49 protein-coding genes, 8 tRNA genes and 1 other RNA gene (1 of these 58 cut by a window edge) are annotated in these 57,212 nt (G+C 72.9%); 31 read left to right on the top strand and 27 right to left on the bottom strand.

What is annotated here, in order from left to right; translation table 11 throughout:
- The 5 genes from ACPXCS_RS03760 to ACPXCS_RS03740 all read right to left on the bottom strand — a co-directional run.
- Positions 1-92, bottom strand: the 5' portion of a protein-coding gene (locus ACPXCS_RS03760) for a type II toxin-antitoxin system VapB family antitoxin (RefSeq protein ID WP_004943146.1). The gene continues 205 nt to the left of window position 1, outside the view; only the first 92 of its 297 coding nucleotides appear in the window; it begins with the start codon at positions 90-92; its stop codon lies beyond the left edge, outside the window.
- Between the two features lie 251 nt (positions 93-343).
- Positions 344-478 carry a hypothetical protein gene (locus tag ACPXCS_RS03755; RefSeq protein WP_425944457.1) on the bottom strand — a complete coding sequence of 45 codons (135 nt, stop codon included), beginning with the start codon at positions 476-478 and terminating at the stop codon, positions 344-346.
- Positions 479-537: 59 nt separating this feature from the next.
- Positions 538-876 (bottom strand): hypothetical protein, encoded by a 339-nt coding sequence (locus tag ACPXCS_RS03750; RefSeq protein WP_425944458.1) that lies wholly within the window; start codon positions 874-876, stop codon positions 538-540.
- Positions 877-1,127: 251 nt separating this feature from the next.
- Positions 1,128-1,721: an HhH-GPD-type base excision DNA repair protein gene (locus ACPXCS_RS03745; RefSeq protein WP_425944459.1), complete on the bottom strand. Its 594-nt coding sequence runs from the start codon at positions 1,719-1,721 to the stop codon at positions 1,128-1,130.
- A 46-nt stretch (positions 1,722-1,767) separates the two neighbouring features.
- Positions 1,768-2,487 (bottom strand): siderophore-interacting protein, encoded by a 720-nt coding sequence (locus ACPXCS_RS03740; protein ID WP_425944460.1) that lies wholly within the window; start codon positions 2,485-2,487, stop codon positions 1,768-1,770.
- 83 nt (positions 2,488-2,570) lie between these two features.
- Between ACPXCS_RS03740 and ACPXCS_RS03735 the strand changes: the two genes are divergently transcribed.
- The 4 genes from ACPXCS_RS03735 to ACPXCS_RS03720 all read left to right on the top strand — a co-directional run bounded on the left by ACPXCS_RS03735 (position 2,571) and on the right by ACPXCS_RS03720 (position 7,713).
- Positions 2,571-4,658: a penicillin acylase family protein gene (locus tag ACPXCS_RS03735; protein ID WP_425944461.1), complete on the top strand. Its 2,088-nt coding sequence runs from the start codon at positions 2,571-2,573 to the stop codon at positions 4,656-4,658.
- Positions 4,651-5,259, top strand: coding sequence for a GNAT family N-acetyltransferase (locus tag ACPXCS_RS03730; RefSeq protein ID WP_425944462.1), 609 nt, complete (start codon positions 4,651-4,653; stop codon positions 5,257-5,259). Before ACPXCS_RS03735 ends, ACPXCS_RS03730 begins: the two co-directional genes overlap by 8 nt.
- The gene (locus ACPXCS_RS03725; RefSeq protein WP_425944463.1) at positions 5,256-5,732 is read left to right on the top strand and encodes a cupin domain-containing protein; all 477 of its coding nucleotides are present in this window, start codon (positions 5,256-5,258) and stop codon (positions 5,730-5,732) included. The genes ACPXCS_RS03730 and ACPXCS_RS03725 overlap by 4 nt, the downstream gene beginning before the upstream one ends.
- Before the next feature lie 118 nt (positions 5,733-5,850).
- The gene (locus tag ACPXCS_RS03720; protein ID WP_425944536.1) at positions 5,851-7,713 is read left to right on the top strand and encodes a copper resistance protein CopC; all 1,863 of its coding nucleotides are present in this window, start codon (positions 5,851-5,853) and stop codon (positions 7,711-7,713) included.
- Here the strand turns inward: ACPXCS_RS03720 and ACPXCS_RS03715 are convergent.
- The gene (locus tag ACPXCS_RS03715; protein WP_425944537.1) at positions 7,613-8,581 is read right to left on the bottom strand and encodes a DUF72 domain-containing protein; all 969 of its coding nucleotides are present in this window, start codon (positions 8,579-8,581) and stop codon (positions 7,613-7,615) included. The two genes, ACPXCS_RS03720 and ACPXCS_RS03715, sit on opposite strands and share 101 nt — an antisense overlap.
- Positions 8,582-8,740: 159 nt before the next feature.
- On the opposite strand from ACPXCS_RS03715, the gene ACPXCS_RS03710 reads away from it, so the two are divergent.
- From ACPXCS_RS03710 to ACPXCS_RS03680, 7 genes are all read left to right on the top strand, one after another.
- On the top strand, positions 8,741-11,254 hold the full coding sequence (locus ACPXCS_RS03710; RefSeq protein ID WP_425944464.1) for a SpoIIE family protein phosphatase: 2,514 nt from the start codon (positions 8,741-8,743) through the stop codon (positions 11,252-11,254).
- 12 nt (positions 11,255-11,266) lie between these two features.
- Entirely contained in the window at positions 11,267-11,719 is a 453-nt protein-coding gene (locus ACPXCS_RS03705) for a DUF4383 domain-containing protein (protein WP_425944465.1), read from the top strand.
- Positions 11,720-11,735: 16 nt separating this feature from the next.
- Positions 11,736-12,203 (top strand): MSMEG_6728 family protein, encoded by a 468-nt coding sequence (locus tag ACPXCS_RS03700; RefSeq protein WP_425944466.1) that lies wholly within the window; start codon positions 11,736-11,738, stop codon positions 12,201-12,203.
- Between the two features lie 130 nt (positions 12,204-12,333).
- Positions 12,334-14,547, top strand: coding sequence for a hypothetical protein (locus tag ACPXCS_RS03695; RefSeq protein ID WP_425944467.1), 2,214 nt, complete (start codon positions 12,334-12,336; stop codon positions 14,545-14,547).
- A gap of 4 nt (positions 14,548-14,551) precedes the next feature.
- Entirely contained in the window at positions 14,552-16,174 is a 1,623-nt protein-coding gene (locus ACPXCS_RS03690; RefSeq protein ID WP_425944468.1) for an ABC transporter substrate-binding protein, read from the top strand.
- A 76-nt stretch (positions 16,175-16,250) separates the two neighbouring features.
- Positions 16,251-16,586, top strand: coding sequence for an ArsR/SmtB family transcription factor (locus ACPXCS_RS03685; RefSeq protein ID WP_425944469.1), 336 nt, complete (start codon positions 16,251-16,253; stop codon positions 16,584-16,586).
- 2 nt (positions 16,587-16,588) lie between these two features.
- On the top strand, positions 16,589-17,347 hold the full coding sequence (locus ACPXCS_RS03680) for a cation transporter (protein ID WP_425944470.1): 759 nt from the start codon (positions 16,589-16,591) through the stop codon (positions 17,345-17,347).
- 141 nt (positions 17,348-17,488) lie between these two features.
- Here the strand turns inward: ACPXCS_RS03680 and ACPXCS_RS03675 are convergent, their stop codons facing one another.
- The 3 genes from ACPXCS_RS03675 to ACPXCS_RS03665 all read right to left on the bottom strand — a co-directional run bounded on the left by ACPXCS_RS03675 (position 17,489) and on the right by ACPXCS_RS03665 (position 18,242).
- Complete coding sequence (locus tag ACPXCS_RS03675) at positions 17,489-17,632, bottom strand: hypothetical protein (protein ID WP_425944471.1); 144 nt, start codon at positions 17,630-17,632, stop codon at positions 17,489-17,491.
- 141 nt (positions 17,633-17,773) lie between these two features.
- A complete protein-coding gene (locus ACPXCS_RS03670) occupies positions 17,774-17,995 on the bottom strand; it encodes a hypothetical protein (RefSeq protein WP_425944472.1) in 222 nt (73 codons plus the stop codon).
- 162 nt (positions 17,996-18,157) lie between these two features.
- Positions 18,158-18,242: transfer RNA gene (locus ACPXCS_RS03665), tRNA-Ser, on the bottom strand.
- 73 nt (positions 18,243-18,315) lie between these two features.
- On the opposite strand from ACPXCS_RS03665, the gene ffs reads away from it, so the two are divergent.
- The 6 genes from ffs to ACPXCS_RS03635 all read left to right on the top strand — a co-directional run bounded on the left by ffs (position 18,316) and on the right by ACPXCS_RS03635 (position 27,126).
- Positions 18,316-18,410: signal recognition particle sRNA small type (gene ffs / locus ACPXCS_RS03660), an RNA gene on the top strand.
- A 61-nt stretch (positions 18,411-18,471) separates the two neighbouring features.
- Positions 18,472-20,883, top strand: coding sequence for a DNA polymerase III subunit gamma and tau (locus tag ACPXCS_RS03655; RefSeq protein ID WP_425944473.1), 2,412 nt, complete (start codon positions 18,472-18,474; stop codon positions 20,881-20,883).
- Between the two features lie 200 nt (positions 20,884-21,083).
- Complete coding sequence (gene purD, locus ACPXCS_RS03650; RefSeq protein WP_425944474.1) at positions 21,084-22,334, top strand: phosphoribosylamine--glycine ligase; 1,251 nt, start codon at positions 21,084-21,086, stop codon at positions 22,332-22,334.
- A 326-nt stretch (positions 22,335-22,660) separates the two neighbouring features.
- On the top strand, positions 22,661-24,460 hold the full coding sequence (locus ACPXCS_RS03645; protein WP_425944538.1) for a hypothetical protein: 1,800 nt from the start codon (positions 22,661-22,663) through the stop codon (positions 24,458-24,460).
- Between the two features lie 221 nt (positions 24,461-24,681).
- On the top strand, positions 24,682-26,157 hold the full coding sequence (locus ACPXCS_RS03640; protein ID WP_425944475.1) for a N,N-dimethylformamidase beta subunit family domain-containing protein: 1,476 nt from the start codon (positions 24,682-24,684) through the stop codon (positions 26,155-26,157).
- A 69-nt stretch (positions 26,158-26,226) separates the two neighbouring features.
- The gene (locus tag ACPXCS_RS03635; RefSeq protein ID WP_425944476.1) at positions 26,227-27,126 is read left to right on the top strand and encodes a phosphoribosylaminoimidazolesuccinocarboxamide synthase; all 900 of its coding nucleotides are present in this window, start codon (positions 26,227-26,229) and stop codon (positions 27,124-27,126) included.
- 42 nt (positions 27,127-27,168) lie between these two features.
- Here the strand turns inward: ACPXCS_RS03635 and ACPXCS_RS03630 are convergent.
- The 8 genes from ACPXCS_RS03630 to ACPXCS_RS03595 form a co-directional block, all read right to left on the bottom strand.
- Positions 27,169-27,244: transfer RNA gene (locus ACPXCS_RS03630), tRNA-Gly, on the bottom strand.
- Positions 27,245-27,266: 22 nt separating this feature from the next.
- On the bottom strand, positions 27,267-27,887 hold the full coding sequence (locus ACPXCS_RS03625; protein WP_425944477.1) for a response regulator: 621 nt from the start codon (positions 27,885-27,887) through the stop codon (positions 27,267-27,269).
- Positions 27,884-29,146 (bottom strand): histidine kinase, encoded by a 1,263-nt coding sequence (locus ACPXCS_RS03620; protein ID WP_425944478.1) that lies wholly within the window; start codon positions 29,144-29,146, stop codon positions 27,884-27,886. Before ACPXCS_RS03620 ends, ACPXCS_RS03625 begins: the two co-directional genes overlap by 4 nt.
- Positions 29,147-29,168: 22 nt before the next feature.
- Positions 29,169-29,966, bottom strand: a complete 798-nt coding sequence (locus ACPXCS_RS03615) for an ABC transporter permease (RefSeq protein ID WP_425944479.1) — start codon at positions 29,964-29,966, stop codon at positions 29,169-29,171.
- Positions 29,963-30,928: an ABC transporter ATP-binding protein gene (locus tag ACPXCS_RS03610; RefSeq protein WP_425944480.1), complete on the bottom strand. Its 966-nt coding sequence runs from the start codon at positions 30,926-30,928 to the stop codon at positions 29,963-29,965. Before ACPXCS_RS03610 ends, ACPXCS_RS03615 begins: the two co-directional genes overlap by 4 nt.
- 127 nt (positions 30,929-31,055) lie before the next feature.
- Positions 31,056-31,128, bottom strand: a tRNA-Gly gene (locus ACPXCS_RS03605).
- A gap of 80 nt (positions 31,129-31,208) precedes the next feature.
- Positions 31,209-31,280 (bottom strand) — tRNA-Gly (locus tag ACPXCS_RS03600).
- Between the two features lie 133 nt (positions 31,281-31,413).
- Positions 31,414-31,731, bottom strand: a complete 318-nt coding sequence (locus ACPXCS_RS03595) for a histone-like nucleoid-structuring protein Lsr2 (RefSeq protein ID WP_425944481.1) — start codon at positions 31,729-31,731, stop codon at positions 31,414-31,416.
- A 268-nt stretch (positions 31,732-31,999) separates the two neighbouring features.
- On the opposite strand from ACPXCS_RS03595, the gene purS reads away from it, so the two are divergent.
- From purS to purM, 9 genes are all read left to right on the top strand, one after another.
- On the top strand, positions 32,000-32,263 hold the full coding sequence (gene purS / locus ACPXCS_RS03590) for a phosphoribosylformylglycinamidine synthase subunit PurS (RefSeq protein ID WP_010045045.1): 264 nt from the start codon (positions 32,000-32,002) through the stop codon (positions 32,261-32,263).
- Positions 32,260-32,940 carry a phosphoribosylformylglycinamidine synthase subunit PurQ gene (gene purQ, locus ACPXCS_RS03585; protein WP_425944482.1) on the top strand — a complete coding sequence of 227 codons (681 nt, stop codon included), beginning with the start codon at positions 32,260-32,262 and terminating at the stop codon, positions 32,938-32,940. The genes purS and purQ overlap by 4 nt, the downstream gene beginning before the upstream one ends.
- Positions 32,937-35,195 (top strand): phosphoribosylformylglycinamidine synthase subunit PurL, encoded by a 2,259-nt coding sequence (gene purL, locus ACPXCS_RS03580; protein ID WP_425944483.1) that lies wholly within the window; start codon positions 32,937-32,939, stop codon positions 35,193-35,195. Before purQ ends, purL begins: the two co-directional genes overlap by 4 nt.
- Positions 35,196-35,308: 113 nt before the next feature.
- On the top strand, positions 35,309-35,809 hold the full coding sequence (locus ACPXCS_RS03575; RefSeq protein ID WP_425944484.1) for an ArsR/SmtB family transcription factor: 501 nt from the start codon (positions 35,309-35,311) through the stop codon (positions 35,807-35,809).
- Positions 35,810-35,825: 16 nt separating this feature from the next.
- Complete coding sequence (locus ACPXCS_RS03570; protein ID WP_425944485.1) at positions 35,826-36,659, top strand: M23 family metallopeptidase; 834 nt, start codon at positions 35,826-35,828, stop codon at positions 36,657-36,659.
- A gap of 5 nt (positions 36,660-36,664) precedes the next feature.
- Positions 36,665-37,462, top strand: coding sequence for a sterol carrier family protein (locus ACPXCS_RS03565; protein WP_425944486.1), 798 nt, complete (start codon positions 36,665-36,667; stop codon positions 37,460-37,462).
- A gap of 37 nt (positions 37,463-37,499) precedes the next feature.
- On the top strand, positions 37,500-38,273 hold the full coding sequence (locus tag ACPXCS_RS03560) for an META domain-containing protein (RefSeq protein ID WP_425944487.1): 774 nt from the start codon (positions 37,500-37,502) through the stop codon (positions 38,271-38,273).
- 63 nt (positions 38,274-38,336) lie between these two features.
- The gene (gene purF, locus ACPXCS_RS03555) at positions 38,337-39,866 is read left to right on the top strand and encodes an amidophosphoribosyltransferase (RefSeq protein WP_425970899.1); all 1,530 of its coding nucleotides are present in this window, start codon (positions 38,337-38,339) and stop codon (positions 39,864-39,866) included.
- A gap of 45 nt (positions 39,867-39,911) precedes the next feature.
- Positions 39,912-40,991: a phosphoribosylformylglycinamidine cyclo-ligase gene (gene purM / locus ACPXCS_RS03550; protein WP_425944489.1), complete on the top strand. Its 1,080-nt coding sequence runs from the start codon at positions 39,912-39,914 to the stop codon at positions 40,989-40,991.
- An 80-nt stretch (positions 40,992-41,071) separates the two neighbouring features.
- On the opposite strand, the gene ACPXCS_RS03545 is transcribed toward purM, so the two are convergent.
- The gene (locus ACPXCS_RS03545; RefSeq protein ID WP_030251636.1) at positions 41,072-41,317 is read right to left on the bottom strand and encodes a DUF3073 domain-containing protein; all 246 of its coding nucleotides are present in this window, start codon (positions 41,315-41,317) and stop codon (positions 41,072-41,074) included.
- A gap of 307 nt (positions 41,318-41,624) precedes the next feature.
- On the bottom strand, positions 41,625-42,728 hold the full coding sequence (locus ACPXCS_RS03540) for a Leu/Phe/Val dehydrogenase (RefSeq protein WP_425944490.1): 1,104 nt from the start codon (positions 42,726-42,728) through the stop codon (positions 41,625-41,627).
- Between the two features lie 222 nt (positions 42,729-42,950).
- Between ACPXCS_RS03540 and ACPXCS_RS03535 the strand changes: the two genes are divergently transcribed.
- Complete coding sequence (locus ACPXCS_RS03535; protein WP_425944491.1) at positions 42,951-43,796, top strand: hypothetical protein; 846 nt, start codon at positions 42,951-42,953, stop codon at positions 43,794-43,796.
- A gap of 599 nt (positions 43,797-44,395) precedes the next feature.
- Positions 44,396-44,602 carry a developmental transcriptional regulator BldC gene (bldC, locus tag ACPXCS_RS03530; protein ID WP_003949541.1) on the top strand — a complete coding sequence of 69 codons (207 nt, stop codon included), beginning with the start codon at positions 44,396-44,398 and terminating at the stop codon, positions 44,600-44,602.
- Between the two features lie 455 nt (positions 44,603-45,057).
- On the opposite strand, the gene ACPXCS_RS03525 is transcribed toward bldC, so the two are convergent.
- The 8 genes from ACPXCS_RS03525 to ACPXCS_RS03490 all read right to left on the bottom strand — a co-directional run bounded on the left by ACPXCS_RS03525 (position 45,058) and on the right by ACPXCS_RS03490 (position 53,836).
- Positions 45,058-45,261, bottom strand: coding sequence for a DUF6274 family protein (locus ACPXCS_RS03525; protein ID WP_425944492.1), 204 nt, complete (start codon positions 45,259-45,261; stop codon positions 45,058-45,060).
- Positions 45,262-45,578: 317 nt separating this feature from the next.
- Positions 45,579-45,653: transfer RNA gene (locus ACPXCS_RS03520), tRNA-Asp, on the bottom strand.
- Positions 45,654-45,746: 93 nt separating this feature from the next.
- Positions 45,747-49,715: an ATP-dependent RNA helicase HrpA gene (gene hrpA / locus ACPXCS_RS03515; RefSeq protein ID WP_425944493.1), complete on the bottom strand. Its 3,969-nt coding sequence runs from the start codon at positions 49,713-49,715 to the stop codon at positions 45,747-45,749.
- A 104-nt stretch (positions 49,716-49,819) separates the two neighbouring features.
- Positions 49,820-51,583: a trypsin-like serine protease gene (locus ACPXCS_RS03510; RefSeq protein WP_425944539.1), complete on the bottom strand. Its 1,764-nt coding sequence runs from the start codon at positions 51,581-51,583 to the stop codon at positions 49,820-49,822.
- 305 nt (positions 51,584-51,888) lie between these two features.
- Positions 51,889-51,962: transfer RNA gene (locus ACPXCS_RS03505), tRNA-Phe, on the bottom strand.
- A gap of 24 nt (positions 51,963-51,986) precedes the next feature.
- Positions 51,987-52,061 (bottom strand) — tRNA-Asp (locus ACPXCS_RS03500).
- Positions 52,062-52,096: 35 nt separating this feature from the next.
- A tRNA-Glu gene (locus ACPXCS_RS03495) sits at positions 52,097-52,169 on the bottom strand.
- 80 nt (positions 52,170-52,249) lie between these two features.
- Entirely contained in the window at positions 52,250-53,836 is a 1,587-nt protein-coding gene (locus tag ACPXCS_RS03490) for a metallophosphoesterase family protein (protein WP_425944494.1), read from the bottom strand.
- 83 nt (positions 53,837-53,919) lie between these two features.
- On the opposite strand from ACPXCS_RS03490, the gene ACPXCS_RS03485 reads away from it, so the two are divergent.
- The 3 genes from ACPXCS_RS03485 to ACPXCS_RS03475 form a co-directional block, all read left to right on the top strand.
- On the top strand, positions 53,920-54,270 hold the full coding sequence (locus ACPXCS_RS03485) for a metallopeptidase family protein (protein ID WP_190199398.1): 351 nt from the start codon (positions 53,920-53,922) through the stop codon (positions 54,268-54,270).
- Positions 54,271-54,357: 87 nt separating this feature from the next.
- A complete protein-coding gene (locus ACPXCS_RS03480) occupies positions 54,358-54,891 on the top strand; it encodes a hypothetical protein (RefSeq protein WP_425944495.1) in 534 nt (177 codons plus the stop codon).
- Positions 54,892-55,296: 405 nt separating this feature from the next.
- Positions 55,297-57,212: DEAD/DEAH box helicase (locus ACPXCS_RS03475; RefSeq protein WP_425970898.1), on the top strand; the 1,916-nt coding region annotated here is incomplete at its 3' end.

Raw genomic sequence — 57,212 nt, 5'->3', positions numbered from 1 at the left:
ACCGGGCGCGGCGCCACGTCCGCCCACTGCCGGGTGCTTTCCCGGCCGTGGTCGGGGTACGGCCGGCCGTTTCCGATGCGCTTGAAGATCACACGGAAAGCCTACCGGTCAAGACCTTCCGGGCGCAGCCATGGCGACCGAGTACGACGTTGAAAAAATCCCCTCAAGTCTGAATGAAACGGACCAGGGGTGTGCATATGCCGGGCCGTGCGCCCTCTTTGCCGGTGGTGGAGCGCCGCTGCTGCCCGGGAGGCGGTCATCCGGACCGTGCGCCCGATTCCCCCGAAAGGGGGCGCCCGGCCGGGTCGCGGGTCCGCTCCGGGGTGCGGACCCGCGGGTGCGGTCAGCCGCGGCGGCGGTCCTTGGGGTCCGACGGCCGCGGCCGGTGTTCGGCCGGCGGGGAGCTGGGCTTGGGGGCGCTGCGGGCGGCCTCGGCGCGCAGCAGGGCGCGCAGCACCGCGTACGGGTCCTGGAGCATGGCTGTGTTCCTCGTCCTTCTGGTTCCGTGCGGGACTGGTGGACCGGTGGACGGTCCGTTCAGCAGCGCAGGACTTCGGAACGCGGCGGGCGAGGGGGGTGCGCCGGGCCGGGCGGCACGGGCATCGGGCGCCGTGCGGTGCAGGCCGGGGCCGGACCCGTGAACGGGGCCGGGCGCGGCGGGCCGGCGGCGCGGCGGGCGCCCCGGCCGGTGGGCCGCAGGACGGTGTCGAAGGTGTCGTACTCGACGGTCGTGCTCTCCCCGGCGAGGGGAGCCGCGGGGAGCGTGTGCGCCGCGGCGTGCGCGCCGGGCACGAGGAGGGCGAGCAGCAGGACGAGCACCCGCGGCCAGGAGAGCCGACGGGTGCGGCGGGGAACCGGCTGCGCCGCGGGGTGCACGGGAGGTCACTCCCCGCCGCGGGCACGCCGTTCATCGCGCGGACCGGCAGATCCGCTCGCTCGGCGTACGAAGCAGGTGAGGCGTTCGCACGGGATGCGGCGTCCGGGTGCGCCGGGGGCGTGCTCCGGCCCCGGGGGGTCGTCGGTCGGTGGCTCGGTCATGCTCCATGCTGGGAACGGCCCCGGCCGCGCCACCACCCGGAGCGGTCCACACGGCTGACGCCGGTGCCCCCGCGGCTCCCGGTGCGCGGTCAGTCCCGGGCGGCCTTCGCCGCCTTCGCCGCCGCCTTCATCTCCTGCTTGTGGGCGCGGACCTTGGCCAGGGACTCGGGGCCGGTGATGTCGGCGACCGAGCGGAAGGACTTCTCGTCGCCGTAGGGGCCGGCCGCCTCCCGCCAGCCCTCGGGGCGCACGCCCAGTTGCTTGCCCAGCAGGGCGAGGAAGATCTGGGCCTTCTGCTTGCCGAAGCCGGGCAGTTCCGCGAGCCGCTTCAGCAGGTCCCTGCCGGTGCCGGCGTCCTTCCACACGGCCTCGGCGTCACCGTCGTAGTGCTCGACGAGGTACTGGCACAGCTGCTGGATCCGCTTGGCCATGGAGCCCGGGTAGCGGTGCACGGCCGGCTTGCGGGAGAGCAGCGCGGCGAAGGCCTCCGGCTCGTGCGCGGCGATCTCGTGCGCGTCCAGGCCGTCCGTGCCCAGCCGCTCGGCGATCGTCGCCGGGCCCTTGAACGCCCATTCCATCGGGATCTGCTGGTCCAGCAGCATGCCGATCAGCGCGGCGAGCGGACTGCGGCCGAGCAGCGCGTCGGCCTCGGGGTCCTGGGCGAGGTGGAGGGTGACGTCCATGCCCCGATCATCCCCCGGGCCGGGCCCGGCCGCGTCCCGAGGCCGGTCAGGGCCGCCAGTACCCGAGGGCGTGCACGCGCTGCTTGGGCAGGCCCAGTTCCTTGCGGACGTAGGCGGCGAGCGTCCGGGTCGTCGCCGTGTCGCAGGCGATCCAGACGTACGGTTCGGCGGTCGCGTCCAGCAGCCCGGGCAGATCCGCCTTCACGCGGTCGACCAGGTGGGCGCCGGAGTCCTGGCGGGGCACCGTGCGCACCTCGTGGCGGTCCGGGTCGGTGCGGAACGGCAGCGCGTCGTCGCCGCCCTCGAACCAGACGGTCGCCGGGGCGGAACCCAGCGCGTCCAGGAGGGAGTTGATGGCCGGCAAGGAGGCCGGGTCGCCGACGGCGAAGACGTGCGAGGGCGTGGGGCTCGGGTGCTCGAAGCCGGTGCCCTGGACGGTCGCCTCGATGGTGTCGCCGGGCTTCGCCGCCCGGGCCCAGTCGCTGGCGCATCCCTCGTGCAGGGCGAACTCCAGGCTGAAGGTCCCGGCTGCGGGGTCCGGGTCGACCAGGGTGTAGGCCCGCTGGTGCGGCTTGCCCGCGTTGTCGAACCAGAGGCGGACCCACATGGTGGGGTGCACGCCGGTCGCCGCCAGCAGTCCGCCGTCGGTGAAGCGCAGCCGCCGGTACTCCGGCGTGACGTCCTCGGCGCCCGTCACCGTGAACCGGAAATCCTTCGCGCGCAGCAGTTTGAGGACCGCGCCCTCCCAACCCCGCCCCTGCCCCATCGCGTTTCAGCCCTTCGCGTACGATTCCGGCCACACAGCTCTGACTTAGGCAAGGCTAACCTAAAGGAAGGTAGGGGTACAGGGTGTCCATCGAGATCTACCGTGACGCCTGGGGCATTCCGCATCTGCGCGCGGACAGCGCGACCGGGCTCGCCCATGCGCAGGGCCTGGTCACCGCCCGCGACCGGGCCTGGCAGCTGGAGGTCGAGCGGCACCGGGCGCAGGGCACCTCGGCGTCCTTCCTCGGCGGCGGCGCCCTGGCCTGGGACCGGTTCGCCAGACGGGCCAGACTCGACGACACGGCGAGACGCTGCTTCGCCCACCTGGAGAGACAGGACCCGGGGACGGCCGAGTGGGTGCGGGCGTACGTCGACGGCGTGAACGCGGGGCTGGCGCGGGCCGCGGCCCCGGAGTTCGCCCGCACCGGTCTGGCCCCCGGGCGCTGGAACCCCTGGACCCCCCTCGGCGTCTGGCTCGCCACGCACATCCTCTTCGCCGGGTTCCCGGCCAAGCTCTGGCGCGAGCAGGTCGCCACGCACCTCGGCGAGGACGCCGTCGCCCTGTTCGCCACCGACGGTCCCGGCACCTCCGGGAGCAACGGCTGGCTGGTCGGCGGGGAGCGGACCGTCACCGGGCAGGCGGTCATCGCCGGCGACCCGCACCGCTGGATCGAGGACCCGGGCGTCTACCAGCAGATCCGGCTGTCCTGCCCGGAGTTCGACGTCGTGGGCCTCGCCGTCCCCGGGGTCCCCGGCATCGCCCACTTCGGGCACACCGGCACGGTCGCCTGGGCCATCACCAACGCCATGGCCGACTACCAGGACCTCTTCCGGGAGCGGCTGCGGCGCACGGGCGCCGGCGTCGAGGCACTGGACCCGGACGGGGTCTGGCGGCGGGCGACCCGGCACACGGAGGCCGTCGAGGTGGCGGGCGAGGAGCCGGTCGAGGTCGAGGTGATCGAGACCGCGCGGGGGCCGGTGGTCGTCGGCGGGCCGGAGGGCCTGGACGGCGGCACCGCCGACCCGGGCCGGCCCCCGCTCGCCGTCAGCCTGCGCTACCCGCCCCGCGTCACCGGCGAGCTCGGCTTCGGCGCGCTGCTGCCCCTGCTGCGGGCCCGCCGGGTCGCCGACGTGGACCGGGCCCTCGACCACTGGGCCGAACCGGTCAACGTCGTCCAGGCCGCCGACACCGACGGCGGGGTCCTGCACCGCGTGGCCGGGTACGTACCGCTGCGCGCCGAGGCCAACCGGCTGCGCCTGGTGCCCGCCTGGGAGCCCGGCCACGCGTGGCACGGCCGGCAGGAGACGCCCCGTGCCGGGCTCACTGACGGCGTCGCCGTCATGGCCAACCAGCGCGGCCCGGCGGCACCCCTCGGCGTCGAGTTCGCCCCGCCCCACCGCCACGACCGCATCGCCGCCCTGCTCGCCGGCAAGGAGCGCTGGTCCGCCGCCGACATGCCCGCCGTGCACACCGACACCCACCTGGCCTCAGCGGGCGCCCTGCTGGACCGCCTCCGCCCGCTGACCGGCCTCACCCCCGACGCCGCCGCGCTCCGCGAGCGCCTCCTCGCCTGGGACCGCCGCATGGACGCCGGCAGCGCCGACGCGGCCCTGTACGCGGCGGTGCGCGGCGCGGTCGTACGGCGCCTCGCGGCCCACCCGGCCTTCGCGGCGCTCGCCACGCCGCCGGCCTACCCGGACGTGTTCCAGCCCTGGCTCGCCCTGCTGCCGCGGATCGGCTTCGCCCTCGAACACCTGCTGAGAGCCGAGGAGCTGTACGGCATCGACCGCCCGGCGGCCGTGCGCGCCGCGCTGGAGGAGGTGGCCGGGCGGCCGCCGGCCGGGGTCTGGGGCGACACCCACCGGCTCGCCCCGTGGCGGGCCCTGGAGCCGGAGACGCCGTACGGCGAACCGGCGCTGTCCGGCGACCACGACTGCGTGCTGTGCACCTCGGGCGTGCCGGGCCTCACCGACCTGGCCGCGCGCGGCCCGGCCGCCCGGTACGTCTGGGACCTGGCCCGGCGCGAGGACAGCCGCTGGGTGGTTCCGTTCGGCGCCTCGGGCGTCCCCGGCTCACCCCACCACCGCGACCAGCTCCCCCTGTGGCTCGCGGGAGACCTCGTCCCGGTCGTCACCGACTGGGCCCTGCTGACCAAGGAGACCGATGTCTGACCCGTACGCCTCCCGCACCGCCGTCCACGAGCAGGCCGTCGACGGATTCGGCACCGTCCGCGTGCTGCCCCTGGACGCCGGGGCCGACGCCGGCGTGATCCACCGCTGGGTGAGCGAGGAGCGGGCCGCCTTCTGGGGCATGACCGGCCTCACCGAGCGGCAGGTCGCCGAGATCTACGCCCACATGGACACGCTCACCACCCACCACGCCTTCCTCGTCGTGCGGGAGGGCGAGCCGGTGGCGCTCCTGCAGACCTACGAGCCGGAGGCGGACCGTGTGGGCGAGTGCTACGACGTCCGCCCCGGCGACATCGGCGTCCACCTGCTGCTCGCGCCCGCCGGGCCGGGCGGCGGCACGCCCGGCTGGACGGCCCGGCTGGTGGCCGTCGTCGCCGCGTACGTCTTGGTGGGCCTGAACCGCCGCCGGGTCGTGGTCGACCCGGACGTGCGCAACGACAAGGCGGTCGCCCGGTTCCTCAGGCAGGGCTTCACGGCCGGGCCGGTGGTCGTCCTGCCGGAGGTCGACCTGCCGGACGTGTACCTGCCGGAGAAGAAGGCCCAGCTCGCCTTCCTGGACCGGGAGCTACTCTTCCCCGGGTGACGCCCGACGACCTCATAGCGCACTACGGCCTGGAGCCGATCCCCCGTGAGGGCGGCCTGTTCCGCCAGACCTGGGCCGGCCCCGGCCGGCCGGACGGCAGACCGGAGGGCACGGCGATCGTCGCCCTGCTCACGGCGGACGACTTCTCCGCCCTGCACCGCCTGCCCACGGACGAGATCTGGCACTTCTACCGGGGCGACCCCCTGGAGCTCCTGCTCCTCGCCCCGGACGGGGACACCCGCACGGTCGTCCTGGGACCGGAGGTCCTCGACGGCCAGCACGTCCAGTTCACGGTCCCGGCCGGCACCTGGATGGGCGGACGGGTCCGGCCGGGCGGCGCGTGGACCCTGTTCGGCTGCACCATGGCCCCCGGCTTCACCTTCGAGGGCTACGAGCACGGGGACGCGGCGGAGCTGGCGGCCCGCCACCCGGAGGTGGCCGACGCGATCCACGGGCTCTCCCGGCCCGCTTAGGGGAGCGCCGGTGAGCGGAACGCGGCTGCCGTCCGTACATGAGCGGGAGCCGTACCGCCCGATCCCGGAGACCCACGTGGAGCGCAATGTCGGACACCCCCGGCGAGCCCGAGCCCTGGTGCTGCTCGGCGCCGTGCTGGTACTGCTCCTCGGGGGAGCGGCCCCCGCCACGGCCCACTCCGCCCTCCGGGGCACCGACCCGGAGGACGGATCCGTCGTCCCCCGCGCCCCCCGCCACGTCACGCTGACCTTCACCGAGTCCGTCGGCCTGCTCGACGACTCCTTCCGGGTCTTCGGGCCCGACCAGCGCCGGGTCCCCACCGGGGAGGCCGCGCACGCGGACGGCCGCGCCGACACCGCCCGGGTCCGGCTGACCGGCAAGCTCGCCCAGGGCACCTACACGGTCGCCTGGCGGGTCGTGTCCGCCGACAGCCACCCGGTCTCCGGCGCCTTCTCCTTCTCCGTCGGCAAGCGCTCCGCGACCACCTTCCAGGTCGACACCGGCCCGGACGAGGACCCCCTCACCGACGGCCTGTACGACCTCGCCCGCTACCTCGCCTACCTCGCCGCCGCCCTGCTCGTCGGCGCGGCGGCCTTCGCGTCGCTGTGCCGCCCGGCCGACGCCTCCCCGCTGCGCCGGCCCCTGGTGATCGCCTGGTGGACGCTCCTGGGCGCCACGGCCGTCCTGCTCCTGCTGCGCGCCCCGTACGAATCCGGCGCCGGTCCCCTCACGGCCTTCGACGCGAGCGCCCTCGACCGCACCCTGTCCGGCCGCCCGGGCCGGGCCCTGCTGGCGCGGCTGGTGATCCTGCTGCTGATCGCGGCCTTCCTGGTCCGGCTGTCCGGGAGCCGGTACCGCCACCGGCCCGCCGTCCGGGCGGCCGGTGGCGCCCTGGCCGTCGCCCTGGCCCTGACCTGGGCGGCGGCCGAGCACGCCTCGGCCGGTATCCAGGTGCCGCAGGCGATGGCGTCGTCCGTGCTGCACCTGCTGGCCACGGGCGTGTGGCTCGGCGGGCTCGTGGCGCTGCTGCTGGTCCTGCGCGGCGGGGCGGTCGACGACCTGACCCGGGTCGTGCCCCGCTTCTCCCGAGTCGCGTTCGCCTCGGTCACCGTCCTGGCGGTCACCGGCCTCTACCAGTCCTGGCGCGGCCTGGGCTCCCTGTCCGCGCTGACCGGCACGTCGTACGGCAGGCTGCTGCTCGCCAAGCTGGCGGTGGTGTGCGTGCTGGTGCTCGCGGCCGGTCACGCCCGGCGCTGGACGGCCCGGATCGCCGCGCCGGCCGCCGCCGCCCGGACGGCCGAACCGGCCCGGGTCCCGCAGCCGGCGGGCGCGCACGCGGCGGTCCCGGGGCCGGCGGAGTCCGGCCGTACGGTCCCGGGGCCGTCGGCGTCCGGCCGCGCGGACGCGGACGCCGGCGACAGCGGTGCCGGCGGTGACGCCGACGCGGGCGGTGCCGGCGGCGAGGGCGGCCCGGACGAGGCCGACGTCCGGCGCCGGGGCCTGCGCCGCTCCGTCCTGGTGGAGGTCGCCGTCGCCGCCGTGGTGCTGGCGATCACGACCGTGCTGACCGGCACGCTGCCCGGCCGCGCCGAGGCCGAGGCGGCGCGGCGGGCCCCGGCGGGAGCGCTGCCGCCCACCGCCCAGGTGACGGTGCCCTTCGACACCGGCACGGGCACGGTGACCGGCCGCGGCACGGTGCAGGTCACCCTGGATCCGGCCCGGGTCGGCGAGAACGGCGTGCAGGCCGTGGTCTACGGCGCCGACACGGGCCTGGTCGTCGTCCCCGAGGTCCGCATCACCTTCAGCCTGCCCTCCCGCGAGCTCGGCCCGATCGACGCCGAACTCACCGACCGGGGCGGCTACTGGAGCACGAACGACGTCAATCTCCCGCTCGCCGGGACCTGGACGATGAAGACGACCGTGCGGGTGTCGGACGTGGACCAGGTGACGCAGGAGAAGCGGGTGCGGATCGCGCCCTAGGCACCCGCGGCACCGCCGCGGGCCCGCCGTCGAGGAGCCGCGTCATGGTCTCGGCGGCCCGCACGGCGGCGTCGCCGCAGCAGTTGTTGAACAGGACGTGGACCTGTTCGGTCCGCTCGGCCAGCCGCCGCAGGCGCGGCAGCCACTCGGCGAGTTCGTCCTCGCGGTAGTCGTGGCGGAAGCGGTCCTCCTTGCTGCCGGTGCCCCAGGCGGTGCTGCGGCCGTGGAACCGCACGACGGCCAGCCGGGGCGAGGTCACGCACGTCACCGGCGGCAGGGAGGACGGCAGGGCCTGGGTCATGTCGACGGCGACCGCGGCCATGCCGTGCCGGGCCAGCAGCGCGCCCGTCTCCTCGGCCCGGCCCGGCTCCCACCAGGACGGATGCCGGAACTCCACGGCGACGGGCCAGCCGCGGGTCCGCCGCGCGCAGTCGTCCAGGAACGCCTCGGCCCGCGCGCCCGGCCGGAACCACGGGGGGAACTGGAACAGCACGCTCCCGAGGCGCCCGGCGCCGCGCAGCGGCTCGACGGCGGCCGCGAACCGCGCCCAGACGGCGTCGAGCACGGCCGGGTCCCGGTGCTCGGCCGGCAGCCCGTCCGGCATCACCGCCTGCCGGGTGGGATGCCCGGTCAGCAGCGAGAACGCCTTCACGTCGAAGACGAACCCGTCCGGCGTGCGCTCCACCCACAGCAGGCTGTTCCGCTCGCTCGGCAGCGCGTAGTAGGAGGCGTCGACCTCCACGACCGGGAACCGCTCGGCGTAGTGCCGTAACCGCCCCTCGGCGTCCCGCCGCCCGGCCGGATACCAGCCGCTGCCGACCAGCGCCCGGTCGGTCCAGGAACACGTGCCCACCAGGATCTCGCCCAGCATCTCGCCCATGGGGGAGCGGTTACCCGCGCCGGGCGGCGGCAGGCTCCGCCACCGGGCGGGGGTGGCACGATGAAAGCGCTCGAATAGGGGTAATCGGGTCATAACTGTCTATTGCGGTGCCCTGGTCGATGCCCCGCGAGAGCGAGATGACCGAACATGGAGCAGCCCGTCACCGTCGGCCGGGCCGGCCGCCCGCCCGGCGAAGCCCGTGAGGCTCCCGGCGCTCCCGAAGCCCCGGGCGCCCTCGACGCCCTGGCCGGGGAGGACCTCACCGCCCGCGTCACCCTCGACGAACAGGGCAGGGTGACCGGCTGGAACGGCGGCGCCGAGCGGCTCCTCGGGCATCCGGCCGGGCAGATGCTCGGCCGCCGCGCGGCCGGCCTGCTGGCCGAGCCGGTCCCGGTGCGCGGCGGCCCACGGGCCCTCGCGGGGCTGTCCCGGTGGCACGGCGACGTCGTCCTGCGGCACCGTGACGGCCGCAGGCTGACCGTCCGCGTGCTCGCCCACCACCGGCCGCCGGGCACCGGCGCCGGCGCCTGGCTCGTCGTCTCCGCGCTGACCGGCCCCGGGGCGCGGCCCGACCTCGACGCGTCCCTGGTGGGCTGGAGCTTCGCCCAGTCCCCGTGCTGCGCCCAGGCGCTCTACGACACCCGGCTGCGGTTGCGCCGGGCCAACGCCGACATGGAACGCTCCACGGCCCTCACCGAGGAGGAGATGCGGGGCCTGCGCGTCAGCGAGATCATCGACGACGCCGCCGGCGAGCGGGCGGAGCGCAGCATGGCCCGGGTGCTGCGGACCGGGGAGCCGCAGTACGACGAGAACTACCTCCAGGCCCCCGGCGAGGACCACGAGCACGCCTGGTCGGTCTTCATGTCCGCGCTGCGCGACCAGGAGGGTGTCATCCGGGGCGTGTGCCTGTCCGCGCACGACATGACGGAGCAGTTCTGGGCCCGCAAGCGGCTCCAGCTGATCGCCGAGGCCGGCCGGCGCATCGGCAGCACCCTGGACGTGACGCGCACGGCCCAGGAGCTGACCGACGTGACCGTCCCGGCCCTGGCCGACTTCGTCAGTGTCGATCTGCTGGCCACCCTGGACGAGGAGCCCGAACCGCCCGTGCACGCCCTGCCCGCGGACGGGCCGCTGCGCCTGCGGCGGGTCGCGCTGCGGTCCGTCACGCCGGGCGCGCCGGAGTCGGTCGTGGCCGCGGGCGAGGTGGGCACCTACCGGCGGGGCTCGGCACCGTTCGAGAGCCTGCGCTCGGGGCGGCCCACCGTGCAGGACGCGACCGACCCGGCCCTGACCGCGTGGTTCGCGCGCGACCCGGCCCGGGCGGTCCGGGCGCGCGGCTTCGGTGTCCACTCGGTGCTGACCGTGCCGCTGGCCGCCCGCGGGACGACCCTGGGCGTCGCCTTCTTCGTCCGGCACCGCAACCCGGACGCCTTCCGCCACGACGACCTGGTCCTGGCCGGGGAACTGGCCGCGCGGGCCGCGGTCAGCATCGACAACGCCCGCCGCTACACCCGCGAGCGCGCCACCGCCGTCACCCTGCAGCGCAGCCTGCTGCCCCGGCGGCTGCCCCGGCAGGCGGCCGTCGAGGTCGCCTCCCGCTACCTGCCGGCCGGCGGGCACGCGGGCGTCGGCGGGGACTGGTTCGACGTCATCCCGCTGTCCGGGGCCCGGGTGGCCCTGGTGGTCGGCGACGTCGTCGGCCACGGCCTGCACGCCTCGGCGACCATGGGCCGGCTGCGTACGGCGGTGCGCACGCTGGCCGACATCGACCTGCCGTGCGACGAGCTGCTGACGCACCTCGACGACCTCGTGGCCCGCCTGAACACGGAGGAGGACGACGACGGGGATCCGGGCGCCGGGGCCGGGGGAGCGGCGAAGACCTCCGCCGACGTGGGCGCCACCTGCCTGTACGCCGTCTACGACCCCGTCTCCCGGCACTGCTGCTTCGCCGGGGCCGGGCACCCCCGGCCCGTCGTGGTGCGCCCCGACGGCACCGTCGACCTGGTCGCCCTCCCGGCCGCGCCCCCGCTCGGCATCGGCGGCCTGCCCTACGAGGCGACCGACGTCGAACTCCCCGAGGGCAGCCTGCTGGCCCTGTACACCAACGGCCTGGTCGCCACCCGCGACCGGGACATCGACACCGGGATCCACCGGCTGCGGGAGGCCCTCGCCCGCCCGGCGCCCGCACTGGACACCCTGTGCGACCGGGTGCTCGCCGAGCTGCTGCCGCAGCGCCCGGCGGACGACGTGGCGCTGCTCATCGCCCGCACCCGCGCGCTCGGCGCGCACCAGGTCGCCACCTGGGACGTGCCCTGCGACCCGTCCGCGGTCGCGCAGACCCGTAAGGACGTGGTGGCGCAGCTGGAGCGGTGGGGCCTGTCCGACGCCGTCTTCGTCACGGAACTGGTCGTCAGCGAACTCGTCACCAACGCCATCCGGCACGCCGAACCGCCCGTCCGGCTCCGCCTGATCCACGACACCACCCTCGTCTGCGAGGTCTCCGACGGCGGCAGCACCGCTCCGCACCTGCGGCGCGCCCGCAGTTACGACGAGGGCGGCCGCGGCCTGCTGCTCGTGGCCCAGCTGACCGAGCGCTGGGGCACCCGCCAGAGCGCCACGGGCAAGACCATCTGGGCGGAACAGACCCTGACCCTCCCGTGAGGAGCCGCGGCCATGACCACCCCCACCGACCGCCCCACCGCCCGCACCCCCGTCCAGCAGGCCGCCCTGCTGGTGGGCGTCGTCTTCGTGCTGGTCGGCGTGCTGGGCTTCGTGCCCGGCATCACCACCGGCTACGGCTCGATGGAGTTCGCCGGCCACGACTCGGGCGCCGAACTGCTCGGCGTCTTCCAGGTCTCGGTGCTGCACAACCTCGTCCACCTGGCCTACGGCCTGGCCGGCCTGGTCCTGGCCCGCACGGCCGCCGGGGCGTACTCGTACCTGCTGGTCGGCGGTGCCGTCTACCTGGTGCTGTGGATCTACGGCCTGTCCGTCGGCCACGACAGCGGCGCCAACTTCGTGCCGGTGAACTCCGCGGACGACTGGCTGCACTTCGCCCTCGGCGTCGGGATGATCGGCCTCGCCCTCGCCCTCGGGCGGCGCCCCGCCGGCCGGCACGCGCGGTGAGGGGGACGGACCCGGTATGCAGACGTTCCTGCCCTACGCCGACTTCCGGGAGACCGCCCTGGCCCTGGACCGCCGCAGGCTCGGCAAACAGCGCGTGGAGACGCTGCAGGTGCTGCGCGGCCTGATCGTGCCGGGCTACGGCTGGCGCCGGCACCCGGCGGTGCGGATGTGGGCCGGCTACGAGGAGGCCCTGGTCCGCTACGGCCTGGAGATCTGCCGGGCCTGGCGCGAGCTGGGCCACCAGGACAGCTGCGCGGCCACCCTGGTCGCCGACCTCGCCACCGCACGCCCCCACGCCCCGGTCCGCGACCAGCGGGAACTGGCCGCCGAGAGCGAACTGCCGCCCTGGCTCGGCGACACGCCCTTCCACCGCAGCCACCGCTCGGCCCTGGTGCGCAAGGACCCGGACACCTACGGGGCGCTCTTCCCCGGGGTGCCGGACGACCTGCCGTACGTCTGGCCCGCCTCCGACCGCCCCGCGTAGGCTCACCGCCCCCAGCGGTCAACTCCCGTCCGTGCGGCACCCGTTGTCGGCCGGACGGTTCCGTGTTCCACTGGATCTTTTCCGGCACAGCGGTCACGGGTTCGGGCGGGCAGGACGTCATGGGGGAACCGTGTGTGAGGAACTGGGCTTCGAGGGACTCCTCGCCGACGGGGGCTTCTTCGCGCGGCTGTTCGGGCGGGCGCCCTCGGGTGCGGGACGGGAGCCGCTGTACGGCCCCGACCTGCCCGTGGTGCTGCTCACCGGCGGCCCGGGCATGGGCAAGGGGCGGCTGCTGCGCGCCGTACGGGACCGTTTCGGCGCCAAGGTGCCGGTGATCCACCTGGACTGCGCCTCACCGGTGTACGAGGACCGGGCCGCCCCGGAGCCCGGCGCCCGCTCGGCCGCGACCGAGGCGCTGGTGGAGGTGGCGCGGCGGCTGAGCACCTGGCAGGGCACGGGCGGCTCGTTCGCCTTCCCGCGCCTGTTCACCGGCCTCGCCATGATCGCGACCGGCGCCGCCGACGGCACGCCCGCTGCGGTCGCGACGGAGGCCGAGCGCTACGAGGACCTGCCCCAGCGGCGCCGGGTGCGCGGCGCGATCACCGGCGACTTCTGGCGGGGCGTGCTGCGCGGCACCATCCGCAACCTGCTGACGACCCTCTACGGGCAGGCCTTCGACCCGTACTCGGCGGCCGTGAGCAACGCCCTGCTGGACGCCGTCTTCGAACGCGCCGCCCCACGGGGCCGGGCGGAACTGGAGCGGACCTACGGCGCCTATCCGGGCGCGGCCGGCCAGCCCAGGATCGGGCTGCGCATCCTCGCCGCCGACTTCCGGGCGGGCGGCGAGGCGCGGGAGGTCGCGGAAAGCTTTCTCTTCCGGGCCCTGCGCGAGGACCTGGAGGCGGCGTACGCCGCGCCCATCGGCTGGCTGCGCCGGGTCGGCCGCCCCGGACTGCTGCTGGACCACGCCGAGGCGCCCCTGGGCGAGCAGCTGCTGCGCGCGGTGCTCACCGACCGCCGGGGCGGGCGGCGCGACCGGGTCGTCGTCGTGGGCACGGCCCGCCGCCTCGACGGCGGTGCCTTCCTGCACGGCGGCCTGCCGCCGGAGCTGACGACACCCCCGGCCGAGTACCGCCCCACCGACGGCGCCCCGCCGGCCTGGTCCCGCCGCAGGGACGAGGGCGCCGACCGGGCCCCCCTCGCCGACGGCGTGCTGCTGCTGCGGATGCCGCTGCTCACCGGCGACCAGCTGCGCCGGGAGACGGTGCGAAGACAGCAGCGCGCCGAGCCGGAGGGCGGCGGCAACCGCCGCCGTATCGACGCGGCCGTGGCCCGGCTGAGCGGCGGACGGCCGCACACGGTGATCCGGCTGGCCGCCGCCGCGGCGGCGTTCCGGATGCCGGCCGACGCCAACGACCGCGACCTCCTGGACGCCCCCCTGCGCCTTCCCGGCGACGACGCCGAACACCCGGTCGCCGAGGTGCTGTTGCGGGAACTGGTCCTGGACCAGCTGCCCGTGCGGCTCCCGGCCGAGCACCACGCCCACTGGCTCGACCTCCTCACCCACCTGTCGGTGGCCCACGACACCGAGTGCGCGGACGTCCTGCTCCGCCACCACCAGGCCGGGCACGTCCACCAGCTGACCGCCCATCACGTCCTGCGGCTGCTCACCGACACCGGCTGGCCCACCTGTGCCCGCCACTTCATCGGCGACTTCGGCCTCCGCCAGCTCCTGGTCCACCGCCTCTACGGGCTGCTCCCCGACGGCGCCGCCTGGTACGCCGACCACCACCTGCTGCGCGACCACTACGCGCGGCGGGCGGCGGGGGAGGACCCCGGCCGCGACGAGGACCCGCCGGGCGACGACCCGGCGGGCGACGGCACCCCGCACGAGGGCGCCTTCCGCTCCCTGACCGCCCACCGGATGAACCACCACCTGGTCTCCGGTGGCGCCGACGACGTCGTCGGCCACCTCGCCGCCACGCTCCCGGGCCGTCCCCGCGCCTGGTGCGCCGAACTCCTGGAGATCGCCCAGGCCCCGTACCCGGGCGGCGCCGACGCCCGGCGCGAGCGCGCCCAGGGGCTGGTGCCGGCGGACGGCCCGCCGCTGCGCCGCACGGTCGACCAGCTGCTGCACGCGGTGTGGCTGTGCGAGGAACGGACCCGCCCGACCGGCAAGGAGACCGCCCGCACGCTGGCCAAGCTGCTGGACCTCCTGTCGATCATGGACTTCGACGGCGCCGGCCGGCTCAGCAGGACCGCGGCGGACTGGAGCGCCCTGGCCGAGAACGAACAGCCCCTGCTGCGCTGCGCCTGCACCGAACAGCTCCGGCGAAGGAGATGACGGCATGCCGAGATGGAAGAAGATCCTGTACTCGCTCTTACTGGTGGGGGCCCTGGTCGCCGGTGTCGCGGTCACGACCTCCCTGGTCCGCAAGCCGGAGACCTGCGCCGACGGGGTGGAGCGCGTCGACGGCGAGTGCGTCGGCGTCAACGGCGAGGGCTACGACTTCGGCACGCCGGAGATCGCCGACGTGGCCCGCGCGGTCGCACGCGAGAACGACAGGATCGAGGACCAGCCGCATGTCACGGTCGCGATGATGCTGCCCCTGCAGTCCGACCGCGAGGCGCTGCGCCGGCAGATGCGCAGCGACCTGCAGGGCGCCTACCTCGGCCAGCGGCAGGCCAACGCGGGCGAGGGCGAACCGCCGAAGATCCGGCTGGTGCTGGCCAACCCCGGGCGGGACTACGGGCACCAGGCGAAGGTCGTCGACACCCTGCTGCGGATGGCCGCCTCCCCGCAGGACCGGCTGCGCGCGGTCACCGGCTTCAACCTGAGCCTCGCCGCCACGGAGGCGGCCGTGAAACGCCTCACGGAGAACAAGGTCCCGGTGCTCGCCGCCCGCATCAGCGGCGACCGGATCGCCAACGAGGACCGGGCGGACGGCATGGCCGAACTCCGCTTCCCGGGCCTGGCCCGCATCCTGCCCACCAACAACGACGCGGCCCGGGCGCTGGCCGACTTCAACGGCGAGCAGGGCCGCCGCAACGTCCGGACGGTCCTGGTCTACGACAAGCGCCCCGACGGCTACAACGAGTCCCTGGCCAGGGCGTTCAGCCGGATCAAGGAGGAGGGCCCGGCCGGTCCCGCCGCGATGTCCTTCGAGTCCCCGGCCATCGACGAGGCCGGCTCCACCGGCAACCAGTTCACCCAGACGGCCAACAACATCTGCGACTCCGAGGCCGACACGGTCTACTTCGCGGGCCGCACCCTCCACCTGCGCATCTTCGCGCTCAAGCTCGCCCAGGTGGGCTGCAAGGGCCGTCACTACACCATCGTCAGCGGTTCGGACGCGGCCTCGCTGCGCCAGGACATGACCGAGCGGGACTGGGCCTCGCTGCGCGGCGACGACGGGCGGCCGAAGGTCACGGTCCAGTACGCGGCCCCCGCCCACCCCGACGCCTGGAGCACGGAACTGGCCGCCTGGACGAAGAAGTGGACGGCCGCCCACCGGCGCGCCCCGAAACCCCAGGAGCTCCCGCAGTACCTCACCGAACCGAAGGCGGCCCTGGACACCCTGCGCGACCTGATCACCGCCACCCGGCGCGAGGGCATCTCCCTCGGATCCACGCCGAACCTGGAGGACTCGCGCACGATGCTCGTCCACGACGGACTGCTCACCATCGGCAAGGCCCTGCACCAGGCCCAGCAGGGAGCCCCCGCCACGACGGTCCCCTCCCGCCAGGACGTGGGCCGCCAGTGGTCCCTCCTGCACTCCCGCCACCGCGTCCAGGCCACCAGCGGCCTGATCTGCCTCACCACCGGGGGCAACGCGTACGACAAACCGGCCGCCGTCGTCGAACTGGACCCGGGCCGCGAGGGCCGGGGCACGCTGAAGTTCGTGGGTCTGGGCTGGCCGACGGGACGGCCGCAGCCGAAGAACTGCGTGATCCCGAGCGAGACACCGTGAGGGAACCGGACCGGGACGGCAGAGAGTTCACCGGTATCTGAATTCATAAATCGCTGAACTCGGATACGCTCGGGGGATGCCGACCCTTGCTCCCGACATCGACGTCCTGGTCCGGTTCGGCCGGGCCCTCGCCGATCCGGTCCGCTGCCGGATCCTGCTCGCCCTGCGCGAGGCCCCGGCCCATCCGGCCGACCTCGCCGACGCGCTCGGCGTCTCGCGCCCCCGCCTCTCGAACCACCTGGCGTGCCTGCGCGACTGCGGCCTGGTCGTCGCGGTCCCCGTGGGCCGCCGGACCCGTTACGAACTGGCCGACGCCCGCCTGGGCCACGCGCTGGACGACCTGCGCACCGCGGTGGTCGCCGTCGAGACCGACCGCACCTGCCCGGACGCCGCCACCGAAGGGTGCTGCTGACCATGACGGCGGAGATCTCCCTGGCCCCCGGCCCGGCCCGGCGTGACGCGCTGGCCCGCCGGATACGGCTGCTGGTCGCCGCGACCATCGCCTACAACGCGGTCGAGGCGGTCGTCGCCCTCACCGCCGGCGCGCTCGCCTCCTCCACCGCCCTGATCGGCTTCGGCCTGGACTCCGTCATCGAGGTGTCCTCCGCCGCCGCGGTCGCCTGGCAGTTCTCGGCACGGGAGCACGCCGTGCGGGAGGCGCGGGAGCGGACCGCGCTGCGCGTCACCGCCCTGTCCTTCCACGTGCTGGCGGCCTACGTCGCGGCCGACGCGGTACGGGCCCTGACCGGGACCGGTGAAGCGGAACGCTCGGTGCCGGGCATCGTGCTGGCGGCCCTGTCCCTGGCCGTGATGCCGTTCCTGTCCGCGGCCCAGCGCCGGGCCGGCCGCGAGCTGGGCTCGGCGAGCGCGGTCGCCGACTCCCGGCAGACACTGCTGTGCACGTACCTGTCGGCCGTCCTGCTGGCCGGTCTGGTCCTCAACGCCACCGTCGGCTGGTCCTGGGCGGACCCGATCGCGGCCCTGGTCATCGCCGCCGTGGCGGTCAAGGAGGGCCGGGACGCGTGGCGGGGCAAGGGCTGCTGTGCGGCACCCGCGTCACCGTCGTCGCGCTCGGCGCCGACGTCACCGTCCGCGCCGCCGCGGGGCGGGGAAGAGGGCGAGGAGGGCTGCGGTTGCCGCGCCGGGGGCGGATGCTGCGGCGGGACCGGCTGAACGGCCTGCGCGAAGGCGCGCCGGAGGAGCCGGGGTAGCTGCGACTGCCGCCCCGCAGCCGCGCACGCCGGTCCGGGTCGGGAGGGATCCGGACGGGCCGGGGTGGATCCGGTGGGGCCGGAGTGGGTCCGGCCTGGCCGGCTAGGCCGCCCTGCGGCGCGGACGCGACGCACGCCTGTTCTGCGCGGGCCGCTCCACCTCCCCGGGCTCCTGGAACTCGGGGAACTCCTCGGGCGGGAAGGTCTCGTCCTCACCGAAGTCCGGGGCTCGGAAGGGATTGGTCACCGGGGGAGGCGATGCCGCGGTGGAGCGGCGGGTCTGCCCTTCCGGAGCGGAGAACAGCGAAGTCGGTTCGATGAGAGGACTCTCTTTCGTTGGGAGCGGCCCCCTGACGGGGTCGCGGGTGCCGTGACCCGGCACGTGGTCCTACAGCTTGGTCATCTTGGCGTAGGGGCTCAGGATCCGCATCTGTGCGGAGCCGAAGTCCACGAGCGCCGCGATCCCGTCCTCGACACCGATCACCCGGCCGAGGCCGTACATGTCATGGGTGACCTGGTCCCCGACGGCGAAGTGCTTCGGCGCCGGCGCGACAGGGGCCGCGAAGGGGCTGGTAGGCAAATGACGCTTATGTGCAGCACGCTTTGTCATCACGCCCCAGTATGCGCCCCGGGGGGTGTTTGTGGGGACGGGCGAGCTCGAATCCGTGAAGAACGCGGACGCCACCCGGGCTCACTCCGCCCGCGCGGCCGGACGCCGAAGGCCCCGACCGGCGAACGGTCGGGGCCTTCGAGCTGCCCTTTCGGGCGGAGGCGGAGGATACGAGATTCGAACTCGTGAGGGGTTGCCCCCAACACGCTTTCCAAGCGTGCGCCCTAGGCCTCTAGGCGAATCCTCCGCCGGAAACATTACATGACCGAGAGGAGTGCTCGCGAACTCGTGAGCTGCCCCGGACATCAGGTAGCCTTGGCGCAGCCCCTCACGCGGCGCTATCTGACTGAACTCCCCCAGGGCCGGAAGGCAGCAAGGGTAGGTCGGCTCTGGCGGGTGCGTGGGGGGCGTCTGCGTTCCCGGGCCCGTGTCCCGGACGGAGCCCGATGTCAGTGGGCGCCTATAACCTCGTATGCGTGTCGTCTCTCGCTCTGTACCGCCGCTACCGCCCGGAGACCTTCGCCGAGGTCATCGGGCAGGAGCATGTCACCGACCCGTTGCAGCAGGCGTTGCGCAACAACCGGGTCAACCACGCGTACCTGTTCAGCGGGCCGCGCGGCTGTGGCAAGACGACCAGCGCGCGCATCCTGGCCCGCTGCCTGAACTGCGAGCAGGGACCCACGCCCACCCCGTGCGGCGTGTGCCAGTCCTGCCAGGACCTCGCCCGCAACGGCCCCGGTTCGATCGACGTCATCGAGATCGACGCCGCGTCCCACGGTGGTGTGGACGACGCCCGTGACCTGCGTGAGAAGGCCTTCTTCGGTCCCGCCCGCAGCCGGTACAAGATCTACATCATCGACGAGGCCCACATGGTCACGTCGGCCGGCTTCAACGCGCTGCTGAAGGTCGTCGAGGAGCCCCCGGAGCACCTCAAGTTCATCTTCGCGACGACGGAGCCCGAGAAGGTCATCGGCACCATCCGCTCGCGGACGCATCACTACCCCTTCCGGCTCGTCCCGCCCGGCACTCTCCGGGAGTACCTGGCCGCGGTGTGCCGGAAGGAGGACATCCCGGTCGAGGACGGGGTGCTCCCGCTGGTCGTGCGCGCCGGTGGCGGTTCCGTGCGTGACTCGATGTCCGTCATGGACCAGCTGCTCGCCGGTGCCGCCACGGACGGTGTGACATACGCCATGGCCACCTCCCTGCTGGGCTACACCGACGGCTCGCTCCTCGACTCCGTCGTCGAGTCCTTCGCCACCGGTGACGGGGCCGCCGCCTTCGAGGTCGTCGACCGCGTGATCGAGGGCGGGAACGACCCTCGCCGATTCGTCGCCGACCTGCTGGAGCGGCTGCGCGACCTGGTGATCCTCGCCGCCGTTCCGGACGCCGTGGACAAGGGGCTCATCGACGCCCCGGCCGATGTGCTGGAGCGCATGCAGGCCCAGGCGGGCACCTTCGGCCCCGCGGAGCTGAGCCGGGCCGCCGACCTGGTCAACGAGGGCCTGACGGAGATGCGCGGCGCCCACTCGCCCCGCCTCCAGCTGGAACTGATCTGCGCCCGCGTCCTGCTCCCCGCCGCCTACGGCGACGAGCGCTCCGTGATGGCCCGGCTGGACCGGATCGAGCGCGGGGTGAACTTCTCCGCCGCGGCACCGGCCGGCCTGCCCGCCACGGGATACGTGCCGGGACCGCAGGACGGCCACCAGGAGGTGCCCGGGGGCGCGCCCACCGCCCACGCCCCGGTTCCGCCGGTTCCACCGGGTGCGGGCCCCGCCGCGGCCCGGGCGGCTGTCCGGGGAGCCGGAGCACCCGGAGCACCCGGTGGCCCCACCGGCGGCCCCGGTGCCGGTGCGCCGGCCGCGGCGGAGCACGCGCCCGCGGCAGCCGGCCCGGGCACACCGCCCCAGGGGCCCGGTACGCCCGCCGGACCCGGCCCCGGCGCACCCACGCCGCCCGCCGACGCTCCCGCCCCGCCGCCGCGCGCCCCCCAGGCCCCTCAGGCCCCGGCCGCATCCGCCCCGGCCCCCGGCGCCTGGCCGACCGCCGCCTCCGCGGGCAGCGGCCGACGCCCGGGCGGCTGGCCCACGTCCGCCCCGGGCGCCCCCGCCCCGGGCGCCCAGGCCGCGGGCCCCGCGACGCCGAGCGCCCCCGCGCCCAGCGCCCCCAGCGCTCCCCCGCCGGCGCCCTCCGCGCCGTCGGCGGCCCCCGCCCAGCCGGCCCCGGCCCCGGCAGCCCCGGCCGCGGGCGGTCTCGACCCCCGCATGCTCTGGCCGAACATCCTGGAGGCGGTCAAGAACCGCCGCCGCTTCACCTGGATCCTGCTCAGCCAGAACGCCCAGGTCGCCGGCTTCGACGGCACGACCCTCCAGCTCGGTTTCGTCAACGCCGGCGCCCGGGACAACTTCCTGAGCAGCGGCAGCGAGGACGTGCTGCGGCAGGCGCTGGGCGAGCAGTTCAACGTCCAGTGGAAGATCGAGGCGATCGTCGACCCCTCCGGCGGCTCCGCGCCCCCGGCCCCGGGCGGCCCGTCCGGTTACGGCGGCGGCCAGCCCGGCGGCGGCTTCGGCTCCGGCGGTGGCGGCGGCTTCTCCTCCGGATACGGCTCCGGCGGCGGCACGGCGACCGCCCAGCGCTCCGCCCCGGCCCAGGCGACGGCTCCGGCGGCCCCCACCGCCCCGTCGGGCGGCCCCGCCTCCGCGGCCCCGGTGTCCGCTCCGGCCGCGCCCGTCCCGCAGCCCTCCGCGCCGCAGCCGCGCCACGTGTCCGTGGAGGAGGACATCCCCGAGGACGACGACCCCGACCTCGACGAGTCGGCCCTGTCCGGACAGGAACTGATCGTGCGGGAGCTGGGCGCCACGGTCGTGGAGGAGTTCTCGAACGAGCCGTAGAGGGAGCCTCTGAAGGAGCCGTAGAACGAGCCGCAGGGAGTGCCGCGGGGCAGGCCGGAAGGTGTGCCGCCACAGGTGCCGCGGGGCGCGCCGGCCCCGCGCCGCGCCGCCCGCTTCGGAGGAACCTCCAAGCCCGCCGCCCCGCCCCCTTCGGAAGCCCGCACAAGGGAAACCCGGCACCTCCCGTTAGGCTGACCCCCGTGAAGGTCCTCGTCATCGGTACCGGCGCCCGCGAACACGCCCTGTGCCACGCCCTGTCCCACGACCCCGACGTCACGGCGCTGCACTGCGCCCCCGGCAACGCCGGCATCGCCGAGGTCGCCGAGCTGCACCAGGTCGACGCCCTGGACGGCGCCGCCGTCACCGAGCTGGCCCAGCGCCTCGGCGCGGACCTCGTGGTCGTCGGCCCGGAGGCGCCGCTGGTCGCCGGAGTCGCCGACGCCGTGCGCGCGGCCGGCATCCCGGTCTTCGGCCCGTCCGGCCAGGCCGCCCGGCTGGAGGGCTCCAAGGCCTTCGCGAAGGACGTCATGGCGGCGGCCGAGGTGCCCACGGCCCGCTCCTACGTCTGCACGACCGCGGAGGAGGTCGACGCGGCCCTCGACGCCTTCGGCGCCCCGTACGTCGTCAAGGACGACGGGCTCGCCGCAGGCAAGGGCGTCGTCGTCACCGACGACCTGGAGACCGCCCGGGCCCACGCGGCCGCGTGCGAGCGCGTGGTCATCGAGGAGTACCTGGACGGCCCCGAGGTCTCCCTGTTCGCCGTCACCGACGGCGAGACGGTGGTGCCGCTGCAGCCCGCCCAGGACTTCAAGCGCGCGCTCGACGGCGACGAGGGCCCCAACACCGGCGGCATGGGCGCGTACTCCCCGCTGCCGTGGGCCGACCCCAAGCTGGTCGACGAGGTGCTGCAGACCGTGCTGCAGCCGACCGTGGACGAGATGAACCGCCGCGGCACCCCCTTCTCCGGGCTGCTCTACGCCGGTCTCGCGATCACCTCCCGGGGCGTGCGCGTGATCGAGTTCAACGCCCGCTTCGGCGACCCCGAGACGCAGGTCGTCCTGGCCCGTCTCAAGACCCCGCTGGCGGGTCTGCTGATGGCCGCGGCCACCGGCAACCTCGGCCACCTGGAGCCGCTGCGCTGGAGCGACGAGGCGGCCGTGACGGTGGTCGTCGCCTCGCACAACTACCCCGGCACCCCGCGCACCGGCGACCCCATCACCGGTCTCGACGAGGTCGCCGCCCAGGACGCCCCGCACGCGTACGTGCTGCACGCCGGGACCCGGCGCGAGGGGGACGCGATCGTCAGCGCGGGCGGCCGCGTCCTGTCCGTCACGGCCACCGGCAAGGACCTCGCCGAGGCCCGTGAGCGCGCCTACACCGCCGTCGGCCGCATCCGCCTCGACGGCTCCCAGCACCGTACGGACATCGCTGCCGGAGCGGCGGGCGCGTAGCCGGCCGCTCACCCAGCGGGGTGAAACCACCCGCGCCGATGAACCTCCAAGGCCCCGGATCCGTCTCAGGATCCGGGGCCTGACGTATGCGGTGGGCAGGGGCCTGACCCTCTCCGTGCGTCATCCACCTTTCCCCAGAGCCATTCCATCGAGTGACCGATGCCCTATCCGGCTGACGGGGGGCGAGGCCCCAACTAGGGTGCGGCGCAAGCGTTCCGGCACTTGGCCCACCGGCATTGCGATGTCGGTGGCGGGTGCCACAGTGGGGGAGTGAGCAAGGAAAGCGTCAGGTCAACGGGGAGGGGGTGAGGTCGGTCGTGACCGGAATGGGTGTGGAGGCAGGCGCGCAGGCCGCGCGGTCCCGGGCGCTCGTCGTGCTGCGCATCCGCAGCCGCGCGCTGGCCGTCGCCCTGCTGCCGGCGGCCGCCGCGGTGATCCTGATCGCGGGTGTCCCGACCGGCCGTCTGACCGGTCCCGGCTGGGACGCGGCCCGCTGGGCCCTGACGCCGCTCGCGCTCCTGGTGCTGCTGGCCGCCGCCGGTGTCGCCCTCGTCGTGGCCCGGGCCCGCCCGGCCATGAGCCCGACGGTCGCCGTCGCGGAGGAGGCGGCCCCCGACCTGTACCGGCTGGTGCGCGATCTCGCCGACCGCCTCGACGTGCCCGCGCCCTCGGCGATAGCGCTCACCCCCGACTGCGACAGCTGGCTGGAGGACCGCACGCACCGGGCCCACGGCCCGCCCCCGGCGGAGGAGCACGAGGACATAGCGGGCGCGGGCCGGCACGCCCACCGCCGGCACCCGGTCGCGCCGGTCCTGGTCATCGGCTCTCCGTTCCTGTGGTGGATGCGGGTCGGCGAGCTGCGCGCGGTCCTCGCCCCGGTGGTGGCCGGCACGGGCCCCTCGGCCCACCCGGACATAGCCGCCGCCCGGCGCTTCGTGCGGGGCCTGGACGCCGCCGTCGCGGTGACCTCGGCGCCCCGCCGCGATCCGGTGTCCCGGCTGGTGCTCGCCGGTGTCGGCCGGGTTGCCCGGCTCCTGCTGCGCGGATGCCGGGTGCACGCCGCCGAGATGGAGCGGGGCGTGGCGGCAGCGGCGGCGGAGCGTGCACAGGCTGTGGATTACGGGCTGCGGATCGTCGCTCAGGAGCAGGTGGGCCTGGCGTACGCGGGCTGGGACCGGCTGCTGACCCGGGTCGCCCTGCCCGCCTGGCGGATGGGCCGCTGGCCGTCCCGGCTGGACGCGGGTGTCGTGGCGGCCCTCACGGAGCTGTCCCGGCGCGACCGCCTGGCCGAGGGTTTCGCCTCCCGTCTCGGCGAGCGGCCCGCCTGCGACCTGCTGGAGGAGCCGGGCACGATCGACGAGGCCGCCTCCCTGCTCGCCGCGCGCCTCTTCCACGGCGGCCCGGCGGGGCCCGGACCCGACTGGTCGCCGGTGGACTGGAGCGACTATCCGGAGGAGGTCGTGGACCGCAAGTGGCGCTTGGACGCGGCCCGCCTCCACCGCGTCCTGGACGCGCTGGGCGTCCGTCCCGCCCCCGGCCCCACCGAGTCCGCCACCGGCGCGCCGACCCTCGCCCGCGTCCTGGACCACCTGACGGACACCGCCGCCGGCAGCCCTCCGGCACCGGACGCCGACGACGGCGCGGCCGCCGGAACGGGGCCGGCAGCCCGCCCCACCGCAGCCGACGCCGACGACGACGAGGAAGACCTCTCCGGCACGACGCCCCGCAGCGCCGCCCTCGCCGCCCGCCTCAGCGCCGAACTGTCCCGCGAGGAGACCGCGGCCCCCCGTCCGTCCCCCACGGCCGCCGACGCCCCGGCCGCCGACCCCGCCGCCCTCTGGGACGACCACACGCTGCCCCTCTTCCCCCTCCAGCCCCCGCGCACGGCCCGCGAACTGCTCGCCGACCACCTCACGGCGATGGTCTGCTGCGCCGCCATGGACACCGCCGGCGCGACGCCCGGCCTGGACTGGCTGGACGGCCCGACCCTGCTCCTCGACGGCGCCCGCACGCCGGATCTCGCCCCGAAGGTCCTCGCCCTGATCGAGGAGGGCGACGCCCTGCCGCTCCGGACCTGGCTGGCCGACCTGGGGATACGGCCGGAGAAGCCGGTCCGCCTCGCCTGAACCGGCCGCTCCCACGGCGTCCGCCCGCCGGAGCCGCGCCTTCCGCTTCTGGCCAATTCACAACGAACAGTGACGGAGTGCGCGCGTTATGTGATGTGCTTGGACCGTTCGCGTGCATGGCAAGGGCGCGCGACATACGACAAACGCACAGGACCTCACACGACACCACACGTCACATCGGGCAGGCACCACCACGGGGGCGAAGGGGAGGGGAAGCGACTATGCGTTCGGAGCAGATCCGCCGCTGGGAGTCCGGAGCACTGGCGCACGCCGTGACGGATCCCTTCGGGCAGGGCCCCGTTCCGTGGCTGCGCGGCGATGTCACCTACTTCGACGACACCGGGCAGATCGTCCCCTGGTACGCGGACCAGGACGCCCTCCATCCGCGGCGCAAGGGCGGCCGCTCCGGCGGGCCCCGCGCGGCCGACGACGTCAACCGCCAGATCAAGGGCTTCACCTCGACCGGCGCGGTCGCCCCGGGCGAGGCCGTCGACTTCCACATCACGGTCGACCCGCCCCAGCAGTTCGCCGTCGACATCTACCGCATCGGCCACTACGGCGGTGACGGCGCCGCCAAGATCACCACCAGCCCGCGGCTGTCCGGCATCGTCCAGCCCCCGCCCCTCACGGCCGACCGCACGGTCTCCTGCCATCACTGGTGGCTGTCCTGGCGCCTGCAGGTCCCGTCGTACTGGAGCATCGGCGCGTACGTGGCGGTCCTCACCACGGCCGACGGCTACCGCTCCCACGTGCCGTTCACCGTCCGCCACGACCAGCCCGCCGACCTGCTCCTCGTCCTGCCCGACATCACCTGGCAGGCCTACAACCTCTACCCCGAGGACGGCCGCACGGGCGCGAGCCTCTACCACGCCTGGGACGAGCAGGGCCGCCTGCTGGGCGAGGCGGACGCCGCCACGACGGTCTCCTTCGACCGCCCGTACGCGGGCGCCGGCCTGCCGATGCACGTGGGCCACGCCTACGACTTCATCCGCTGGGCCGAGCGCTACGGCTACGACATCGCCTACGCCGACGCCAGCGACCTGCACGCGGGCCGTGTCGACCCCACCCGCTACCGCGGCCTGGTCTTCCCGGGCCACGACGAGTACTGGTCGGCCGGGATGCGCCGGACCGTGGAGGCCGCCCGCGACGCCGGCACCTCCCTCGTCTTCCTCTCCGCCAACTCGGTGTACTGGCAGGTGGAACTGGGTCCCTCCCCGTCCGGCGTCCCGCACCGGCTGCTCACCTGCCGCAAACGCAAGGGCCCCGGGAAGCCGGTGCTGTGGCGGGAGATCGACCGGGCGGAACAGCTGCTCCTCGGCATCCAGTACGCGGGACACGTGCCCGAGCCGCAGCCGCTGATCGTGCGCAACGCCGGCCACTGGCTGTGGGAGGCGACCGGGGCGCACGAGGGCGACGAGATCGCGAACCTGGTGGCGGGCGAGGCCGACCGCTACTTCCCGCGCACCCCGCTGCCCGACCACGAGGAGCGCGTCCTGCTCGCCCACTCCCCGTACACCGACAAGCAGGGCGTCCTGCGCCACCAGGAGACGTCCCTCTACCGCGCTCCCTCCGGTGCGTGGGTCTTCGCAGCAGGAACGTTCGCCTGGTCCCCGGCCCTGGACCGCCCCGGCCACGTCGACGCGCGCGTCCAGCGCGCCACCGCCAACCTCCTGGACCGCATCTGCAAACGCGACTGACCCGCTGTCGGTGATCAAGCTCGCATACGGGAGAATCGAGCCACTCGTACAGAACCACGGGGAGGAACCGTGTCCGGATTCGTCGAAAAGCCCGAGCCGCTCCAGATTCCGGGCCTGGTGCATCTGCACACCGGCAAGGTGCGCGAGCTCTACCAGAACGAGGCGGGCGACCTCGTCATGGTCGCCAGCGACCGCATCTCCGCGTACGACTGGGTGCTGCCGACCGAGATCCCCGACAAGGGCCGGGTCCTCACGCAGCTCTCCCTGTGGTGGTTCGACCAGCTCGCCGACCTGGTCCCGAACCACGTCCTGAGCACGGAACTGCCGGCGGGCGCCCCGGCCGACTGGCAGGGCCGCACCCTGGTCTGCAAGTCCCTGCAGATGGTCCCGGTGGAGTGCGTGGCCCGCGGCTACCTCACCGGCTCGGGTCTGGCCGAGTACCGGCAGACCCGTACGGTGTGCGGCCTCGCCCTGCCCGAGGGTCTGGTCGACGGCAGCGAGCTGCCCGCCCCGATCTTCACCCCGGCCACCAAGGCCGAGGTCGGCGAGCACGACGAGAACGTCTCCTACGAGGAGGTCGCCCGCCAGGTCGGCGCCGACACCGCGGCCCGGCTGCGCCAGGCGACCCTCGCCGTCTACTCGCGCGGCCGGGACATCGCCCGGGAGCGGGGCATCATCCTCGCGGACACCAAGTTCGAGTTCGGCTTCGACGGCGACACCCTGGTCCTCGCGGACGAGGTCCTCACCGCCGACTCCTCGCGTTTCTGGCCGGCCGACCAGTGGCAGCCCGGGCGGGCGCAGCCGTCGTACGACAAGCAGTACGTGCGCGACTGGCTGACCTCGGCCGAGTCCGGCTGGGACCGCACGAGCGAGCAGCCGCCGCCGGCCCTGCCGCAGCAGGTCGTCGACGCCACCCGGGCCAAGTACGTGGAGGCCTACGAGCGCCTCACCGGCACGAGCTGGTCGTAGCACACGAAGAAGCCCCCCGGCCGGAACCGGGGGGCTTCTCGCTGGAGCGAACGACGAGGTTCGAACTCGCGACCTCAACCTTGGCAAGGTTGCGCTCTACCAACTGAGCTACGTTCGCATGCGCCGTGGCGCGGGAACCACTATACCCAACCTCGCTCCCGCGCGAGCCGCACCGCGGCATGCCGGTTCTCCGCCCCCAGCTTCGACACGGCCGACGAGAGGTAGTTCCGTACGGTCCCCTGCGACAGCGCGGCCCGCTCGGCGATCTCCGCGACGGGCGCCCCGTCGGCGGCGAGCTCCAGCACCTCGGCCTCCCGGGCGGTCAGCGGCGAGTCCCCGGCGGCGATCGCGTCGGCGGCCAACTCCGGGTCGACGTACCGGTTCCCGGCGTGCACGGTGCGGATCAGCTCCGCGAGCCGCTGCGCGCTCACCGTCTTCGGCACGAACCCCCGCACCCCGGCCGCCAGGGCCCGCTTCAGATGCCCGGGCCGTCCGTGGCTGGTGACGATGAGCACCTTGCAGCCGGGCAGTTCGGAGCGCAGGGATGTGGCGACCTTCACACCGTCGGCGCCGGGCATCTGGAGATCCAGTACGGCGACGTCGGGCCGGTGGGCCCGGGCCATCGCCAGCGCCTCGGGCCCGGTGGCCGCCTCGGCGACGATCATGAGGTCCTCCTCCAGCGCCAGCAGCGCCGCGAGCGCCCCGCGGATCAGGTGCTCGTCGTCGGCGAGCAGCAGCCGCACGGGCTGGACGGCCGTCATCGCGTGACCTCGCTCACCTCGTGGGCGGAGCCCTGCGGGGCGGTCCCCGACGGCAGGGCGATCTCGGCCCGCAGCCGGAACAGCCGCTTCCCGGCGGGCCCCGCCTCCAGCGTTCCGCCGATCTTCGCCAGCCGCTCCCGCAGACCGGCGAGCCCGGAACCGGACGCGCCGGACGAGCCGCCTCCCGCCTCCGTGACCCCGTCGTTCTCCACGGACAGCACCACACGCCCCTCCCGTACCCGCAGTTCCACCGCACACCGCCGCGCGTCCCCGTGCCGCAGCACGTTCGTCGCGGCCTCCCGCACCACCCACCCCAGGGCCGACTGCACCGCCGCCGGGAGCCCGGTCACCGCGTCCGCGCTCACCGTGCAGTCGATGCCGGCCGCGGCCAGCACCCCCCGCGCACCGGCCAGTTCCGAGGCGAGGTCGGCCTCCCGGTAGCCGCGCACCACCTCGCGCACCTCCCGCTGCGACTCCTGCGCGAGCCGCTGCACCTCGACCATCTGCGCCACCGCCTCGGGCCGCCCCCGCTGGGCCAGTTGCGCGGCCAGCTCGCTCTTGAGCGCGATCACGGCCAGATTGCGCCCCATGACGTCGTGCAGATCCCGCCCGAAGCGCAGCCGCTCCTCGGCGACGGCGAGCCGGGTCCGGGTCTCACGGGCCTCGTCGAGCTCGTAGACGGCGTTGAGCAGCCACACGGAGAAGACGGCCGTGAAGGCGATGAAACAGCCACCGGCCAGGACCACCATCGCCGTGACCAGCGCGGCCTGGAAGGGGGCGCCGAAGGCCAGGGCCACCATCCCGGCCCCCAGCGCGAAGCCGGCGGCGATCCCGAACGCGCGCCGCCGGTCGCGGACGCCGAGCGCGATGATGCCGGGACCGAAGATCAGTACGACGCCGAAGACGCCGCCCGCCGCGGTGTCGGCGGAGTCACCGCCCGGCCCGTGCTCGGCGACGCCGAGGGCGGCGACGGAGAGCACGGCGGTGACGGCGGCCAGCGTCCACAGCAGTCCCACCGGCTGGGGCCTGCGGCCCCGCGTCCAGTCCACCGCCCGGGAGACGGTGGCGAAGCACACCGCGGCGTGCAGGCCGACCATGAGCAGCACCGCGCCGCCCAGCCGGGGCCCCAGCGGGACGGCCGACGTGATCCCGACGGAGAAGAACTCCATCACGGCGAAGAGGTGGAACGACGCCCGCGTGTAGGTCTCGACCTTCGCCGGGGTCGTCTTCCCCCGCCACCACCTGCCCGGCCCGCGCATCAGCCCCTCACTCCCCGTCCGCTCAGCGCCGAGGTTCCCAGTGGAACCTCCGCCGTACAGCAAACACGGCGATGGCGGTCCAGGCCAGCGCGGTGGCGACGGCGCCGAGCGCCTCGTAGGCGGACAGGTCGCCGGTCCAGCCGCCGCGCACCAGGGTGACGGCGGGCGTCAGCGGCAGCAGCTCGCACACGGAGGCCACCCGGTCCGGCAGCAGCTCCAGAGGGACGAACATGCCGGAACCGACCATCGAGACCATCACCAGCGGCATGGGCGTGACCTGGGCGCTCTCGCCCGTCCGGGTGAAGCTCGCGGTGGCCGCGGCGAGCGCGGCGCACAGCACCAGCCCCAACAGCAGACCCAGGGCGGCGAGATGGGGCGCGGGCGGCGCGGCCACGTCCAGCAGCACGGTGCAGCCCGCGGCCAGCAGCAGACTCTGCGCGAGCCCGGTCAGCACGGCCGGCAGGGACGCCCCGGCCAGGATCTCGGCGTCGCGCAGCTCGCCGGTGCGCAGCCGCTTGAGGACGAGTTCCTCCCGCCGGACGACGAAGGTGCCGACGAGTACCGAGTAGACGGCGAACAGCAGGGAGAAGCCGATCGCGGCGGGCAGCACGAAGGTGCCGGTGTCGAGCCCGGCCTGGGCGAGGTCCATCTCCTTGGCCGCTTGCGACGCGCTGACCGGCAGCACCAGCGGCACGAACAGCGCGGCGACGAGGGCGCCCCTGGTCCGCCCCAGCAGGGTCAGTTCGGCGCGGGCCAGGGCCGTCATCCGGCCCAGCGCGGTGGTCGCCGCGGGGCGGGGGGTGGTGGGGACGGCGCTCATGCCGCGTACTCCTTCGTGGTCGTGGCCCGCCCGGCGGAGGCCTCCTTGGCGATTCCGAGGAACGCCTCCTCCAGGGAGGCCGACCGCACGTCCAGGCGGCGCAGCTCGACCCCGGCCCGGTCGGCCCACACCAGCAGCCCGGTGGCGGTCCGCTGCAGTGCGTGGGTGCGCAGCCGGACCGTCCGGCCGTCGCTCTCGTGCCCGCTCACGCCCAGCTCGCCGAGCGGCGGGAGGTCGCCGACGAAGTAGCCCTCGGGCAGCTCGAAGGAGATCCGCGAGGGCTCGGCGGCGGTGACCTCGGCCGGGGTGCCGGTGACGGCGATGCGTCCCTCGTGCATGATCGCCAGCCGGTCGGCGAGGTGCTCGGCCTCCTCCAGGTAGTGCGTGGTCAGCAGCACCGTCGTACCGCCGTCGCGCAGCGCGCCCACCAACTCCCAGGTGTCGCGGCGGCCTTCGGCGTCCAGGCCGGTGCTCGGCTCGTCCAGGAACAGCACCTCGGGGTCGCCGAGCAGGGCGAGCGCCAGGTCCAGCCGGCGCCGCTGGCCGCCGGACAGCTGCTTGACCCGGGTGCCGGCCTTCGACTCCAGGCCGACCAGGGCCAGCACCTCCGCGGGCGGCCGGGCCCCGCTCACGCACCCGGCCCACATCCGCGCGGTCTCGGCGACGGTCAGCTCGGACGGGAACCCGCCCTCCTGCAGCATCACGCCGGTGCGGGGCCGTACGGCGGCCCGCTCGGTGTACGGGTCGTGCCCGAGGACCCGGATACGGCCGGCGGCCGGCGCCGCGAGTCCTTCCAGCAGTTCGACGGTCGACGTCTTTCCCGCGCCGTTGGTGCCGAGCAGCGCGAAGATCTCCCCGCGCCGGACGGAGAAGCTGATTCCGCGTACCGCCTCGAACCCGCCCCCGTACACACGCCGCAGGTCGGTGACCTCAATCACGTGTTCGTGTCCGTTGGTTTGCATGCTTCCAGCGTTCCGTCCGCACGGCCCGCGGAGCAGTGCGCGCTGTCATCACTCGGCATGACAAATGTCAGAGAGTCCCGGGGAAACGAAAAGACCCCGGTCCATCAGGACCGGGGTCTCATTCCCGAGCGGACGACGAGGTTCGAACTCGCGACCTCAACCTTGGCAAGGTTGCGCTCTACCAACTGAGCTACGTCCGCATTGCTCCCGACCAGCTTTCACTGACCGGTGCGGGCACCAGCCTACCTGATCCACAGGAGTGGTCGGTACGGCGATGCAGAGCGGGTGACAGGAATCGCACACTGCGCCTTCCCCCTGGAAGGGGGATGTTCTACTACTGAACTACACCCGCGTGTTCCGTGAGCTGGGCCTTTCGGCCTCGCCCCTCGGCGTGCTCCAGACTCTAGCTGATCAGCGGGGGTGCTGCGCAAGTCGGTTGCCGCGAGGGGTCGGTGGCCGGTCGTCGGCGGGGGCCCGCGAGGCCGTCACTGCGCGGCGCTGAACGCCTCGTAGACCTTCTTGGGGATGCGCCCGCGCGCGGGGACCTCCATGCGGTTGGCCTGGGCCCAGGCGCGCACCGCCGACGGGTCGGGGGCGACCTCGGTCTGCCGGTACGCCCTGCCCGAACGGGACCGCTTGCGGCCGGCCTCCACGTAGGGCGCGAGCGCCTTCCGCAGTTCGCCGGCATTGACCTCGCTCAGGTCGATCTCGTACGACCTGCCGTCCAGTCCGAAGGCGATCGTTTCCGTCGCTTCCGAGCCGTCGATGTCGTCAAAGAGAGTGACCACGACCTTCTGCGCCACGAATATCGGTCCCTTCTTGCGGCACTTGCCAATTCATTTCTACAGTGCCCGGCAATGCATGGTGAAGCCCTGACTAAATCCTTCTGCGTGTCCGAACGCAATGGGTTCCGGGTGTCGATCGGGAATCTTTCCCGGAAATTTCCGTGTGTGCGCTCGTCGATGCCGGATCGTGATGACGGTCACGTAGCTTCCTACAAGTCGACGCGCGTAGAAATTTTGTGCGGGTAGTCTGAAGGAACCTGCTCAGCACCACACACCGGGAGTGCCAGTGGCACGCGTCGTAGTCGACGTCATGCTCAAGCCGGAGATCCTCGACCCCCAGGGCCAGGCGGTGCAGCGCGCACTGCCGCGGCTGGGTTTCGAGGGGATCTCGGACGTCCGCCAGGGAAAGCGTTTCGAACTGGAAGTTGACGGGCCGGTCGACGAGGCCGCCCTCGCCCGCATTCACGATCTTGCGGAGTCCTTCCTCGCGAACACCGTGATCGAGGACTTCACGGTCCGCGTCGAGGAAGTCGCGGAGGCCGTGAAGTGACCGCTCGTATTGGCGTCGTCACTTTCCCGGGTTCGCTCGACGACCGCGACACCCAGCGCGCGATCCGTCTCGCGGGCGCCGAGCCCGTCGCCCTCTGGCACAAGGACAAGGACCTCAAGCAGGTCGACGCCGTGGTGCTGTGCGGTGGTTTCTCCTACGGCGATTACCTGCGCGCCGGGGCCATCGCCCGTTTCTCGCCGGTGATGGAGCCCCTGCTGGAGCAGGCGAAGGCCGGACTGCCGGTGCTCGGCATCTGCAACGGCTTCCAGATCCTCACCGAGGCCCACCTGCTGCCCGGCACGATGCTGCGCAACGACCACCTGCACTTCATCTGCCGCGACCAGAAGCTGCGGGTGGAGAACGCCGAGACCGCCTGGACCACCGACTACACGGCCGGCCAGGAGATCCACATCCCGCTGAAGAACAACGACGGGCAGTACGTCGCCGACGCGTACACGCTCGACCAGCTGGAGGCCGAGGGCCGCGTCGCCTTCCGCTACGTGGACTTCAACCCCAACGGCTCGCAGCGGGACATCGCCGGCGTCACCAACGAGGCCGGCAACGTGGTCGGCCTCATGCCGCACCCCGAGCACGCCGTCGAGCCGCTGATCGGCACCGGCCGCACCGACGGCCTCCCGTTCTTCACCTCGATCCTCAAGAAGCTGGTCAACGCATGAGCCGGACGCCTCTGGACACGGTCGAGCACGCGGCCGCGACCCCCGACGTCGAGCTGCCCTGGGCCGAACTGGGCCTGAAGAAGGACGAGTACGAGCGCGTGGTCGAGATCCTCGGCCGCCGGCCCACCGGGGCCGAACTCGCCATGTACTCGGTGATGTGGTCGGAGCACTGCTCGTACAAGAGCAGCAAGGTGCACCTGCGCCAGTTCGGTGAGAAGGCCCCCGAGTCCGACGCCATGCTCGTCGGCATCGGCGAGAACGCCGGTGTGGTCGACGTCGGCCAGGGCTACGCGGTCACCTTCAAGGTCGAGTCGCACAACCACCCGTCGTACGTCGAGCCCTACCAGGGCGCGGCCACCGGTGTGGGCGGCATCGTCCGCGACATCATCGCCATGGGCGCCCGTCCGGTCGCGGTCGTCGACCCGCTGCGCTTCGGCGCGGCCGACCACCCCGACACCAAGCGCGTCCTGCCGGGCGTCGTCGCGGGCATCGGCGGCTACGGCAACTGCCTGGGCCTGCCCAACATCGGCGGCGAGGTCGTCTTCGACTCCTGCTACCAGGGCAACCCGCTGGTCAACGCCGGTGCCATCGGCGTCATGCGGCACGAGGACATCCACCTCGCGAAGGCGTCCGGCGCGGGCAACAAGGTCATCCTGTACGGGGCCCGCACCGGCGGCGACGGCATCGGCGGCGCCTCCATCCTGGCCTCGGAGACCTTCGACGACGCCAAGCCCTCCAAGCGCCCGGCCGTCCAGGTCGGCGACCCCTTCCAGGAGAAGCTCCTCATCGAGTGCACCCTGGAGGCGTTCAGGGAGAAGCTGGTCGCCGGCATCCAGGACCTCGGCGCCGCCGGCCTGTCCTGCGCCACCTCCGAGCTCGCCTCGAACGGCTCGGGTGGCATGCGCGTCACCCTGGACGACGTGCCGCTGCGCGACTCCACGCTCTCGCCCGAGGAGATCCTCATGAGCGAGTCGCAGGAGCGCATGTGCGCGGTCGTCGAGCCGGAGAAGGTCGACCGCTTCCTGGAGATCTGCGAGAAGTGGGACGTCATCGCCACCGTCATCGGTGAGGTGACCGACGGCGACCGCCTGGAGATCTACTGGCACGGCGGCAAGATCGTCGACGTCGACCCGCGCACGGTCGCCCACGAGGGCCCGGTCTACGAGCGTCCCTACGCCCGCCCGTCCTGGCAGGACGCGCTGCAGGCGGACGACGCGAACAAGCTGCCGCGGCCGGAGACGTCCGAGGAGCTGAAGGACCAGGTCCTGAAGCTGGTGGGCTCCCCCAACCAGGCGTCGAAGAAGTGGATCACCCAGCAGTACGACCACTTCGTGCAGGGCAACACCGTCCTGGCCCAGCCCGAGGACTCCGGCATGATCCGGATCGACGAGGAGACCGGCCTCGGCGTGGCCATCGCCACGGACGGCAACGGCCGGTACGCCAAGCTCGACCCGTACCACGGCGCCCAGCTCGCGCTGGCGGAGGCGTACCGCAACGTCGCCACCACCGGCGCCAGGCCGCTGGCCGTCTCCGACTGCCTGAACTTCGGCTCGCCCGAGGACCCCGCGGTGATGTGGCAGTTCGCGGAGGCCGTGCGCGGTCTGGCGGACGCCTGCCAGCAGCTCGGCACGCCGGTCACGGGCGGCAACGTCTCCCTCTACAACCAGACGGGCGAGGCGGCCATCCACCCGACGCCGGTCGTCGCGGTCCTGGGCGTCATCGACGACGTGGCCCGCCGCACGCCGGTCGCCTTCCAGGAGGAGGGCCAGCTGCTCTACCTCCTCGGCGACACGCGTGAGGAGTTCGGCGGCTCGGCCTGGTCGCAGGTGATCCACGACCACCTCGGCGGCCTGCCCCCGCAGGTCGACCTGGAGCGCGAGCGCCTGCTGGCCGAGATCCTGATCTCCGCCTCCCGCGACGGCATGATCGACTCCGCGCACGACCTGTCCGACGGCGGTCTGATCCAGGCCGTGGTCGAGTCGGCGCTGCTCGGGGACAAGGGCGCCCGTCTGATCGTCCCGGACGGTCTGGACGCCTTCACCTTCCTGTTCTCCGAGTCGGCGGGCCGCGCGGTCGTGGCCGTCCCGCGCTCCGAGGAGCTCCGCTTCACCGACATGTGCGGCGCCCGGGGCCTCCCGGCCACCCGCATCGGTGTCGTGGACGGCGAGACGGTCGACGTCCAGGGCGAGTTCACGCTCACCCTGGCCGAGCTCCGCGAGACCTACGAGAACACGATCCCGGCGCTGCTGGCGTAAGCGACGGCTCGAAGCCCCCGTCCGGTCCGTCCGGGCGGGGGCTTCGCCGTGCCCGGGGCGGCATCCCCGCGAGAAGGCTTGCACGCTATTACGTACTTCCGTAATCTCGGAGTGTGGATCTGGAACAGCGCGTCGCCGACCTCGAACGCCGCCTGGCGGCTCTGGAAGGCGACCGGCACGCCGGCCCCCGTGTCGACGGAGGCGACTTCTGGGCCCTGAACGGGCTCAAGGACCAGCTCTCCGGCGCGGGCGTCGCCGACGGAGGCGTCCTCTACACCGGCGCCGTACGGCTGCCGACCGGCGAGGAGTACGCCTGGCAGATGACCGCCCTCACCCAGGAGCTCCTGGACGGCGACGGGGCCGCGGCCGCCGAGTCCTTCGCGGCGCTCGGCCACCCCGTCCGGCTCCGGCTGCTGCGCGAGATCATCGGAGGCCGCCGCACCGCCGCCGAACTCGCCGAACTGGACGAGGTCGGCACGACCGGCCAGATCTACCACCATCTGAGCCGGCTCATGGGCACGGGCTGGCTGCACTCGACCGGCCGGGGCCGCTACGAGGTGCCGCCGGCCCGGGTCGTCCCGCTGCTGGTGGCGCTGGCGACGGCCCGTCCGTAGCCGAACAGGGGGAGAGATGTCCGTCCGCAAGCTCGGCATGGTCGCCTTCCGGGCTCTCCAGCTGCTCTTCATCGGCCTGGTGATCGCCCACGTGAGTCTGGGCTGGAGCCATCCGGCCCTGTGGGACCTGCTGCCGCTGGTGCTCGCGTACGGGGTCGTCACGGTCGCCAACCGGTGGGGCGGCGCCCCGGACAGTCCCCGGGTGGCCCGCGAGCCCGTCGAGGTCGCCCCGCCCGTCACCGGCCGCTGGCGCGCCCTGAACAGCCCGGCGGACCGCACCCCCAGCCACGGCGTCCACGCCCACGGCCAGACCTACGCCATCGACGTCGTGGCCGAACCGGCGCCCGGTGCCCGCCCCGCCTTCCGCCCGCTGTGGCCGCTCGCCCGCCGCCCCCGGGAGTTCCCGGCCTTCGGCGCCCCGGTCCTCGCGGTCGCCGACGCCACCGTCGTACGGGCACAGCACCGCCGGCGCGATCACCTCAGCCGCACCTCCCTGCCGGGGCTGCTCCACCTCATGCTGATCGAGGGCTCGGTGCGCGAGCTGTGCGGCACCGGGCACATCCTCGGCAACCACGTCGTCCTCGACCTCGGCGACGGCACCTACGCCGCCTACGCCCACCTGCGGCGCGGCTCCGTCACCGTCCGCGAGGGCGACCGCGTCCGCGCCGGGCAGCCGATCGCCCGCTGCGGCAACTCCGGCAACTCCTCCGAACCCCACCTGCACTTCCAGCTGATGGACGCCCCGGACCCCGACGCCGCCCGGGGCGTGCCCTTCACCTGGCGCGGGATCGGCGTCCCCCGCAACGGCGAGACCTTCGACGCGCCCGCCGCGGCGCCCGCCCTAGGCTGACCCCCATGCCCCCGGCCAGGAAACGCCCCCGCAGCTACGACCCCGTCAAGATCCGCACGGCCGTGCTCGCCCAGTTCGGGCACGTGCGGACCGCCGTCGCCGGGCTCACGCCCGAGCAGCTCGCCCTGCCCACCCGGCTCGGCGACTGGACGGTCCGGGACCTGGTGGCGCACGTCGGGATGATCCTGCGGGCCGTCTCCCGCCTGGTGGACCTGCCCGAGCCGGCCCGGCAGGACGCCACCCTGCTCGACTGGCCCTTCTCGATCGCGGCCGAGGCCCCGGACATCGCCGCGTACGCCCGCGAACTGGCCGAGCGCCACCCGGACCCGGTGGCCTACCTCGCCGCCGCCGAGGAGCGCTTCACCGCCGACCTCGACGCGCATCCCGGCACCCGGCTGCTCGCCACCGGGGCCGGCGCCCTGCCGCTCGCCGACTACCTGGTCACCCGCACCGTCGAACTCGTCGTCCACACCGACGACCTCAACGCCGCCGTCCCCGGCCTGGACGTCCCCTGCGACCGGCAGGCCCTGGCCGCCTGCACCCGGCTGCTGGCCGACGCGCTCGCCGTGAAGGCACCCGGCGGTTCGACGGAGGTGCGGGTGCCGCCCTACGCGGTGGTGCAGTGCGTCCAGGGGCCGAGGCACACCCGGGGGACCCCGCCCAACGTCGTCGAGACGGACCCGCTGACCTGGATCCGGCTGGCGACCGGGCGGCTGGAGTGGGCGCAGGCCCTCGGGGACGCCCGGGTGCGCGCGAGCGGGGAACGCGCGGACCTGTCGGTCCACCTGCCCCTGATGACATGAGGGGAACCGATCCCCCCGGGTGTCCCGTCGAAGGGGCATGGACAGGCAGAAGCAGCGCATGACACTGACGGCCGCCGCCATGCTCGTCCCGCTCATGGCGGCCTGCGGCAGCGAGAAGGCGGACGGCGGCAGCGGCTCGGTCGGCGCCGAGCGGCCGGTCACCGGCGTGCGGTGGAGCGTGGACAGCGTCACCGCCGACGGGAAGACCCACAAGGCCCCCACCGGCGCCCACGTCACTCTCGCCGACGGCCGGGCGGAGGGCAGCCTCGGCTGCAACACCTTCGGCGCCGAGGCCACCGTCGACGGCGACCGCGTCCGGCTCGGCAGGACCATGGCCACGGAGATGGCCTGCGAGGACACGCCCATGGCGTTCGAGGAGACCCTCGCGCGCACGCTGTCCGGCCACGAGTTCCGGGCCCGGGTGGAAGGCGACCGCCTCACCCTCACCACCGACGGTGGCGAGACCGTCCGCCTCACCGAGGCGAAGGACGCGCGGCTCGCCGGCACCCGCTGGACCGTCACGAGCCCCCGGGCCGACGGCCGCGCCCACCTCACCTTCGACGCGAAGAAGGGCACCGTCTCCGGCAGCCTCGGCTGCAACAAGGTCAACGCCAGGGCCACGGTCCGCGACGGCCATATCACCCTCGGCCCCCCGGCCACGACCCGAATGATGTGCGAAGACTCACTCATGGCCGACGAGAAGACCCTGCTGCGACTTTTCGACGGGAAGCTGAAGTACGGAGTCGATCACCAAACTCTGACGCTGACCAGCGAAAACGGCACGCGTGTGCGAGCTGTCGCCGAGCGGTGATCCCCCGGAAAGTCCGGTATCCCCAATTCGGACCAGTGGTCGACCTCGCCTACACTCGGTGGCGTGCCACGTGGTGACGGACGACTCAACCACGACCTGCTCCCCGGTGAGAAGGGCCCCCAGGACGCTTGTGGCGTCTTCGGTGTCTGGGCTCCGGGCGAAGAGGTCGCCAAGCTCACGTACTTCGGGCTCTACGCCCTCCAGCATCGAGGCCAGGAATCCGCGGGAATCGCGGTCAGCAACGGCTCGCAGATCCTCGTCTTCAAGGACATGGGCCTGGTCTCCCAGGTCTTCGACGAGACCTCCCTCGGCTCGCTCCAGGGTCACATCGCGGTCGGACACGCCCGCTACTCGACCACCGGTGCGTCCGTCTGGGAGAACGCCCAGCCGACGTTCCGTGCCACCGGGCACGGCTCCATCGCGCTCGGCCACAACGGCAACCTCGTCAACACCGCCCAGCTCGCCGAGATGGTCGCCGACCTGCCCAAGCAGGAGGGCGGCCGTACCCCGCGCGTCGCGGCGACCAACGACACCGACCTGCTCACCGCGCTCCTCGCGGCCCAGACGGACGAGGAAGGCAAGCCGCTGACCATCGAGGAGGCCGCCCACAGCGTCCTCCCGCAGGTCCGGGGCGCCTTCTCCCTCGTCTTCATGGACGAGCACACCCTGTACGCGGCCCGCGACCCGCAGGGCATCCGCCCGCTGGTCCTCGGCCGCCTGGAGCGCGGCTGGGTCGTCGCCTCCGAGTCCGCCGCCCTCGACATCTGCGGCGCCTCCTACGTCCGCGAGATCGAGCCGGGCGAGTTCGTCGCCATCGACGAGAACGGCCTGCGCACCTCCCGATTCGCGGAAGCGAAGCCCAAGGGCTGCGTCTTCGAGTACGTCTACCTGGCCCGCCCGGACACCGACATCGCCGGCCGGAACGTGTACCTCTCCCGCGTGGAGATGGGCCGCAAGCTGGCGAAGGAGGCCCCGGTCGAGGCCGACCTGGTGATAGCGACCCCGGAATCGGGAACGCCCGCCGCCATCGGCTACGCGGAGGCCTCCGGTATCCCGTTCGGCGCCGGCCTGGTCAAGAACGCCTACGTCGGCCGGACCTTCATCCAGCCCTCGCAGACCATCCGCCAGCTGGGCATCCGCCTGAAGCTGAACCCGCTGAAGGAAGTCATCAAGGGCAAGCGCCTGGTCGTCGTCGACGACTCGATCGTGCGCGGCAACACCCAGCGCGCCCTGGTCCGCATGCTCCGCGAGGCGGGTGCCGCCGAGGTCCACATCCGGATCTCCTCGCCGCCCGTGAAGTGGCCCTGCTTCTTCGGCATCGACTTCGCCACCCGCGCCGAGCTCATCGCCAACGGCATGACCATCGACGAGATCGGCACCTCCCTGGGCGCCGACTCCCTGGCCTACATCTCCATCGACGGCATGATCGAGGCGACCACCATCGCCAAGCCGAACCTGTGCCGCGCCTGCTTCGACGGCGAGTACCCGATGGAGCTCCCGGACCCCGAGCTGCTCGGCAAGCAGCTGCTGGAGACGGAGCTGGCCGCCGGCCCGGCCGCCACGGCCGCCGCCGACGCGATCCGCCGTCCCTAGACGGCCCGTCCTCCCCGCCGTACGACACGAAGGTTCTCTTTAGCCATGTCCGAGAAACCCATTGCCGAAGGCGGCGCCAGCTACGCAGCCGCGGGCGTCGACATCGAAGCCGGCGACCGCGCCGTCGACCTGATGAAGGAGTGGGTGAAGAAGGCCCAGCGCCCCGAGGTCCTCGGCGGCCTCGGCGGCTTCGCCGGCCTCTTCGACGCCTCCGCCCTGAAGAACTACGAGCGCCCCCTGCTCGCCTCCGCGACGGACGGCGTCGGCACCAAGGTCGACATCGCCCGGCAGCTGGGCGTCTACGACACCATCGGCCACGACCTGGTCGCGATGGTCATGGACGACATCGTGGTGTGCGGCGCCGAGCCGCTGTTCATGACCGACTACATCTGCGTCGGCAAGGTCCACCCCGAGCGGGTCGCCGCGATCGTCAAGGGCATCGCCGAGGGCTGTGTGCTGGCCGGGTGCGCCCTGGTCGGCGGCGAGACGGCCGAGCACCCGGGCCTGCTGGGCGCGGACGACTTCGACGTCGCCGGCGCCGGCACGGGCGTCGTGGAGGCCGACCGGCTGCTGGGCGCGGATCGTATCCGTACGGGTGACGCGGTGATCGCCATGGCGTCCTCCGGTCTTCACTCGAACGGGTACTCCCTGGTCCGGCACGTCCTGCTGAACCAGGCCGGCCTCGCGCTGGACGCGCACCTCGAGGAGCTCGGCCGCACCCTCGGCGAGGAGCTGCTGGAGCCGACGAAGATCTACTCGCTGGACTGCCTGGCCCTGATGCGCACCACCGAGGTGCACGCCTTCAGCCACGTCACCGGCGGCGGACTCGCGGCCAACCTGGCCCGGGTCATTCCCGACGAGCTGCACGCGATCGTCGACCGCTCCACCTGGACCCCCGCGCCGATCTTCGACCTCGTCGGCCGCACGGGCAACGTGGAGCGCCTGGAGCTCGAGAAGACCCTGAACATGGGTGTCGGCATGATCGCGATCGTGCCCCAGGAGTCCACCGAGGTGGCCCTGGCGACCCTCGCCGACCGAGGCGTGGACGCCTGGGTGGCAGGAGAGATCACGGAACGGGGCGAGCACCCCACCGGTGCCGCCCTGATCGGTGACTACGCCGCCTGAGCACGGTTGTCACCCCGCACGCAGCACAGAACCCGGTCGGTGACCGGAGTCACCGACCGGGTTAATGCTCTAGTGCAAGGTCAAGCGCCGCGACGATGCTGCGAGGACTGGTCGTCCTCGTCGTCGTCGTCCTCGTAGAGGTCGGCGTACCGTGCGTACAGGTCGTCGTCCTCATCGTCTTCGAACGGCTCGCCGTTAGGCGGCTGCGGATTCGAAGGCGATGCACCCAGCTCCTCGGCCAGGCGTGAGAGGTCAGTCCCACCGCTGTTGTACTTCAGCTGGCGGGCGACCTTCGTCTGCTTGGCCTTGGCCCGGCCGCGCCCCATGGCTCGACCCCCTCAACGACGGGGCTCGACGGCCCCAGAGTCTTGACACGCGTTCATGGTCCGGCACGGACTCTCCGCAGAGAGACCGGTCCGTAGGGCTTCCACGGTACCTGAGCCCGCGCCCATACGGTACGTCGCCCGCATGACGTGCCCGCGCCCAGGACCTTCGAGGCGCCCCGTCCTCGCTGGTCAACCGCGATTTTAACCACTTATCGGCGGTCGACCCGCCGGTAGAAGTGAGAGTTGTCTCTAACTGCCCACCGGCGGGTACCGGCCAAACGTGCGAGTCGCGGTGCCCGGACCCGGGTCAGCGCGCCCGGCGCGCCGCGGCCGCGTCGTGCATCCGCTGCTCGGCGATCCGGTCGGCCGCGGCGGCCGGCGGAATACCGTCCTCCTTCGCACGTGCGAATATGGCGAGCGTGGTGTCGAAGATCCCGGCCGCCTTGGCCTTGCACCGCTCGAAGTCGAAGCCGTGCAGTTCGTCGGCGACCTGGATGACGCCGCCGGCGTTCACCACGTAGTCCGGCGCGTAGAGGATCCCGCGGTCGGCGAGGTCCTTCTCCACGCCCGGGTGGGCGAGCTGGTTGTTGGCGGCCCCGCAGACCACCTCGGCGGTCAGCACCGGCACGGTGTCGTCGTCCAGCGCCCCGCCCAGCGCGCAGGGGGCGTAGATGCCCAGACCGTCGATGCGGATCAGCTCGTCGGTGTCCTTCACGGCCATGACGTCCCGGTGCCGCTCGGTGATCCGCCGTACGGCGTCCTCGCGCACGTCCGTGACGAAGACCTCGGCGCCCTCCTTGACCAGGTGCTCCACCAGGTGGTGGCCGACCTTGCCGACGCCGGCGATGCCGACCCGCTTCGCGCGCAGCGAGGGGTCGCCCCACAGGTGCTGGGCGGAGGCCCGCATGCCCTGGTAGACGCCGAACGCGGTGAGGACGGAGGAGTCCCCGGCGCCGCCGTTCTCCGGGGAGCGGCCGGTCGTCCAGCGGCACTCCCGGGCGACGACGTCCATGTCGGCCACGTAGGTGCCGACGTCGCAGGCGGTGACGTACCGGCCGCCGAGCGAGGCCACGAACCGGCCGTACGCCAGCAGCAGCTCCTCGGTCTTGATCTGCTCCGGGTCGCCGATGATCACGGCCTTGCCGCCGCCGTGGTCGAGACCGGCCATGGCGTTCTTGTACGACATGCCGCGGGCGAGGTTCAGCGCGTCGGCGACGGCCTCGGCCTCGTTCGCGTAGGGGTAGAAGCGCGTACCGCCGAGCGCGGGGCCCAGGGCGGTGGAGTGCAGGGCGATGACGGCCTTGAGGCCGCTCGCGCGGTCCTGGCAGAGCACGACTTGCTCATGGCCTCCCTGGTCCGCGTGGAACAGGGTGTGCAGGACATCAGCAGGTGCGCCGGTTACGTCGGTCACGGTGGTGACTCCTGAGTAAGTTGCGGCGGGTGGAAGCAGCCCCCGTGCGGGTGGCGGGGACTGTTGAGCATGAGATTAGAGCCTGGGGGCCCCGCCGGCCGCCCGGTGCTCAGGATCACCTCCGACCGGAGTACAGCCGTGCGACGATTTGCCTGGGTTTCCCGTGCGATCGTGAGCGGGTTCCGCAGGTTTTCGCGGCGATACGCGGGGGAGGGAGCAGGCGTGCCCAAGGTGTCCTCGGTGATCGTCCCCTATGCGACCTACCTGCGCGTGTACGAACCGCTGGCCGCCTTCCCGGAGCCGGAGCGCGACCACTGGGCCCGGTACGCCCGCCGTCCGGACCGTCCCTCGTACCAGGACGAACTCCGCGGCGCGCTGGCCGACTTGGCCCCCACCCCGCCGGTCCCGGTGCCGGTGCACGAGAGCGAGGACGCCTTCGTGCTCGACGTGGACGGGGTCGTCTGCGTCTGCCCCTGGCGCACCCGGCTGCGCGGCTGGCTGGCCCTGGAGGAGCTCTCGGACGAGCTCCCGCCGCCCGTCCTGGACGCGGTCCTGCCGCCCGTCCTGCGCCACCAGGCCGCCCAGGACTACGAGCGCTGGCTGGCGATCAACCCCGACGCCCGCCCGTGGATCCGCACGGCCACCTGGCAGGTACCGATCAGCTGGTTCGTGCTGGTCTCCGACGAGGAGCGCGAGTACGACAAGGGCGCCAGCGCGGACAGCCCGCCCGTGCTGCGCTACCGCACCCCCATGGTCGAGGCCCGGCGGCGCGTGGCCCGCGGCCTGCGCGCCCTGCGGGAGGCCATGGACGAGGGGCCGCTGATCGACGGCCTGCTGGACGTCGGGCGCTGGCTGGAGGAGTTCCACCCGCGTTCGCTCGTGGAACTGGACTACGGCGGTCTGGTGCACGCCGTGCCGGCCGGGACGCTGGAGGACGACCACTCGGCCGCCGACGTGGCCGAGGGGATCGCCGCGCTGCGCCGGGGCGACGGCGCGGCCGCCGGGGTGGCCTACGCCCGGCTCGTGGAGCGGTGGCGCTCGGTACGGGATCTGCGGTCGGCCAACTGACCCCTGACCTTGCCGTCCGCACGGACCGCTCGCGGTCGGTCACGAACTGACGTTTGACGAACCGCCCGATTTGGGGTTTCGTCCTCGCACCGAGTTCCTGAAGCGGGCTGTGCGTTTCCTGAGGCATCGTCAACAAGGGACGTAGGACCCGATCCGGGCGTACCTCTCAAGTGGGCCAAGCGTGACGGACTACACGTACGAGGCCCTTGCGTCCCTTGCCCCTCCTCATGCCAAAATAGGACAAGGAGTCCGGGGAGGGCTCCTTCCGTCCCGTAGTGCTGCACTATGGGCGGAATCTCGGCATTGCACGCTTTGGGGGGTCTGGTGACTCCTGATCGCCCCTGTGACTGATCGTCACAGTGGCGTGACTGTCCGCTATGGCATGGTCCATCGGGTTCCGTCGCTGATGGACACCTGGAGGGGCAATTCCATCGGTTTGGCCGACGCGGCTGGACAGATGGTGTAGTTGTAGTGCCGAGGACAAGCCGTTCGTCCTATAACCGACTCGACTCGCGTCCGCCATTTCGGGCAACGCGGGTCAAGGTGCAGAATTTAGAGGAAAGAACCGAGAAGGTTCGGTTCTCCCGAGGAGGCCGCTCATGACCGCTCGCACCCCTGATGCCGAGCCGCTGCTGACCCCGGCTGAGGTCGCCACGATGTTCCGCGTCGACCCCAAGACGGTCACGCGGTGGGCGAAGGCCGGCAAGCTCACGTCGATCCGCACGCTCGGCGGGCATCGGCGCTACCGCGAGGCCGAGGTCCGCGCTCTGCTCGCGGGCATTCCGCAGCAGCGCAGCGAGGCCTGAACAACTGAATACCGGGCATAGCGGTCCGTCCCCCAACTGGCCGTGACGTCCGGACCCACAGCTCCAAGCGACGCGGGGTCCTGCCCCAACAGGCCCCACGCCCAAGCCAGTAAGAGCTTTCCGGGCATGTAACAGGGTGCGTCGTCGATCGCGCTGGACTCCGCCGGGTCCAGCGCGATCTTTTTTGTGCTCCGGGCACGGGCGGCCGACCCCGCTGTGAGCGGGCTTGTCGGAGTCTGGGGAGGGGTGTCGGATCAGCTGTGTGCGGCACCTCGGACAAGGTGCAATTGCACATATTAAATTGACCCTTTGTAGGAGGCGGGTAAGTACCGCACTTCGGAAAACTCATGCGGTGACACCCGTCACATACCGAGCGGCTTGTTAGCTCCGCCGCCGGTGCGGTAGAGGAGCCTCCTGCTCCAGCTCCCCCTGCGCGCACGGGTGTTGAGGAAGCCTCACGCGGGTGCGGGGCTCTCGTCCTCGGTGACCTCGTCCTCCGCCGGGTGCGCCGCCGGGGGTGTGTACGGGGTGGACTCCATCGCCAGCCGCAGCAGGTGACGGCAGATCGGGCAGTGCCGGGTGAGATGCCCGTAGGACGACGCGGCCGCCAGGTGCGCGCGGAGCAGGGCCCGCGTCTCGTGCCTAGCCGATGCCGCCATACGCCACCTCCAGGGGCCGTACGGGGAACGGCCCTGGTTCTGGGGTACCGAGCGAATGAGGGGGCGTCAAGACGGCGCGTGGGGGCGCACGGAGCCGTGCACGCACCGGCGCTGACCCGGAGGGCCCGCAGGGCAGACAAAAGGGCCCGGATCCGAAGATCCGGGCCCTCTGCTGCGGTCCTGACGGGATTTGCTGCGTCTGATGGCGGCTGTGCCGCGGGCGCGGCCTCCGCCTTGTCGGGCAGCGCCGCGGCCGTGATTGGCGGGCACGGAGAAGGCCCACGCCCCTTGCGGGGTGTGGGCCTTCTTCTTTGCTGCGGTCCTGACGGGATTTGAACCCGCGGCCTCCACCTTGACAGGGTGGCGAGCACTCCAAACTGCTCCACAGGACCAGGTTTTGCCGCGCTTTTCTTGCGTTGCGCTGCGAGAAGAGACTGTACAGGAGGGTGAGCCCCTGGTCGAACTCACCCAGGGTGCGCGGACGGTCACGGTGCCAGCGCGTCGATCGCCTTCACGATCCGCTTGTCGGAGATGGGGTATGCCGTGCCCAGCGCGTGGGCGAAATAGCTGACCCGGAGCTCCTCCAGCATCCAGCGGACGTCCAGGACCTGACGCGGCACCGGCCGGCCCTGCGGCATCTGCTCCAGCAGCCAGGCGTACTCGTCCTGCATCTCCCGGACCTTCTCCATGCGCGTGGTGTCGCGCTGGACGTTGGTCGGCATCTGCTGCAGGCGCCGGTCGGCCGCGACCAGGTAGCGCATCAGGTCCGGCAGCCGCCGCACGCCCGCCGCCGTGACGAAGCCGGGCTTCACGAGGGCGTCCAGCTGCTGCCGCACGTCCTGGAGGTTCGGCAGCAGCGCCGGGCTGCGCACGGCCTTCAGACGGCGCTCACAGGCCTGCCAGGCCGCCAGGACCTGCTGCACCTGGCCCACCGCACGGACGGTCGTGTCCACGATCTCGGCGCGCACCTTGTCGTACAGCTTCCGGTAGGACTCCTCGTCCCACGCGGGCCCGCCGAAGTCGCCGATCAGCTTGTCCGCCGCCGCCGTCGCGCAGTCGTCGAAGAGGGCCTGCACGGAGCCGTGCGGGTTCGAGGACAGCGCGAGCTTCTGGGCGTTGGTCAGCTTGTCGGAGGCGAACTTCGCGGGGTTCACGGGGATGTTGCGCAGGATCAGGCGGCGGGTGCCCTTCCACATCGCCTCGGCCTGCTCGGCCTCGGTGTCGAAGAGGCGGACCGAGACCGTGTCTCCGTCGTCGACCAGCGCCGGGTAGGCCTTGACCGGCTGGCCGGCCCTGCGCGTCTCGAAGACGCGCGTGAGCGTGCCGATCGTCCAGTCGGTGAGGCCCGTGCGCTCCAGGGACGGGCCGCCCTGGCGTTCGGCCGTCGCCGCTGCCGCCTGTGACAGGGCCTTGCGCGCCCTGGGCTTCAGCCGGAGCTTCAGCGCCTCCAGGTCCTTGTCCTCGGCCAGCTTGCGGCGCCGCTCGTCGACGATCCGGAAGGTGATCTTCAGGTGCTCGGGAACCTTGTCCCAGTCGAAGTCCTCGGCGTCGAAGGGGACTCCGACCATGAGCCGCAGCTCGCGGGCCATCGTGGCGGTGAGGGGTTCCTGGAGCGGGACCGCCTTGTCCAGGAAGGCCTTCGCGTAGTTGGGCGCGGGGACGTAGTTGCGCCGGATCGGCTTGGGCAGCGAGCGGATGAGCTCCGTGACCAGCTCCTCCCTGAGGCCCGGGATCTGCCAGTCGAAGCCCTCGTCCGTGACCTGGTTGAGGACCTGCAGCGGGATGTGCACGGTCACGCCGTCGGCGTCCGCGCCCGGCTCGAACTGGTACGTCACACGGAACTTCAGGTTCCCCTGGCGCCACGAGTCGGGGTAGTCGGCCTTGGTGACCTCGCCCGCCTTCTCGTTGATGAGCATCTCGCGCTCGAAGTCGAGGAAGTCGGGCTGCTCGTGCCGCTTGTGCTTCCACCAGGAGTCGAAGTGCGCGCCGGAGACGACGTGTTCGGGGATGCGCCGGTCGTAGAAGTCGAACAGCGTCTCGTCGTCGACGAGGATGTCCCGGCGCCGGGCGCGGTGCTCCAGCTCCTCGACCTCGGTCAGCAGGCGGCGGTTGTCCGAGAAGAACTTGTGGTGGGTGCGCCAGTCGCCCTCGACGAGCGCGTTGCGGATGAACAGCTCGCGGCTGAGCTCCGGCTCGATCCGGCCGTAGTTGACCTTCCGCTGCGCCACGATCGGCACGCCGTAGAGCGTGACCTTCTCGTAGGCCATCACGGCCGCCTGGTCCTTCTCCCAGTGCGGCTCGCTGTAGGTGCGCTTGATCAGGTGCTGGGCGAGGGGCTCGACCCACTCCGGCTCGATCTTCGCGTTGACCCGGGCCCACAGGCGCGAGGTCTCCACGAGTTCGGCCGACATCACGAAGCGCGGGGGCTTCTTGAACAGGGCCGAGCCCGGGAAGATCGCGAACTTGGCGTTGCGGGCGCCCAGGTACTCGTTCTTCCCCGAGCTCCTCCCGCCCTCGCCGCCGGCGTCCTTCACCTCCTTCATGCCGATGTGGGAGAGCAGGCCCGCGAGGAGGGAGACGTGGATGCGGTCGGCGGGGGCGTCGTCCTCGTTGAGGTGGATGCCCATCTGCTTGGCGACCGTGCGCAACTGCGTGTAGATGTCCTGCCATTCGCGGATGCGAAGGAAGTTGAGGTACTCCTGCTTGCACATCCGGCGGAAGGAGGACGAGCCGCGCTCCTTCTGCTGCTCGCGGAGGTAGCGCCAGAGGTTGAGATAGGCGAGGAAGTCGCTGGTCTCGTCCTTGAAGCGGGCGTGCTGCTGGTCGGCCTGGGTCTGCTTGTCGGCGGGGCGTTCGCGCGGGTCCTGGATGGACAGCGCCGCGGCTATGACCATGACCTCGCGGACGCAGCCGTTCCTGTCGGCCTCCAGGACCATCCGGGCCAGGCGCGGGTCGACGGGCAGCTGGGCGAGCTTGCGGCCGGTGTCGGTGAGCCGCTTGCGGGGGTCCTTCTGCGCCGGGTCGAGGGCACCCAGCTCCTGGAGCAGCTGCACGCCGTCGCGGATGTTGCGGTGGTCCGGCGGGTCGATGAAGGGGAACTTCTCGATGTCGCCGAGGCCGGCCGCGGTCATCTGCAGGATGACGGAGGCGAGGTTCGTCCGCAGGATCTCGGCGTCCGTGAACTCCGGGCGGGCGTCGAAGTCGTCCTCGCTGTAGAGGCGGATGCAGATGCCGTCGGAGGTACGGCCGCAGCGGCCCTTGCGCTGGTTGGCGCTGGCTTGTGAGATCGGCTCGATCGGCAGGCGCTGGACCTTGGTGCGGTGGCTGTAGCGCGAGATGCGGGCGAAGCCGGGGTCGATGACGTACTTGATGCCCGGGACGGTCAGGGACGTCTCGGCGACGTTCGTGGCCAGAACGATCCTGCGGCCGGTGTGCGGCTGGAAGACGCGGTGCTGCTCGGCGTGGGAGAGCCGGGCGTAGAGCGGCAGGATCTCCGTGAAGCGGTAGTTCTTCTTGGTCAGGGCGTCGGCCGTGTCGCGGATCTCCCGCTCGCCGGAGAGGAAGACCAGGATGTCGCCCCGGCCCTCCTTCTGGAGTTCCTCGACGGCGTCGATGATCGCGGTGATCTGGTCCCGGTCGGCGTCGTCGCCGTCCTCCTCCAGCAGGGGGCGGTAGCGCACCTCCACCGGATACGTACGGCCGCTGACCTCGATGATCGGGGCGTCGCCGAAGTGCCGCGAGAAGCGCTCGGGGTCGATGGTCGCCGAGGTGATGACGACCTTGAGGTCGGGGCGCCTGGGCAGCAGCTGGGCGAGGTAGCCCAGCAGGAAGTCGATGTTGAGGGACCGCTCGTGGGCCTCGTCGATGATGATCGTGTCGTAGGCGCGCAGCTCGCGGTCGGTCTGGATCTCGGCGAGCAGGATGCCGTCCGTCATGAGCTTCACGAACGTGGCGTCCGGATCGACCTGGTCGGTGAAGCGGACCTTCCAGCCGACGGTCTCGCCGAGGGGGGTGTTCAGCTCCTCGGCGACGCGCTCGGCGACGGTGCGGGCGGCGATCCTGCGCGGCTGGGTGTGCCCGATCATGCCGCGCACGCCCCGGCCGAGCTCCATGCAGATCTTGGGGATCTGCGTGGTCTTGCCGGAGCCGGTCTCGCCGGCGACGATCACGACCTGGTGGTCGCGGATGGCCGCCGCGATGTCGTCCTTCTTCTGGCTGACCGGCAGCTGCTCGGGGTAGGTGACCTCGGGCACACGGGCCCGGCGGCGGGCCATCCGCTCCTCGCCCTTGGCGATCTCCGCCTCGATCTCGGCGAGCACGGCGGCCCTGGCCTCCGGCTTACGGATCTTGCGCGCACCTTCGAGCCTGCGCCCGAGCCGCTGCGCGTCGCGCAGGGACAGCTCGGTCAGGCGGGGGGCGAGGGCGCCGAGGGCGGGGGCGGATTGCGTAGACATACGGAGTCCAGGATCTCATCCCCGGGAAATTCGTGGCGAACGCTTTTGCCCCAGGGCGGGGGCGGTGCCGCCCCCGCCCTGTTCGGCGCCTCGATTCCGGCGGTTCAGCCCCAGATGTCGTACTGCTGGAAGCCGGTGCCGACCGAGACCCGTGGGGCGAAGATCTCGCTGGTCGCCTTCGCGGTGCCCTTGTAGAGGTAGAGGGTGCCGCCGGGGGTGCGGGCCAGGAAGTCGGCGAGGCCGTCGCCGCTGACGTCGCCGACCGCGTCGAAGGCGTTGTAGCCGGTCCAGGCGCTGCGCACCTTGATCCGGGAGGAGAAGGCCTCCGAGCCGGTCCTGCCGGTGCCCTTGTACAGGTACAGGTCGCCGGTGCCGGACTGGCGGGCGAGCAGGTCGGCCCGGCCGTCGCCGGTGAAGTCGCCGTGGCCGCGCACGGAGTTGTACTGGTTCCAGCCGGTGCGGGCCGAGAAGCGGGAGCCGAAGGTGCCGTTGCCCTTGCCGGGGTAGATCCACAGGGTTCCGCTGGAGTCCACCGACAGGAGGTCGGGCAGGTAGTCGCCCGTGACGTCGCCCGGCGCGATGATCCGGGTACGGGTCTTCCAGGCGGTGGCGATCTTCGTGTCCGTCCAGGAGCCGCCGGTGCGGGCGCTGTTGAGCACGAAGTGCTTCCAGTACACGTCACCGGTGGAGCCGACCCGGTAGATCAGGTCCTGGTAGCCGTTCCGGTCGAGGTCCGTCTGGAGGATCAGGTTGGCGGCGCCCCAGTTGCCCCAGGAGGCGCGGGCGCCGAACGAGGTGCCGCTGGAGTCCTTCTCGTAGCCGGTCTTCGTGGCGGAGTTGCGGACGAAGAGGTCGGCCTTGCCGTCGGGCCTGCCGTTGAAGGTGCTCAGGTTCGTGTCGTCGATCTGGCGGTAGGCGGAGCCGGCGTAGGCGCTCATTCTGGTGAAGACGCTGTAGTAGCCCTGGGCCACGCAGTCCTTGATACCCCAGGAGACCACCCCGGCGATCCGGCCGCCGACGACGAGAGGGCCGCCGGAGTCGCCGTTGCAGGCCGCGGTGGTGCCGGTGTCGGTCCCGCTCTGGGTGCCCGCGCAGACCATGCGCCCCGGGACGAAGGCCGTGTCGTAGACGCCGGAGCAGGTGCTGTCGGAGCGCAGGGTCAGCGTGGCCGTCCGCAGCGTCTGGGAGAGGTCCTGGCCGGTCGAGGTGGTGCGGCCCCAGCCGTAGATCCTGGCCTGGGTGCCGGCGGTGTACGAGGCGGTGTCGCCCTGGGTGACCATGCGGATCGGCGTCGCCTTGACCGGGACGGCCAGGGTGAGCATGCCGAGGTCGCTCTGGTACTTCCCCTCCTCCCTGTCCACCGGGTCGTACCCGCCCTGCCACCACTGGCGCTGCACGGCCGTGGCCTGGCCGCCGTGCAGGTCGACGGCGCCGGTGGAGTCGATGGTGCGCAACTGGTCCGTACCGGTGACGACGGCTCCGTGGGCCTTCCAGTTGTAGTCCCTGCCGTCCTCCCGGAGGCAGTGGGCGGCGGTCAGGATCTTCGTCGGGGCCACGACCGCGCCACCGCAGAAGAAGTTGACGTCGTCGCCGGTCTCGGGGGTGCTCCTGTCGTCGTGGTAGTAGAGCTGGGCCATCCACGGGGCCGAGCTGAGCGTGGTCTCGGTGCCACCGATGACCTTCGGGTCGATGGTCGTCGGGGCCGTACCGGAGGTCAGCGGCGACGTCTCCGTCGTGCCGCCCGCTGTGCCGTCACCGGCGAGGGCACCCGCGATGCGCTTCTCCAGCGCTGAGGGCGAGGGCGAGCCGATGACCGGCTCGACGGCTGGGGCCGGCAGGGCGGTGGCCGCACCGGCGGACGAGGTCATGAGGCCGGCGGCGACGGCGGCGGCGAGGCCGGCGGCGGCGATGGGCAGCGCGATGCGTATCCGGCGTCTGTGACGACCACCGGACGATGACGTGATCAACGAGTCCCCCCTGAGGAACGTGAGACAGGTGGGACAGAGAGATGCGTCCCAACCGTCTCAGCGCCGCAGGGCGGATCTTCGTCACGAGCACCGGAAGCCGACCGGCCCGGTCGCTGCATCGTGACCGGGCCGCGACCGGGCGAGCCAACGACAGAGCCCCTCTCCGGACTCCCGGAGAGGGGCTCAGGCCCTGGTGAGGGCTGCGGTGGCTGGGGCCGGGGTCGAACCGGCGACCTTCCGCTTTTCAGGCGGACGCTCGTACCAACTGAGCTACCCAGCCACGAGGTTTCACGTGAAACCTCAGCGGTCCTGACGGGATTTGAACCCGCGGCCTCCACCTTGACAGGGTGGCGAGCACTCCAAACTGCTCCACAGGACCAAGCTTCGTACGACAGTGTCGCACAGGGTGGTGCGTGCCCCCAACGGGATTCGAACCCGTGCTACCGCCTTGAAAGGGCGGCGTCCTAGGCCGCTAGACGATGAGGGCTATCGGCCCGCCTGGGCGCTTCTCAGCGCGTCGGGGACGTGAGAAGCATATGGGATGGCGGGAGCTATCGCCAAAACGGTTTAGGGGGAGGGGGAGGGCGAGCCCTCCGGGGCGGTGCTCGGGGAGGTGCTCGGGGACGGGGCGGCGCCGGGTTGGTTCTCCTCCGGGAGGTGGCGGCTGACCTCGGCGGTCGTGAGGCCGAGGCCGCCCAGTTCGATCTCGTCCCAGGCCTGGAGGTGGCGGGTGTCCCGGTCGAAGTAGAGGATCGACGCCTCGATGGGATCGGGATGCCGGCCCTCGATGGCGCGCAGCCCGCTGCCGCCCGTCGAGCCCTCGATGCGCAGCCGGGTGCCGTACTTCAGGATCTCCATCTCGTCGTGGTGGAGGTGGCCGGCCAGGACCAGCGGGACCTCGCCGTCGACCCCGCGGGCCGCGGACGGCTCGTGCGCGATCGCCACGTCCACCGGGGTGCCCGCCGCGCGCTGGTCGCGCAGGGCCGTGGCCAGCCGGGCGCCCGCGAGCTCCTGGGACTGCTCGGCGCCGGCGCTCCTGGAGCGGTCGGGGGTGAACTGCGGGTCGCCGATGCCGGCGAAACGCAGGCCCTTGATCGTCTCGGCCCGTCCGTCGTCCAGCACGTGGACGTTCCTCAGGCCCTCCAGATACCGCTGGGTGATCATCGAGTCGTGGTTGCCGCGGACCCAGACGTACGGGGCGCCGAGGTCCTCGACGGGGTCGAGGAAGCCGTTCTCGGCGGCCGTGCCGTGGTCCATCGTGTCGCCCGAGTCGACGATCACGTCGACCTTGTACTGCTCCACGAGCGAGGCGATGATCTTCCAGCTCGCCGGGTTCAGGTGGATGTCGGACACGTGCAGGACCCGGATGGTGGAGGGGTCGGGCGCGTACGCGGGGAGCGTCGAGGTGGCGTCGTAGAGCTTGGTCACGTTGGTGACCAGGCGTGCCAACTCCTTCTGGTAGACGTCGAATTCCGTGACGATGCTGCGCGCGTTGCCGACCAGGGAGGGGGCCGAGGTGAGCAGGCCGGAGAACTTGGGCTCCAGGACCGAGTCCGGCCGCCAGGTGGCGTACGCCGTGCCGCCCGAGGCGGCGAGCAGGGTGAGGGCCAGGCCGCCGGCGGCCATCGCGCGGCGGGGGCGGCGGTAGACCGCGAGCCCGAGGGTCGTGGCGCCGACGACGACCGCCACGCCCGAGCGCACGGCCAGGTCGAGGGTGCCGCGGCCGACGTCCTCGGTGACCTCGTCCTGGAGGCCGGAGAGGCGCTCGGGGTGGTCGACCAGGGCCTGTGAGCGGTCGGGGTCGAGCTGGTCGACGTTGACGTCCAGGCGGACGGGCGCGATGTGGCTGTCCAGTTCCAGGGCGCCCAGCGGCGAAATGTTGATCTTCGTTCCGCCGGTGAGGGACGGGCGCAGGGTCATCGTCGTGTTCATGGGGCCGACCGGGACCCGGACGTTGCCCACGACCAGCAGACCGAGCCAGGCGCCGACGAGGACGACGGTCACGAGACCCACCGCACGGGTCCACGGGTGCGGCTGCGGCACGAGCTCGATCGTGGTGGGCGCCTGGCGGGACCGGTACTGGCGGGCCAGGGCGCGGGGGGCCCTGCGGATCGGGTTCAGGACACTCAGGACTGCGGCGGGGACGCGGGCCATTGATCCCGTATGCCCAAGTCCGGGGCCGGATATGCGGGACCGGGAGGCTCTCGTACGGAGGCGGCGTGGCCGACAATGGGCCTGTGCTGGAGATGACGCGCGAGGAGTTCGAGGAACTGGTCGCCGAGGCGCTCGACCGGATCCCGCCGGAGCTGACGCGACTGATGGACAACGTCGCGGTGTTCGTCGAGGACGAACCGCCGGCGGACGATCCCGAGCTGCTCGGCCTGTACGAGGGGACTCCGCTGACCGACCGGGGTGAGTGGTACGCCGGTGTGCTGCCGGACCGGATCACCATCTACCGGAACCCGACCCTGCGGATGTGCGAGTCGCGGGAGGACGTCGTCGCCGAGACGGAGATCACGGTGGTGCACGAGATCGCCCACCACTTCGGCATCGACGACGAGCGCCTTCACGCCCTGGGTTACGGCTGACCGGGTTGTGAATACGGGGCGCGTGTCCTCTTGTGGGCGGCGGGAGTTGGAGGTGTTGACTCCATCACCCCTCCCGGAGGTGGCCCCGTGCGCCCCTTGTACGTACCCGTCCGCCTGGCCGCCACCGTCGTGGCCGTCGCCGCTGCCGCCGGCTGTATGAGCGTGGGCGACGACGACGCGGGCGGGCACGCCAACCCGTCTCACTCCGCCGGGCAGCGGGGTGGCGAGGCGTCCGGCGGCGGTTCGACGGTGTCGGGTGGGGCCGGTGGGTTCGGGCCCGCCGCGGCCGACGGGGAGCGCGGGCGGGGCAAGGGCAAGAAGGGGAAGAAGGACAAGCGGGGTGGACCGGGGGAGTCGGCGCCGCCCGAGGCGTCGCCGACGCCGGACGCGAGTGCGTCCGCGCCCGGCGTGGGCAAGCCCGGGAAGCCGGTCAAACCGACGCCGAAGCCCCCGGCGCAGCCGACGCCCACCCGGACGACCGAGCCGGAGCCGACCCCGACGACCCAGGAGCCGACGACGTCCCCCGAGCCGACTCCGGAACCGTCGTCCTCGGCCCATGAGCCGCCGGGCCCGCAGCTGGCCCAGCGCGAGCCGGCACCGGAGGCCGGGGCCCCGGCCTGAACCGGCCTGAACCGTCCTGAACCTGTCGGGACCGGCATGACCCGGTGGGGACCGGCCTTGAACCAAGGCCGTGGCCCGTTCCCGAGGGGCCGGAGACCGGTTCGGCCGGGCGGGAACATCTGGCGGGGCGGGGTGGTTGGAAGGTCTCGGGACGTGCTCCGGGGCGGCTGCCTCGGGACGGGTTCCCGCTGTCTCCTGCACGGTCCGGTTTGCGCAATGCGGCCCGGACTGCGTATGGTGGCAGATCGTTTGATCCCATCTTGCCCGGCGCCAACGCAGAGCGCGCCGTGTGGCGCGTACTCTCCCTTGCCGTGGTGGACCGCATTGAGGCGGTCGTATTGCGAATCGCGAATCACGGAGTTGACGGGCGCGTGCCGACGAGACTCCGGAAGGTTTCGCATTCGCATGTCCATCGCCAGTACTGATCACGTCGTCGTGCCCGAGAACGAGGCAGCCGACACCATCCCCGCCAGCACCCCCGAGGCCACCTTCGCCGATCTCGGCCTGCCCGAGGGTGTCGTGCGCAAGCTCGCGCAGAACGGCGTGACCACCCCCTTCCCGATCCAGGCCGCGACCATCCCGGACGCCCTGGCCGGCAAGGACATCCTCGGCCGCGGCCGCACCGGCTCCGGCAAGACGCTGTCGTTCGGTCTGCCGACCCTGGCGCAGCTCGCCGGCGGCCGCACCGAGAAGCACAAGCCGCGTGCCGTCATCCTGACCCCCACGCGCGAGCTGGCCATGCAGGTGGCCGACGCGCTCCAGCCCTACGGCGACGTCCTCGGCCTCAAGATGAAGGTCGTCTGCGGCGGTACGTCCATGGGCAACCAGATCTACGCCCTGGAGAAGGGCGTCGACGTCCTGGTCGCCACCCCGGGCCGCCTGCGCGACATCATCAACCGCGGCGCCTGCTCGCTGGAGAACGTGGAGATCGCCGTTCTCGACGAGGCCGACCAGATGTCCGACCTGGGCTTCCTGCCCGAGGTCACCGAACTGCTCGACCAGGTCCCGGCCGGCGGCCAGCGCATGCTGTTCTCGGCCACGATGGAGAACGAGATCTCCACGCTGGTCAAGCGCTATCTGACCGACCCGGTCACGCACGAGGTCGACAGCGCCCAGGGCAACGTGACGACCATGTCGCACCACATCCTCATCGTGAAGCCCAAGGACAAGGCGCCGGTCACGGCCGCGATCGCCTCCCGCAAGGGCCGCACGATCATCTTCGTCCGCACGCAGCTGGGCGCCGACCGCATCGCCGAGCAGCTGTGTGACTCCGGTGTGAAGGCCGACGCGCTGCACGGCGGTATGACGCAGGGCGCGCGTACCCGAGTGCTGGAGGACTTCAAGAAGGGCTACGTCAACGCGCTCGTCGCCACCGACGTCGCCGCCCGCGGCATCCACGTCGACGGCATCGACCTGGTGCTGAACGTGGACCCGGCCGGCGACCACAAGGACTACCTGCACCGCGCGGGCCGCACCGCGCGGGCCGGCCGCACCGGCACGGTCGTCTCCCTCTCCCTGCCGCACCAGCGGCGCCAGATCTTCCGGTTGATGGAGGACGCGGGCGTCGACGCCACGCGCCACATCATCCAGGGCGCCGGCGCCTTCGACCCGGAGGTCGCCGAGATCACCGGGGCCCGGTCCATGACCGAGGTCCAGGCCGAGTCCGTGGGCAACGCGGCGCAGCAGGCCGAGCGCGAGGTCGCCCAGCTCACCAAGGAGCTGGAGCGGGCGCAGCGCCGTGCGAACGAGCTGCGCGAGGAGGCCGACCGGCTGCTCGCGCGGATCGCCCGTGAGCGCGGCGAGGAGCCCGTGGCCGCCGGCGCCGAGGCGGGGGACGCCCCCGTCGCCGTCGAGGTGTCGGTGCCCGAGCAGCCCACCGCCCAGGACGCCGAGCGTCAGGACCGTGCCGAGTCCTCCGCGCCGTACGAGCGCCGGGAGCGCCGCGAGGAGCGCGGTGGCGCCGGGCGCGACCGGTACGCCGACCGCGACCGTTCCTTCGACCGCGACCGTTCCTCCGACCGCGGTGGTGACCGGGGCGACCGCGGTGGCCGTTCCTTCGAGCGTCGTGACGACCGTGGCGGGCGTTCCTTCGAGCGCCGTGACGACCGCGGTGGCTTCAACCGCGACCGTGACCGTGACCGCGGCGGCCGCTCCTTCGAGCGCCGTGACGACCGGGGCGGCTTCCGCCGCGACGACCGGGCGGACCGGGGCGACCGCGGTGACCGCGGCGGCTTCCGGCGCGACGACCGGGGCGACCGCGGTGGCCGTTCCTTCGAGCGTCGTGACGACCGTGGCGGGCGTTCCTTCGAGCGCCGTGACGA

It is taken from the genome of Streptomyces sp. DT190 (assembly GCF_049846985.1).
In the GTDB taxonomy this organism is placed as follows: Bacteria; Actinomycetota; Actinomycetes; order Streptomycetales; family Streptomycetaceae; genus Streptomyces.
The sequence above is the reverse complement of the archived record's forward strand: the minus strand, read 5'-3'. Positions and strand labels throughout refer to the sequence as shown.

Excerpts from the sequence above, each read along its gene's own strand:
- ACPXCS_RS03755 (WP_425944457.1), bottom strand. The coding sequence starts at position 478 with ATGCTCCAGGACCCGTACGCGGTGCTGCGCGCCCTGCTGCGCGCCGAG.
- ACPXCS_RS03745 (WP_425944459.1), bottom strand. The coding sequence starts at position 1,721 with ATGGACGTCACCCTCCACCTCGCCCAGGACCCCGAGGCCGACGCGCTG.
- ACPXCS_RS03740 (WP_425944460.1), bottom strand. The coding sequence starts at position 2,487 with ATGGGGCAGGGGCGGGGTTGGGAGGGCGCGGTCCTCAAACTGCTGCGC.
- ACPXCS_RS03730 (WP_425944462.1), top strand. The coding sequence starts at position 4,651 with ATGTCTGACCCGTACGCCTCCCGCACCGCCGTCCACGAGCAGGCCGTC.
- ACPXCS_RS03710 (WP_425944464.1), top strand. The coding sequence starts at position 8,741 with ATGGAGCAGCCCGTCACCGTCGGCCGGGCCGGCCGCCCGCCCGGCGAA.
- ACPXCS_RS03705 (WP_425944465.1), top strand. The coding sequence starts at position 11,267 with ATGACCACCCCCACCGACCGCCCCACCGCCCGCACCCCCGTCCAGCAG.
- ACPXCS_RS03700 (WP_425944466.1), top strand. The coding sequence starts at position 11,736 with ATGCAGACGTTCCTGCCCTACGCCGACTTCCGGGAGACCGCCCTGGCC.
- ACPXCS_RS03690 (WP_425944468.1), top strand. The coding sequence starts at position 14,552 with ATGCCGAGATGGAAGAAGATCCTGTACTCGCTCTTACTGGTGGGGGCC.
- ACPXCS_RS03685 (WP_425944469.1), top strand. The coding sequence starts at position 16,251 with ATGCCGACCCTTGCTCCCGACATCGACGTCCTGGTCCGGTTCGGCCGG.
- ACPXCS_RS03680 (WP_425944470.1), top strand. The coding sequence starts at position 16,589 with ATGACGGCGGAGATCTCCCTGGCCCCCGGCCCGGCCCGGCGTGACGCG.
- ACPXCS_RS03670 (WP_425944472.1), bottom strand. The coding sequence starts at position 17,995 with ATGACAAAGCGTGCTGCACATAAGCGTCATTTGCCTACCAGCCCCTTC.
- ACPXCS_RS03645 (WP_425944538.1), top strand. The coding sequence starts at position 22,661 with ATGGGTGTGGAGGCAGGCGCGCAGGCCGCGCGGTCCCGGGCGCTCGTC.
- ACPXCS_RS03640 (WP_425944475.1), top strand. The coding sequence starts at position 24,682 with ATGCGTTCGGAGCAGATCCGCCGCTGGGAGTCCGGAGCACTGGCGCAC.
- ACPXCS_RS03625 (WP_425944477.1), bottom strand. The coding sequence starts at position 27,887 with ATGACGGCCGTCCAGCCCGTGCGGCTGCTGCTCGCCGACGACGAGCAC.
- ACPXCS_RS03620 (WP_425944478.1), bottom strand. The coding sequence starts at position 29,146 with ATGCGCGGGCCGGGCAGGTGGTGGCGGGGGAAGACGACCCCGGCGAAG.
- ACPXCS_RS03615 (WP_425944479.1), bottom strand. The coding sequence starts at position 29,966 with ATGAGCGCCGTCCCCACCACCCCCCGCCCCGCGGCGACCACCGCGCTG.
- ACPXCS_RS03610 (WP_425944480.1), bottom strand. The coding sequence starts at position 30,928 with ATGCAAACCAACGGACACGAACACGTGATTGAGGTCACCGACCTGCGG.
- purL (WP_425944483.1), top strand. The coding sequence starts at position 32,937 with ATGAGCCGGACGCCTCTGGACACGGTCGAGCACGCGGCCGCGACCCCC.
- ACPXCS_RS03570 (WP_425944485.1), top strand. The coding sequence starts at position 35,826 with ATGTCCGTCCGCAAGCTCGGCATGGTCGCCTTCCGGGCTCTCCAGCTG.
- ACPXCS_RS03565 (WP_425944486.1), top strand. The coding sequence starts at position 36,665 with ATGCCCCCGGCCAGGAAACGCCCCCGCAGCTACGACCCCGTCAAGATC.
- ACPXCS_RS03560 (WP_425944487.1), top strand. The coding sequence starts at position 37,500 with ATGGACAGGCAGAAGCAGCGCATGACACTGACGGCCGCCGCCATGCTC.
- purM (WP_425944489.1), top strand. The coding sequence starts at position 39,912 with ATGTCCGAGAAACCCATTGCCGAAGGCGGCGCCAGCTACGCAGCCGCG.
- ACPXCS_RS03545 (WP_030251636.1), bottom strand. The coding sequence starts at position 41,317 with ATGGGGCGCGGCCGGGCCAAGGCCAAGCAGACGAAGGTCGCCCGCCAG.
- bldC (WP_003949541.1), top strand. The coding sequence starts at position 44,396 with ATGACCGCTCGCACCCCTGATGCCGAGCCGCTGCTGACCCCGGCTGAG.
- ACPXCS_RS03525 (WP_425944492.1), bottom strand. The coding sequence starts at position 45,261 with ATGGCGGCATCGGCTAGGCACGAGACGCGGGCCCTGCTCCGCGCGCAC.
- hrpA (WP_425944493.1), bottom strand. The coding sequence starts at position 49,715 with ATGTCTACGCAATCCGCCCCCGCCCTCGGCGCCCTCGCCCCCCGCCTG.
- ACPXCS_RS03510 (WP_425944539.1), bottom strand. The coding sequence starts at position 51,583 with ATGACCTCGTCCGCCGGTGCGGCCACCGCCCTGCCGGCCCCAGCCGTC.
- ACPXCS_RS03490 (WP_425944494.1), bottom strand. The coding sequence starts at position 53,836 with ATGGCCCGCGTCCCCGCCGCAGTCCTGAGTGTCCTGAACCCGATCCGC.